This is a genomic window from Streptomyces sp. CBMA123, assembly GCF_014596465.1.
In the GTDB taxonomy this organism is placed as follows: domain Bacteria; phylum Actinomycetota; class Actinomycetes; order Streptomycetales; family Streptomycetaceae; genus Kitasatospora.
Genome location: NZ_MECK01000621.1, coordinates 1 through 57,671, shown reverse-complemented (window position 1 = coordinate 57,671; position 57,671 = coordinate 1). Strand labels below are relative to the sequence as shown.

Genomic DNA, 57,671 nt, shown 5'->3' with positions numbered 1-57,671 from the left:
ATCGGTATCCCTCCATGCCCGTGCGGCTGGAAGGAATCCTGACCGGCCCCGCCGGGCTTGTCACCACCGCGCCGGTGGGCGTCACGGCGGTCAGCCGGCGAGCGTCTGCGTCCCCAGGACGGTGATCAGCGCGAGGCGCTCGGCGGCGTCGGTGCCGGGCTCGGCCGTGTAGACCATGATGCGCAGGTCGCTGCCCGCCACGGTCAGCACGTCGCAGTCGAGCGTCACGGGCCCCGCGTCCGGGTGGTCGATGGTCTTGTGCGCGGCCTCGTGCCGGCCGACGGTGCCGGAGTCCCACAGCGCGGCGAACCGGTCGCTGCCCGCGCGCAGTTCCCCGACCAGGCGCCGCAACCGCCGGTCGGCCGGGTACCGGTCCGCGGCCACCCGCAGGTCGGCGACCACCGCGGCTTCGAACGCGCGCAGGGACTCGGGCGTGTGCCGGGCCCGGCTGCCGGGGCCGATGAAGTGCCGCCACACGCCGTTGCGTTCGTTGCCGCGCCAGCCGGACGGGTCACCCATCAGCGCCGCGTACGGCGGGTTGGCGGTCAGCAGCGTCCAGCACGCGTCGTAGACCGCCACCGGCGTCCCGGCCAGCCGGTCCAACAACCGCTGGACGCTCGGGGTCAGGTGGGTCGGCACCGTCTCCGGGCCCGGCGGCACCAGTCCGGCCAGCCGGAAGAGGTGGCCGCGCTCGGCGCCCGACAGCCGCAGTGCCCGGGCCAGGGCCTCGACGACCTGCGCCGAAGGATGGGCGGCGCGCCCTTGTTCGAGGCGGGTGACGTAGTCGGCGGAGATGCCGGCCAGCAGGGCCAGCTCCTCCCGGCGCAGGCCCGCGGCCCGTCGGTGCCCGCCCCCGGGCAGACCGGACTCCTGCGGGGAGGACCGGTCCCGCCAGCGGCGCACCGCCCGCCCGAATTCCGCGTTTGCCATGCCTGCCAGTCTGCACCCGGCACGGGCGGGCCTGCCTGGTACCGCTGGTCCCAGGAAGGCGGGACGGCTGGCTGGGTGCGCCACCGCGGCGGGACGCTGGAGGCATGACGACAACACTGATCACCGGAGCGAACAAGGGCCTGGGCTTCGAGACCGCCCGCCGACTCGTCGCCGCCGGCCACACCGTCTACCTCGGGTGCCGGGACGCCGAACGCGGGCGCCGGGCCGCCGAGCGGCTCGGCGCGCGGACCGTCCTGCTCGACGTCACCGATGACGCGTCCGTCGCCGCGGCGGCCCGGGCGGTCGGCGCCGACGGTGGACTGGACGTCCTGGTCAACAACGCCGGCGTCGAGGCACGGGCCGAGGACAACAGCGTGGTCGGCGCCGCGGAGGTCACCGGGGACATGATGCGGCGGGTGTTCGACACCAACGTGTTCGGCCCGGTGCGCGTCCTGCACGCCTTCCTCCCGCTGCTGCTGCGCTCCACGGCGCCGGTCGTGGTCAACGTCAGCAGCGGTCTGGCCTCGCTGACCCGGGTCAGCACCCCCGGCACGCCGACCCACGCCTACCCGGGGGTCGCCTACCCGGCGTCCAAGGCCGCGCTCAACATGATCACCGTGCAGTACGCCAAGGCGTTCCCGGCCCTGCGGATCAACGCGGTGGAGCCCGGCTACACGGCGACCGACCTGAACGGGCACACCGGCACCCAGTCCGTGGCGGAGGGCGCGGAGATCATCGTCCGGATGGCCCAGGTAGGCCCGGACGGCCCCACCGGCGGCTACTTCGCCCTCGACGGCCGCCTCCCCTGGTAGGCCCCGGACGCGCCTGATCGGCAGGCGGGCCGACGGGCCGGCCGGCGGGGCGGGCTTCGGCGCCGCCTGCCAGGGGAAGCGTTTCCGGGCGGGGGAATCCGGAGCAGAGGAGGACGGTATGGACCGGAGCGACGGCAGGTTCCCCGACGGGTCGGCGGACGCGGCGGCCGGGAGCGGGGGCGGCGATCCCGACGAGCGCTACCGCCGCTCCAACGCCTTCCTGGTGGACGAGATTCTCGGCTTCCTCTACCCCGCCGCGCTGCGCGCCGCCGCCGAGGTGGGCGTGGCCGACCACCTCGCGAAGGGCCCCGGCACCCCCGCCGAGCTGGCCGCCGCCACCGGTACGGACGCCGGCGGTCTGTACCGGGTGCTGCGGCTGCTCGCCACCCGGGGTGTCGTGGCGGAGGACGGGTCGGGCCGGTTCGCGCTGACCGAGGCCGGGCAGGCGCTGCGCAGCGACGTCCCGTACTCCGCGCGGGCGGCCGTCCGGATGCTCAGCGACCGCACGATGTGGCGGCCCGCCGGGGAGTTGACGCGCTGTCTCACCGAGGACGGCTCGGCGTTCGAGGAGATCTTCGGCATGCCGTTCTTCGACCACTTCGCCCAGGACGCGCGCACCGCCGACGTCTTCCACGTGGGCATGGCGGCGATGTCCGACGCGGAGAACGCCGCGATCGCGGCCGCCTACGACTACCCGCCGAGCGGCACCGTCGTGGACGTCGGCGGCGGCCACGGCGGTCTGCTGCTGGAGGTGCTGCGCCGCAACCCCGGGCTGACCGGCGTCCTGTACGACCGCCCCCACGTCCTGGCCGGCCACCGCCTGGGCGCGGCCGAGGAGTTGGCGGGTCGGTGGAGCCTCGCGGAGGGCGACTTCTTCACGGCCGTGCCGCCCGGCGACGTCCACCTGCTCAAGCGGATCACCCACGACTGGGACGACGACCAGTGCGCGACCCTGCTGGGCCACTGCCGACGCGCCCTGCGCCCGGGCGGCCGGGTCCTGGTGCTGGACGCGGTGGTCCCGCGCGGCAACGCCCCGCACCAGTCCAAGGCGCTGGACCTGATGATGCTGGCCTCCCTCGGCGGCCGGGAGCGCACCGAGGAGGACTTCGCGGACCTCCTCGGGAAGTCCGGCCTGCGCCTGACCCGCGTCATCCCCACCCCGACGGTCCTCTCCGTGGTGGAGGCCGTCCCGGCCTGACCCGCCGCCGGGGCCGCTCCCCCTGGGGACCGGCCCCGGCGTGCCCCGAGGGGTGGCGCTGGACCGCTGCGGTCTTGCCGGGAGGGGGACTTACCGGTTCCATGGCCACCATGGCAGACGGCGAGCTCATCCTGATGACGGATCACGGTTCGACCGAGGGCAGCCGGAACGTGCTGGCCACCGCCGTACGCCGGCTCACCGGGCGGGCGCCCGTCCTGCTGGACGCGCGGCACTTCATGTCCGGCGGCGACGGCAGGATCGAGACCGACGGTACGGGCCTGCGGCTGACGGCCGACCGGCGGAGCGTGACGGCGGACACCGTGCTCGTCTACGAGATCCCGCCGCACCGGCGCCGGGACTTCGAGGCCTGCCAGCGCCGGCTGCACGCCCACGGCGCCCGGTCGCTGGGCACGGGAGCCGACGCCTGGCGGGCGGCCACCGAGAAGGACCTGACCGTGGACCGCCTCACACGCGACGGCGTCCCGCACATGCCCACGCTCACCCTGCGCCGGCCCACCCCGCAGGAGGCCGCCGACGCCTTCGACCGGCTCGGCGGCGACGTGTGGGCCCGGCCGACCGTCGGCATGGGCGGCAACGACGTCTTCCACCTCACCACCCACCGCCAACTCGCCGATGCCGCGGCCCACTACGCCGCCCAGGGCGCCGACTGGCTGATCGCCCGGGACGCGGCGAACTTCACCCCGGACGGCCGCCGCCACCAGTACCGGGCGGTGGTGCTCGGCGAGCGGGTGGTCCGCGCCGTGGAGCACATCCAGCCGGATCCCGACGCGCCGTGCAACGAGAGCCAGGGGGCGGCCTCCACCCTGCTGGCGGTCGAGGACCTGCCGGCGGGCCTGGCCGAGCTGGCCGTGTCCGCGACGAAGTGCCTCGGACTGCCCTTCGCCGGGGTCGACCTGGCCGCGGAGAACGGTGGCGTCGTCTTCGAGGTCAACGTCCACCCGATGTTCGGCACCGTCCGCGGCCTGGAGACCGTCGCCCTGCCGTACGTCGCCGCCCACCTCGAGCTGAACCGGCGGCCGACGCCGGCCTGACCCTGTTCCACTCCGCTGCCCCTCGGCCGCCGGCGCAGGTGACACCCGTCGCCCAGCGGCGTGCCGCCGGTGCCGGTTGACCCGTTCAGGCAGAGTTCCTTCGCTCACTATCCGTATCGGCGCCATTCCGTGCTGTCATGGCTCTGCAAAATCCCCCGGCGCTCATGCGCATTCGCACGGGAAGGCAGACCCATGGGCAGATCCACATGCGCGGTCAGGGCGACAGCCGTCGCCCTGACCGCTTCGGCGTTACTCGCCACCGCGGCCGGACAGGCGCAGGCCGAGGCCGGACAGGACACGATCACCATGCTGAAGCAGGAGAAGACCCAGTGGTGCTGGGTCGCCTCCGGGCTGACCATCGCGAAGTTCCACGGCTACGGCAGCACGCAGACGGACTTCTGCAACCGGGCCCAGCCCTACTACGGCTGCAACAACCAGCCGGCCACGCTCGACGACATGGCCAGGGGCTGGAGCAGCCTGGGCATGACCCGCCCCGGCACGGGCCTGAGCAGCGCGGCCACGTTCAACCAGGTCTACACGGACGTCAAGGCGGCCCGGCCGGTCGCGGCCCGCATCGGATGGACCTCCGGTGGCGGTCACATGAACGTGGTCTACGGCTTCGACACCTCGAACAACACCATCGGCGTCGCCGACCCGTGGCCGGACACCGCCACATACACGTGGTGGAACTACCAGGACTACGTCAGCAACAGCTCGTTCAAGTGGACCCACTCCCGGATCGGCATCTCCCAGTAAGGCAGGCGGCATGCGCGACACCAGAACACCCAGCGAGCGGACGGCCTTCCGGCTCTCCCGCCCCTCCCGGCTGGCCACCGTCCTGACCGTGGGCGCCACGGCGCTGCTGGCCCTCGCCGGCCCCGTCCACGCGGCCCCGGCCAAGGATCCGGTTCCGGCGGACATCCCGGACTACCAGGCCGCCCTCGACCTGGTGAGGTCGGCCGACGTCCACGACGCGGTCTGCCGCTTCCTCAGCGTCCCGCTGCCGCAGGGCAACGGGGCCGCAATGGCGCAGCGGATCCCCGACAGCGCCGCGCCGTGCGAGGGCATCCCGGCGTTCACCGTCAACGACCCGCTGGCCCTGAACGAGATCACCCCCGGCTTCGCCGCGGGGACGGCCCTGCCGATCCCCTCCGAGGCGATCCGACTGAGCCATCTGGTCTCCGCGTTGAACGCCCCGGTCAACGGGCGCAACGCCACCGTCATGCTCGCCCCCACCGACGGCGGCGGCTGGCACCTGGCCGCCGTGCGCGACGGCGACGGCGACGCCGTGTACGCGGGCAAGGCCAAGGTCGGGAGCCTGGTGTTCAGCGAGCCGCAGATCCGCGGCTGGTACCAGCTGACCCTCACCAAGGTCGAGCCGCTCAACGACCAGGCACGGCAGGGCCTGAACGGCCGGTCCTCGGCCTCGCTGAGCGACTACCAGAAGCTGGTCAAGGCCCGCTACGCCGACAAGCTGCCCGGCTCGGCGTACGACACCACCGGCATGTCCAGCGGCTACGGCGGCGCGGAGAAGACGGCGGCGGCCTCGTCCTCGACGCCCGTGCTCGTCGGCGGTTCGAGCGCGGCCCTGGCGCTCGCGGGCACCGTCCTCTTCCTCCGCCGCCGGCGACGCACCACCGGCTGACCCCGGCTCCCTTCGCCCCGGTCCCCGGCTCCAGGCCAGGGCCGGGGCGAAGCCGTGGCCGGCAGGGCCTGGCCAGAGCGCGCGCTCCCGCGGCAGCGGATGGCCGAGCCGGGCCTCACACAGGAGGCCGAGGACGGCCGAAAACCGCGTGCGCCGCGATCATGGCGCCTGCCAAGCTCGTCCCATGCCTGCCCGTAACCGCCACCTGCCCCGGAACATGTCGTGGCCGCTCACGCCGACCGACATCCGCACCGCCCTCGGCGACGCGCTGATGGATGCCGTCGACCTTTCGTTCCACGAACACATCTCGGGGAGCGAGGTACTGCTGTCCGCCATCTGGCACCCCATGACTCGCTCGAACTACGACTACGGCGAACTCCCCGACTGGTGGGGGAAGGTGCAGGTCAGCGTCGGCGCGCTCCCCAGCCACGAACGAGCCCGGGCCCGTGAGGTGCTGCGTGAGCACGCACTCCCCGCACTCCGGGACTGGACGGCCGAGGCCCTCCAGCGGACGGGTGAAGCCTGGGCGCTGCATACCCGCCATCGCCACTGGTGGGTCGAAGACGGCAGAGTGCACCACTGCGAGCACACCTGGGAAGGGTAGGTTCGCTGAGCCCTGGGGCCGGCCTGACGGTGTGGCAGTTGGCCTCGCTACCGCCGTGTCGTAGCCCTCGAAGGGGACCGGTACGGCTGGTGAAGGCCGCCGGCCGGTCGTCCGCAGCCGGCTCCAGCACATCGCTCCTCGGCAGGCTCCGGCGTCGTCGCGGGCCGCCGCTCCTGGCGCGAGCCGGCGAAGGGCCGCTGCGGTCGTCGGCCTGGGGCGCTGCGGGTGCTCCGCCAACTCGGCGAGATCATGCGGTCACAGCGTCCAGGGGCGGCGGGATGCGGTTCGCCGACGGGGGCTCGCCCCGATGGCGACAGAATCAGACGGGATCCATCACGCGTCAACGCTCCGACACTCCGTCATATTTTCGCTCTGCATGACGAAAACCGAGTGAAACTCCTGTTCAGATCCGACGGGGCTCGCTACATTCCACCGCTGGGACACCCGCGCGCCCTGCTCCTCGGTGCGGGCGTACGTCTCGAAGCGAGGAAGCCCCGGCCTGCGCTTCCTCGCCGTCCCTCCCGGCGGCCGGTACCGGCCGGCGGAGGACGCCGGACTGACATGGTTGCCGCCGAGTCGGGAGCCGGCGAAGAGCACGAGGTGGGGACGGCAATGGAGCACGAGAAGGTCGGGATCGTCGAGGTGGCCGAGCGCGCGGGGGTGAGCGTGGCGACCGTCAGCCGGGTCCTCAACCGCAGGACGGGCGTCTCGCCGAAGACCCGTCAGGCGGTCGAGCGGGTGCTGGAGGAGCTCGGGTACGAGCGCAGCGCCACCGGTGGCGGCGTCATCGGGGTGATCACCCCCGGTCTGTCGATCCCGATCTTCGGCGTGCTGGCCGAGAGGATCGGTCTGGCCCTTGCCCCCCACGGTCTGCGGGCCGTCGTCTGTCCCGCCCTGCCGGGCGGTGTCCAGGAGCGGGACTTCCTCAAGTCGCTGCTGGACCTCGGCGCCAGCGGCATCGTGTTCTGCTCCGCCAGCAACACCCTGGACGCCGTCGACCCCGAGCTGGTGCCGATGCTGGAGAGCCGGGCCGTCCCGTACGTGTGCATCAACGGGCGTTTCGAGGAGGGCAGTTCGGTCGCGTACTCGACCGACGACGGGTACGCCGCCGAGCTCTCCGTGCGCCATCTGCACCAACTCGGGCACCGCCGGATCGGGATGGCCGCCGGCCCGGTCGGGAACCGGCCGGCCGACCGGCGGGTCAAGGGCTACCGCGCCGCGATGGCGGCCGTCGGCCTCGACCCCGAGGGGCTGGTCGTGCGTCAGACCTATTCGGTGGAGGGCGGCCGGTTCGCGGCCGAGCAGCTGCTGGACCAGGGCGCCACCGCGGTGATCGCCTGCAGCGACCAGATGGCCCTCGGGGCGATCCGCGCCGCCCGTCGCCAGGGCCTCGCCGTCCCCGGGGACGTCTCGGTGATCGGCTACGACGACGGCCCGCTGATGGAGTTCACCGACCCGCCGCTGACCACCGTGCGCCAGCCCGTCGACCGACTGGCGGCCGAGGTCGCCCGTGGCCTGGTCGGGCTGCTCGCCGGGCGCCAAGTGCCGGTCGGCGAGCTGATGTTCCAACCCGAGGTCGTCGTGCGCGGCACGACCGGCCCCCACCACGACCGGCGGCCGCCGTCCTGAGGCCGCCGGGGAGCACATCCCCCAACGACGATGTCGGAGGACCCATGCCCCACCTCTCGAGCCGCCGCGTCCACGCCCACCTGGGGCTGATATCACTGGCCGCGAGCGCCCTCGGCCTCTTACCCGCCACCGCGGCCCACGCCGCGACCGGCACACCCGTCGTCTCCGGCAGCAGCTACACCCTCGCGTCCGGAGCCACCGGCCAGTGCCTCGGCGGCCGGTGGGCCGGCACCGCCGACCTCACGCCGGTCGTCCAGCAGCCCTGCCAGGGCCTGCTGGACCAGCGCTGGCAGCTCACCGCCGACGGCGGGGGCGGCTACACCATCACCAACCGCGCCGCGAACACCTGCCTGAACGTCCGGGGCGGAGCCACCACCTCCGGCACCCCGATCATCGAGTACGCCTGCGACGGCGGCGCCAACGAGCGGTTCACCCTCACCAGCACACCCGACGGCGCCACCGTCATCCACCCGCAGAACAGCGCGCTCTGCCTCGACCTGCCCGGCAGCTCCCCGGCCCCCGACCTCCGGATCCAGCAGTACACCTGCCACGGCGGAGCCAACCAGAAGTGGCTGCTCACCCGCGCCGACCCGCTGGCCTTCGCCGACCCCGGCTTCGAACAGGGCTCCGGCAGCTGGACGTTCACCGCCCACACCGGCACCGCCACCAACAACCCGCACAGCGGCTCCGGCCTGGCCTACCTCGACGCCGGCACCGGGTACCGGGTCAGCCAGAGCAGCACCGCGCCGCAGGGCGGCAGTTACGACGTCAGCGCCTGGATCGCCTCCGGCGCCGCCGGCGGCACGCTCACCGTCCAGGTCAACGGCAGCACCGCCGGCTCGCTGACCCTCCCGGCCCAGACCACCTACGCCCTGTACACCGTGCCGCGCGTCCGGGTGAACGCCGGTGACACCGTCACCCTGGCGATCGGCTCCGCCCCCGACGGCTGGGTCAACGCCGACGACGTCACCGTCACGCCGTCCGCGCCCAACGACCCGCAGGTCAGCTCCTCCAACCCGACGGTCACCGCGCTGTTCGACTGGGCCAAAGCCAAGGCCAACTCCTTCGCCACCCAGCCCGGCCTCAGCGGCCCGGTCAACGGCGACGCCACCCAGCGGGCCGTCTACTCCAACACCGTCTGGGCCGGCTACCCGTTCCGCCCCTACTACTACTCCCGGGACTTCGCCCACCAGCTGGTCGGCGCGCACCTGCTCGGCCTCGACGCCGCCAACAAGACCATGCTGCGCTCCTTCGCCGCCTCGGCCACCCCCGACCAGGGCTACGACCCGTACTGGTCCGTCAACTTCGACGCCAAGACGCCCGGCGCGATCGACTACAACGGCCCGGCCTCCTTCGTCCGCGAGCTGCCCGCCGCCTTCGAACTCGCCCAGAAGGTCAACGACGCCTACACCTGGACCGGCGACCCCGACTACCTCCACGACCCGGCCCTGTCCACCTTCGTCGCCAACACCGTCGGCCCGTACATCAGCGGGCACACCGGCCCGATCGACAACGGCGCAACGCCCGTCGCCCAGGCCACCAGCGGCGACATCTTCCAGGGCGTGGCCAGCTACAACGAGAACGGCGCCACCCTCGCCGAATCCGGCGACGCCATCGGCTCCCAGTACCAGGCGTACCTGGCCGCCGCCGCCCTGGCCGGCGCCAAGGGCGACACCGGCCACGCCCGCGCGTACGCCGACGCCGCGGCGAAGCTGAAGAGCTACTACAACACGACCTGGAGCGTCGACCCGGCCGACCCCGCCAAGGTGGTCCGCGCCTACGACGTCAACGGCACCGCCTACACGGACTGGGGCAAGGAGAACTCCTGGTTCATGCCGCTCAAGGGCATCATGGACCCGGGCCCCCGGCAGGACGCCTACCTCGACTTCATCGACGCCCAAGCCTCCGGCCCCGGCGCACCGGGCAACCTCGAAGCCGACACCTACCTGCCCGACGTCTTCTTCGGCCACGACCGGGGCGCCACCGGCTGGAAGTGGATGCAGTACGTCTACGCCAACGTCAACGCCTCGCACGGCGGCTTCCTCAACGCCGACTACCCCGAGATCTCCTACACGCTCCTCGGCCAGACCGTCCAGGGCCTGATGGGCGTCCAGCCCGACGCCGGCGCCGCATCGCTCACCACCACCTCCCGGCTCCCGGGCGACATCGGCTGGCTCCAGCTCACCTCCGTCCCGGTCGGCGGCAGCACGGTGACCCTGCGCCACGACGGCACCGCCAAGTCCACCCTCACCAACACCTCCGCCACCGGCAGCCTCAGCTGGACGGCCCGGTTCCCCGGCAGCCACACCGGCATCACCGTCAACGGCGCCGCCCGGCCGGTCCGGACCGTGACCGTCGACGGCACCACCTACACCTACGCGACGGTCACCGTCGCCGCCGGTCAGAGCGCGGCCGTCCAGGTCACCGGCTGATCCGCGCCCCGGCTCCGTCCCACGGCGGGCCCGCCACCCTCGGCGGCGGGCCCGCCGTCGAGCCGTGATACCGCCCGCCGCCACCAGGTCACCAGCGCGCAGGCTCTAGGCTCGCCCGCATGGGTCTTGACGAACAGGGCAGTGACGGTGTGGTCCAGGTGCCGGTGCCGCCGGTGGGCAGCTACGAGTCCGGCCGACTCTTCCACCGGCTGCTGCAGCTCTTCCTGCGGGACATGAAGGAGGCCGGGCAGCCGGTCGGCCGGCACCAGTACCTGCTCGGTGCCGTGGTGCAGCTGCACGAGCCCGCCCGGGCCGAGGGCCGTGGCGACGACCCGCGGCAGCCGAGCTGCGCGTGCTGCCGCACGCCCTACCCGTGCCGCACGGTACTCGGCGTGGCGGTGAGCGCCGGGCTGCCGATCCCCTGGGACTCCCCGGCCGCCGTGGTCCCCGCGCTGCGTGACGCGGGGCTGGACCCCAGGCCCGGCGGCGAGGTCACGGCGGAGCAGGTGCGCTGGGCGCGGGGCTGGGGCGCGCAGCGGGCGGCGGACGGGAGTTGGGAGATCGGCATCACGGTCGACCGGGGCGAGGTCGAGACCCAGTCCGTATCGGACGACGCGGCGATGGCCCGCTACCTGGCCGCGACGGCGGTGGCCCTGGGCAGCCCGTACCCGTACGGCTGGGTCGAGGACGCGGCCGAGGCGGCGGCGGTGCGGCCGGCGGCGCACGAGCAGGTGGCGGACTGGCGGGAGCGGGTGCGACTGCCCTACCTGGACGTGCACCGCGAGTACGGGGCGCCTGGGGACGGCGCGACCTGACGGAGCGCGCGCTCCAGGGACCGGTTGCGGCTACCGGCCGGGAGGCCGGCCCGGCGGCGGTCCGCCTGTCCTTGGGTAGGCTGCCGGGATGGTCCCCGACGCTCCCCGGCTGCTGCGCGCCGACGCCGCCCGCAACGCGGAGAAGATCATCCGGGCTGGCCGGGAGGTCTTCGCCGAACAGGGCCCCGACGCCCACCTCGACGAGGTGGCGCGCCGGGCCGGGCCGGGGGCCGCCACGCTGTTCCGCCGTTTCCCCGACAAGGCCGCGCTCCTGCGGGCCGTGCTGGACCAGCGCTTCGGTGAGCACGTCCGGCCCGTCATCCGGGCCGCCGCCCACGACCCCGACCCAACTCCTTCGGGCAGAACATCGCCCAGGGCACCCTGCTGGTCGCCGCCGTCGTCACCCAGCAACGCCGCAACCGGGACCGTCCGATCGGCCTGCCCGCCTGAGCGCGGCCGGCAAGGGGGATCCGTCCGAACGGCGCCGGAACCGCCGGAGGGGTCAGCCTGCTTGGCGGGGTCTTGCGGGGCGGGCTGCGGTAGGCGCTGGACGATTTCACTGCCATCCTGCCCGTATGAGCCCTGACAGCGACTACTGGGAGCGTTGGATCGCGCCGTTGCTGGCCTTCCTCGCCGCCGACACCCCGGACCAGATCACCTGGTCCGGCAAACACCGGGTGCGGGCTGCCGCGGTCGCCGAAGAAATCGAGTTCAGCCTTCATCTCGCCGAAGGAATGTCGGACCGGGGAACCCTCGAACCCGCAGCGCTCCAGGACCTCAGGACGATCGGCCGGCTGTGCGGCGAGGTGGCCCACCGCGGTCACGTCGGCCGCTGGGAAGACGCCGTGCACGTCGACCCCGCCTGGGACGAGATCCGGGCTCTGGCCCGTCGGATCCTCATCGACCGCCTCGGTACCTGGAGCCGGCCACTTCCGAGCCGTGTACTGCCTCAGCGGGACGATGACTGAGTTCCACTCGGGCCTCCCCGGTCGCGCCACGAACGCGACACCGCACACCGGGATCCGGCAGGCCCGGCAGGTCGTCCCGAGCTTCAAGCCCTCGAGACCGGTCAGATCGGCTGGGCGGGGTCGTCCAGCCAAGCCTGCCAGCCCTGGGACGTGACGGTGAGTCCGAGCCGGTCGACGCCGGGCTCGCCCGCCCGCCGCCACCAGGTGAGGGTCTCCTCGAAGTCGTCCCACAGCCGGCGGCCGCCGTACTGGCGGACCGGTCACCGCACGTCAAGGGCGTGTGGGAGCGGCCGGGCGGCACGCGTCGCGCGACACCTTCGTCGTGCGGGAGCGGCTGACGCTTCGTGAGCAGCTGGGCCTGCCCGCCGACGAGCACGACCGCGCGGCGGCGCCGGCGGGGCTCTCCCGTCGCGGGCGCCGGCGCCGCTGACACCCACCGCCAGCTGAAGGAGCACCGTGGGACGACTGTTCGGCCCGCTGACCTACACCTCCGAGGAGTCCGCCGAGGAGTGTGAGGCAGCCGCCGCCACCGAGAGCGGTGCCGAGCGACTCGAGTCACTCGGCCATGCGGCGCTGTCCTGGACCGCCGCGGGGGCCTACCCCCGGGGGCTGGCGCTGCTCGACGAGGTGGCCGCGGCCCGCCGCGAGGGCGTTCCGGCCGGGGGCGGGCCCGAGCTGGACTGGCTGCTGCCGCTGTACGCGTTCAACCTGTTCACCGCGGGCCGCACCGAGGAGGCCTGGGCGACCGTCGAAGCCGCCGAGGCGTACGCCCGTGGCTCCGGCGGCTCCTCCGCGTTCGACCAGCTCGCCGACTACCTGGCCGATGCCGGACACCTCGAGCCCGCGGTCGGCTACTGGACGGCCGCACTCGACCTGCTGCTGCACGGCGAGGATCCCCACCCGGCCGTGGCGTACGGCCCGGGCCCCGAGCACGCACCCGTCCACCGGATCCGTGCCCACCGCCGCCGGGTGCGTGAGCAGCTCGGCCTGCCCGCCGACGAGCACGACCTCGCTCTGTCGCCCCGGCCCCGGCGTTCGCTGGTCGGCCGGCTGTTCGGCCGCGGGTCGGCGCGCGCCGGGAGCTGAGGGGCCTCCCGCAGGGACGGGCTCAGGCCGAGGCCTTGACGACGGACCAGCCGCCGTCCACGACCAGGCTCGCCCCGGTGATGTAGGAGGCGTCCGAGGAGGCCAGGAAGGCCACGGCGGCGGCCACCTCCTCGGGGGTGCCCAGCCGCTTGGCGACGGTCTCGGCCACGCTGGCCGCGCGCCCGGCCTCGTCCACCCGGTCCCAGGCGGCCGTCAGGATCGGCCCGGGCAGGACGGTGTTGACGCGCATCCGCGGCCCGTACTCGACGGCCAGTTGCCGGCCCAGCGCGCCCAGGGCGCCCTTCGCCGCCGCGTACGCGGGGTGGCCGGGCAGTCCGACCAGGGCGTGCACCGAGGAGGTGAGCACCAACGAGCCCTCACTGTCGGTCAGTTGGCCGGCGAAGGCGCGCACGGCGAGCCAGCTGGCCTTGAGGGTCACGGCCAGCTGACCGTCCCACTCCCCCTCGGTCAGTTCGTGCGCGGGTTTCACCACCACCGCGTAGGCGTTGCTGTGCAGCACGTCCAGGCGGCCGTGGTGGCGGGCGACGTGGTCGGCCAACTCGTCCCACACGGCGGCGGAGGTGACGTCGCCGTGGCGGTACTCGGCTCGGCCGCCCGCGCGGGTGATCTCGTCCGCCACCCGCTGCCCGGCCTCGTCGGCGAGGTCGACGGCGATCACCGCCGCGCCTTCGGCGGCCAGCCGCCGGGCCGTCGCGGCGCCGATGCCGCCGGCGGCGCCGGTGATCAGCGCGACCCGGCCCTGGAATCGTCGGCAGCTGGTCTCGTTCATGTGCTCACCCCGGTCATCGTCGTGGTGGGAAGGCCAGTTGGCACGTCACTCCGGCCACCGGCTCAACCAGCATGGTGTCACCGGTGGTTGTGCGGACGGAGGCCGGCCTCCCGGCCGGGCCGGTGACGGTCGGCTCTCCGGTGCCGGGCGGCGGCGGCACGGTGAGGCGCCGGGCCCGGGTGGCGTGGATGCTCGCCCCGGTGAGGCGGCTGTCGGCCCAGGGGAGGTCGACGCTGCTGTCGCGAGCCCGCAGTCCGGTGGCCCGGCCGTCGGGCCAGGCGGTGGGCCAGGCGGTGGGCAGGGCGGGGAACGGGCGCGGCACGCCGTTGTGGCTCTGCAGCAGCAGTTCGGTGGCGGCTGCGGCGGTGAGTCCGAGGTTGCCGTCGGTCCGGAGGAGGTCCGGCGGGTGCGGGCCGAGCAGGTCGGGGCGGTGTACTCGGCGAGCAGGGAGTGGAGGGCCCGGCGGGCGAGTCCGCCGTCGCCGAGGCGGGCGGCCAGGGCGGCGGCCCAGGCGGAGCTCCAGCCGGTGCTGCCGCTGCGTGGGCCGGCCGGCGGTAGCAGAGTTCGGTCGGGGCGTGGGTCAACCGAGCGCTCCTGTCCGTACGTTCGGGAGTCCGGGAGTCCCGTAGGCGTTCCGGAGCCCCTTCGTCCCGGAGCCCGCTTCGGTCGGACCCCGCTTCGTCCGGACCCCGCCGGTCACGGTCCGGCGGGCGGTGCGGTGCTGCCCCGGACGATCAGCTCCGGACGCATCAGCTGCACCGAGTTGGCGGGGGTGCCGGTCTTGGTGAGGGCGCGCAGCAGCAGTTCGGTGGCCTGCCGGGCCATCTCCCGCGTGGGGATGGCCACGGTGGTGAGCGCCGGGTGGGTCAGCAGGACTTCGGAGATGTCCTGGCCGATCAGCGAGAGGTCGTGCGGCACCGAGCGGCCGGTGGCCCGGGCGGCTTCCAGGGCGCCGAGGGCGAGCACGTCGTGGGTGGCGAAGACGGCCGTCAGGCCGGGGTCGGCGGCGAGGGCCGCTTCGGCCGCGGCGAAGCCGCCCGCCGGGGTCGGCGCCGTGGCGTAGCGGACGGCGTCGTCGGGGACGGTGAGGCCGTCCGCGGCGAACGCCCGGCGGAAGCCCGCCACTCGGGCGGTGTGGGCCGGGCTGGCCAGTACGGCCACCCGGCGGTGGCCGAGTTCGCGCAGGTGGCGGCCGGCCAGGTAGCCGGCCCGCTCGTAGTCGATGGTGACCACCGGGAAGCGGTCCGGCGCCTCGGTCTCCCAGGCGCAGAGCACCACCGGGAAGCGGGCGTCGGAGAGCAGCGGGAGGTGGCCGAGCAGGTCCTGGTCACCGGCGATCAGCAGGGCGTCCACCGAGCGGCTGGTCAGCCCGGCCAGGTGTCGGCGGGCCCGTTCGCCGTCCAGCCGGGTGGTGCAGAGCAGCAGGTGGTAGCCGGCGTCTTCCAGGACGTCCTCGACCTCCTCGACCATCTCGCCGTAGAACGCGCCCGCCACGGTGGGGACGAAGAAGCCGACCGTCCTGGTGCTGCCGGTGGCCAGGGAGCGGGCCACCAGGTTCGGGGTGTAGCCGAGTTCCTCGATCGCCGCCCGCACCCGGGCGGCCGTGGTCGGGCGGACCGCGACCCGGCCGGTGATGACGTTGGAGACGGTCTGCTTGGTGACCCCCGCCCGCTCGGCCACGTCCTGCATCGTCACCATCGGCGTTCCCTCGTATTTGACCGGTTAAGCAGAGCAGCTCGCAAAGTAGTCACGGCTCGCCACCCCGTCAAGCCGCCGACACGCAAAGGCTCCGAAACATCGGAGATCAACCGTCAACGAGCCGTCCCCTTCCCGGTTTTCTTCCACCGCCCTCTTGTTTTAGCGGTCAAATCCGCACTACGGTTCCGACCCAGTCGACGGCCCCGGTGCGACGGGCCCGCCGACGGCAACCCCGCGCGGCTCCCGCGCCTCGGAGAGGACACACTCATGGGCAGAACGACGATGCCGACCAAGCGGGTGGCCGGTGCGGCCGTGGCGGGCGTGCTGGTGGCGGGCCTGACGGCCTGCGGCGGCGGCTCCGGCGGCGGGAACGGCGGGAGCGGCTTCACCTACTGGTCGATGTGGCGCGCCGACGAGCCGCAGGCGCAGGTGCTCAAGGGCGCGATCGCCGACTTCACCGCCGCCACCGGCGTCAAGGTCACCGTCAACTGGACCGGTCGCGACATCGCCAAGAAGATCGGCCCGGCCATCGCCGCCAACCAGGCACCCGACCTGTGGGACGAGTCCAACGACGTGGTCTACGGTTCGGTGGCCGCCGCCGGCCAGGCGCTGGACCTCTCCCCCGTGCTGTCCCTTCAGGTCCCCGGCGAGAACGTCCCGGTCTCCGCCGTCGTCCCGGCCAAGTACCTCGACGTCCTGCCCAAGGACCCGTCCGGCCAGAACCACTACCTGATCCCCTACTACCTGGCCACCACCGGCATGTTCTACAACGCCGCCGACCCCGACCTCGCCGCCGCCATGCCCAGCGCCCCCGCCGACTGGGCCGGCCTGCTCAGGGTCTGCGACGCGCTCAAGGCCAAGGGCAAGGCCTGTCTCGCCTCCGAGGGCGAGGACCCGTGGGCCAACGGCCTGTACTTCGACTACCTGCTGAACGCCGCCGGCGTCGACTTCGCCAAGCTCTCGGCCGACAAGTCCGGTGCCCTCTGGGACGACCCGGCGGTGCTCACCGCCGCGCGGGACCTGGAGCAGCTGGTCAAGGGCGGCCACCTCATCCCCGGCTACGACGCCACCAAGTACCCCGCCCAGGAGACCAACTGGGCGGGCGGCAAGGCGGCCTTCTACATGGACGGCAGCTACGTCACCGGCGAGGTCGCCCAGCAGATCCCGGCGGGCTGGAAGTTCGGCTCGATCCTGCCGCCCGGCGCCAAGAGCCCGGACGTCTCGCTGTTCGGCTTCTCCGTCCCGAAGCGGGCCGAGAACGCCGGCGCCGCCGAGAAGTTCATCGCGTTCTTCCTGCAGAAGAAGCAGGTGGCGGGGATGGCGACCACCGCGCTCAACCTGACCCCGCGCACCGACGTCCCGGCCCCGGCGGGCCTGGAGGACGCGCAGAAGTCGCTCGACGCCCCGACCGTCCGCCTGCCGTACGACGGCGTGGCCGGCGACTGGTCGGCCAAGGTGTTCGAGCAGAACTTCCTGGACTTCTGGCACGGCAGGGCCACCGCCGCCCAGTTCACCGCCAAGTGCAAGGCCGACCAGGTCGCGTACTGGAAGACCCAGGGCTGAGCCGGTGGCGACCACGATCCAGCACCGGCCCCGGACACCCGGCATCCGGGCCGGCGCCACCCGCCGCGCGCGCGGCGCCGGGCCGCACGAACGCCAGCAGCGCCGGATGTTCTGGCCGTTCACCGCTCCCGCGCTGCTCGCCTATGCGGCGCTGTTCCTCGCCCCGGTCGGCTACGCGGTGTGGACCAGCCTCTACAAGTGGGACGGCATGGGCGCCATGCAGTGGCGCGGCCTGCGGAACTACCAGCAGCTGTTCCAGGACCCGGTGTTCCGCACCTCGCTGGTCAACACGCTGGAGCTGATGGCCGTCGGCGGCGCGATCACCTTCCTGATCAGCTTCCTGCTGACCCTCGTCCTGCGGGAGATGAGGGGCCGGCTCTTCGCCCGGTCCGTGCTCTTCTTCCCCTCGCTGGTCAACGGCATGGTCTTCGGCATCGCGGCCGGCTTCCTGTTCTCCCCCTCCGGCCCGGTCAACCAGGCGCTGGAGTTCCTCGGGGTGACCACCCCGCCGAAGTGGCTGTCGACCACCAACCTGTTCCCGATGGTCCTCGGCACGGTGATCTGGACGGCCACCGGCTACTACACCTCGATCATCATGGCTGCCGTCGACCAGATCCCCGACTACCTGTACGAGGCCGCCGAACTCGACGGCGCGAACGCCTTCCAGCGCTTCCGCCATGTGACCCTGCCCTGCGCGTGGGACGTCATCTCGGTCTGCGCGGTGCTCTGGACGGTCAGCTCGGTGAAGATCTTCGAACTCATCCTGCTGTTCGGCGGCAGCAGCAACCGCTTCCCCCCGGTGGACAGTTGGAACACCGCCATGTACGTGTACGCCGAGGCGTTCCCGCGGGCGACCATCCCCCGGCTGGGCGTGGCCACGGCCGCCGCCGTGGTCACCCTGCTGATGGTCACCGTGGTGACGGTCGTGCTCCGCCGGCTGCTGCGCCGCGAACCGATCGAGTACTGAGCCGATGACCCTCCTACGAAAGGCCACCACCGTGCCCGGCACACGCCGATCGGCGGGGCCGGCGGTCCGGATCGGCACCGTGGTCGTCCGGGCCGTCGTCGCCGCCAACCTGCTGCTGCTCCTGTGGATCCTCCTCACCTCGCTGCGCAGCGGTCCCGACATCCTCAAGCACAACTTCGCCCTGCCGGACGCCCTGCGGTTCGGCAACTACACCACCGCGCTGGACGAGGGCGGCTTCGCCCGGGCCGCCGTCAACAGCGTGCTCGTCGCCGTCTGCTCCTCACTCCTGGCGATCGTCCTCGCCGCGCCCTGCGCCTACGCGCTGGCCCGGCGCCGCTCGCGCACCTCCTCCTCGCTGTCGCTGCTGTTCGCCCTCGGCCTGGGCGTGCCCGGCCAGGTCCTGGTGGTGCCGCTGTTCGTCGGCCTCGCCAAGGTCGACCTCACCGACAGCGACCTCGGTCTCGGCCTTGTCTACGTCGGCCTGGCCATGCCGTTCACGGTCTTCCTGCTGACCGGCTTCTTCTCCGGCGTCCCCCGCGTGCTGGAGGAGGCCGCCGTCCTGGACGGCGCCGGGCCGCTGCGCACCTTCCTCCAGGTGGTCCTGCCGGTCGCCCGCGGCGGGCTGGTCACCGCGTTCCTGCTGCAGTTCATCACCGGCTGGAACGAGACGCTCTTCGCGATCGTGCTGACGAACAGCCAGAGCAAGGTCACCCTCCCGGTGGCCCTCGCCGAGTTCGTCGCCTCGCAGCAGTTCAACGGCCTGGACTACGGCACCACCTTCGCCGGAGTCTGCATCATCCTCGCTCCGATGATCGCGCTGTTCTCCTGGATGGGGACGCGGATCATCCAGGGCATGACGGTTGGGATCGGGAAGTGACCTCCACGCTGCGCACGGACCTGCTGCGGATCGAAGGAACGGCGGACCCGGCCGCCGGGGTGCTGCCGATCCTGCACGGCCTGTCCTCGTACACCGCCGACGGCGTCGGGGTGGACGAGGAGATGCGCCGGAACCTGGCGTACGGTGCCCCGCCCTCGCTGCTGCCGTACACCCGGCAGGGGGACTACGACCGCAACCGCGCCGGGCGTGAACTGCCGTGTGTGGTCCTGGAGAACGAGCAGCTCACGGCGACGTTCCTGCCCTCGCTCGGCGGGCGGCTGTGGTCGCTGGTCCACCGGCCCGGCGGCCGGGAGCTGCTGCACCGCAACCACGTCCTCCAACCCGCCAACCTCGCGCTGCGGGACGCCTGGCTGGCCGGCGGAGTGGAGTGGAACCTCGGCACCACCGGGCACTGGCCGCTGACCTGCGAACCGCTGCACGCCGTACGCCTCGCCGCGCCGGACGGCACCCCGGTGCTGCGGATGTACGCCTTCGAGCGGCTGCGGCGCGTGGTGCTGCGCCTGGATACCTGGCTGCCCGCCGGATCGCCGGTGCTCTTCGTCCACGTCGAGCTCCACAACCCCGCCCCGCACACCACCCCGGTCTACTGGTGGTCCAACATCGCCGTCCCGCAGGACGCCGGCACCCGGGTGGTCGGCCCGGCGGACCACGCCTTCCACTGCGACTACGTCAGCGACCTCACCCGGGTCGGCTTCCCCCACCTGGACGGCGCCGACCGCAGCTACCCCGGCCGGGTCACCCGCGCCGCCGACTACTTCCTCGACCTGCCCGACAGCGAACGCCGCTGGATCGCCGCGCTGGACGCCCACGGCACCGGCCTCGTCCAGGCCTCCACCGACCGGCTGCGCGGCCGCAAGCTGTTCTGCTGGGGCACCTCGACGGGCGGCCGCCACTGGCAGGAGTGGCTCTCCGGCCCGGACGCGGCCTATCTGGAGATCCAGGCCGGCCTGGCCCGCACCCAGCTGGAACACCTGCCGATGCCCGGCGGCGCGACCTGGTCGTGGACCGAGGCGTACGGGCTGCTCGAAGCCGATCCGGCCGCCGTGCACGGCGGTTGGCAGCAGGCCCGGCAGGCCGCCGGGGCGGCGGTGGCCCGGCTCCTCCCGCCGGCCGAACTGGACGCGGCCCACCGGCTCGCCACCGGGTTCGGGGCACCCGGCGAGCAGTTGGCCGAGGGATCCGGCTGGGCGGCCCTGGAGATCGAGGCGGGGGACCTGCCCGCGTCGACGCTGCTGCCCTTCGGCCCCCCCGGCGCCGAACAGGAGCCCTGGCGACAGCTGATCACCACCGGCGTCCTCCCGGTCAGCGACCCGCCCGCCGCCCCGGTCACCGGCGCCCACTGGCGCGCCCGGCTGGAGCGGTGCGCCGAGGACTGGCACGCCCTGTACCAGCTCGGCCTGCTCCGCCTGGCCGACGGCGAGCCCGGCCCGGCGCGCGAGGCGTTCAAGCGTTCCCTCGGCGAGCGACCCACCCCCTGGGCCCTGCGCGCGCTGGCCTTCCTCACCACCGAGCGGCAGGAAGCCGCCGACCTGATGGCTCAGGCACACCGACTCCAGCCGGAGCTGCGGGAGTTGACCATCGAGGTGCTCGACGCCCTGCTGGCCGCCGACCGCGCCCACCAGGCTCTCGCCCTCATCGAGACCCTGCCCCCGACGACCCGCGCCCACGGCCGGATCCGGCTCGCCGAAGCCACCGCCGCCCACGCCCTCGGCGAGGACGACCGGGTGCGCCGGCTGCTGGCCGAGGGCATCCGGGTCGACAACATGCGCGAGGGCGAGGTCTCCCTGGACGCCCTCTGGCTCGCCGTCCACCCCGACCGACCGGTGCCGCCGCACTACGACTTCCGGATGGCGGACGGCTAGGGGCCTGTCTCCTGGGTCCTTGCCGGGGCCGCGAAAACCCAGGAGACAGGCCTTGACCCCACCAGCTGGTCGGGACCCCCACCCCGACCCGCCGACGCCGGCCCACGGCGCCGGTACACCCGGGGCCCACCCCCACGGCGGGGCCCCGAGACCAGAAGGAGTCACTGTGTCAGCTCCTCGACGAAAACTGCTCGGCGCGGTAACCGCCCTGACCATGGCCCTGGTCGGCGGCACCACCCTCGGAGCGTCGGCGGCGCCCGCGAAGACGCCCGCCCCGGCCCCGGCCGGGTACACCATCACCATCGGCTCGACCGGACCGTACAACTACGCCGACGACACGCCCGCCGCCCCGTACCTCGACAAGGACGGCACCTTCCACTTCCAGGAGTCCCACTCGCTCTACGGCGCCACCGACTCCCGCCAGTGGAACTTCTACACCGGCAGCGACTTCGAGACCGCCACCCCGGACTCCGGACTCGACAACGCCGTCAACCCCGCCAACGCCGACGACCGGAACAACGACACCACCTGGCGCTGCAACCACAGCCCCACCGGCGTGAACGCCACCTCCGCGCCCGCCGGTTCGGGCTACTCCCAGCCGAACTACTGCGACCTGGTCGGAGTCTGGGTCGACCCGGACACCGGCGACTGGCGCGGCCTGGTGCACAACGAGTTCACCCCGCAGCCGTTCGGCGACGGCCTCCACTACGACGCCATCGACACCGCCGTCTCCCACGACCAGGGCCACACCTGGACCGTCTCCGGCCACGCCATCACCTCCCCCTACAGCACCGCCCGCGGCGACAACGCGGCCTTCCCCCAGCAGACCTACGACTACGGCGACGGCGACCAGCGGCTGTTCGTCGACACCGCCTCCGGCTACTTCTACGTCTTCTACGGCTCGCGGATCGTCCCCAAGGCGGGCGTCGGCGGCGGCAACGGCGGGCTGGCGCACGTCGCCCGCGCCCCGATCGCGGGCAAGATGGCGGCCGGCACCTGGCAGAAGTGGTACGACGGCGCCTGGACCCAGCCCGGCACGGGCGGCCTGGAGAGCAACATGGTCCCGGCGACCACGGCCGCCCCGAGCGGGTACACCCCGGCGGCCCAGGACTACCACCCCGCCAACAGCGGCAGCGTCGACCAGCAGGTCGCGGCCGGGGTGCTGCCCGCCAAGTCGCCGCTGTTCATCATGAACGTCTCCTACGACGCCTACCTCGGCCTGTACATCGGCGAGCCCGAGGTGGTCTCCGGCACCGCGCCCCAGCAGTTCTACGTCACCGACGACCTCGCCACCCAGCAGTGGCACCTGGCCGGCGACTCCGGCAGCTACACCTCCGGCTCCTGGTACCGCTGGATGCTGGACAGCGCCAACCTCACCAGCACCACCGTCATCGGCAAGACCTTCCGCTCCTACTGCTCCATCGCCTGCGCGACGTCGGACGGCGAGTACGCCGACGTCACCGTCGACTCCTCCTCCCCCGCCGCCTCCCCCTTCGATCCGGCCAGGACCTACCGCATCGCCAGCGGCGACGGCCGGGTCCTCACCCAGGCCGCGAGCGGCTCCGCGACCGCCTCCACCGCCGCCCCCACCGGATCCGCGCTGGAGGCCTGGAGCTTCACCGGCAACGGCGACGGCTCCTACCGGATCACCAACGCCGCCAGCGGCGCCCTGCTCGGCGTCGACGCCGCCACCACGGCGGGCCGCGCCTGGGGCGCCAAGCCCACCGTCACCGCCCCCGTCACCGGCAAGGCCGCCGTGGGCCAGCAGTGGTTCGTCCTCCCCGACGCCTCCGCCGGCGGCGGCTACCGCCTGGTCAACCGCTACAGCGGGCTGGTCATCGGCCTGATGGCCGGCAACGGCGGCAGCGCCGAGACCGCCGCCCCGCGCAACTGGACCGACACCACCGGCAACAGCGTCGGCGGCGGCCGCACCGCCGCCCAGCAGCGCCTCACCATGACCGCCGTCGGCACCGCCCCCGGCAGCCTCAACGGCACCCACACCCTGACCGCGAGCGGCAAGGCCCTCGACGACCCCGGCCACAGCACCACCGCCGGCACCCGGCTGATCACCTGGGCCCCCAACGGCGGCGCCAACCAGGACTGGCAGTTCACCCGGCAGCCCGACGGCTCCTACCAGCTCGTCAACGCCGAGTCCCGGCTGTGCGCGGACGACGACGGCGGCGCCACCGCCGCCGGTACCGCCGTCATCCAATGGACCTGCACCGGCAACGACAACCAGCACTGGACGGCCGACCGCCTCGCCGACGGCACGTACACCCTGACCAACGTCCACAGCGGCCTGCTGCTCACCACCACCGCCACCGCCAACGGCGCGCCGGTGGCCCAGCAGCCGGACTCCGGCTCGGCGCTCCAGCACTGGACGCTCAGGTAAGGCCCTCGGCGGGCATGCCGCGCTGCGGGCCGGTCACCCTCGGGTGACCGGCCCGCCTCCGGTCGAGCGCCGGGGTCCCGACGGACGGAGCGGGTGGCGGTGCCGCTCCATCGGTCGGGCGGCCGGGCGGCCGGGCCGCGGCGCCGTGGCCCGGATCCGGGGGTCGGCCCTGTGGTACGTTCCGGGGCCAGCGGGCCGACATGGACGAGACTTCGACAGCGCGCGCCGAACTGGACCGGCTGGGCCGGTCCCGACCGGAAGGGCCGGTGCGCGGACTGCCGCACGACGAAGGCCTGCGCCATCTGCCGCGGTGCGGGTGAGTTGAGCACCTCCGGCCTGTCGACGTACCAACGCGGCTACTACCCGGAGCTGGACCGCCCCTGACGGACCGGTCCCCCAGGCCCACGCGCGGGCGGGCCGTCGTCGAGCGGGTGCGACGCGGCGGCGGTTCGAGGCCGGCGGGCGGGTGGCCTTCGCGGCGAGGTCCGGCAGCCGGGCGCGCGGGAGGACGACGTCCTGGAGCGGGAGCTGCGGGAGGGCCGCCGAGCCGGGCACCGATTCCGGCCAACTTCCGCAAGGTGTAACGCTGTTGTGATCGGGCTGGGTGGTTTCGGGCGCTCCGGAAGGCGGCGACCGTGTCGGACTCTTCTGCGGCCAGGTGGAGCTTCGTGGCAGCCCTCCGCGGGAGCGCCCGATCGCATGGTGACCCGGCTCGGCCGGGGCCCCTTTTGCGGGCCCCGGCCGCATGCTGGTGCGCGCGCACGATCGTGGAGGTTTTCGGTGCGTGGCGCGGAAGGTCCGTTGGTTCGGGCACGGTTTCCGGCCATTCCCGTCAAAGCATGTCGGCGCTGTGATCACTCTGTGTAGGTTCCCGATCCGGAAGGCGTCGTTCGCCTTGGTACCAGGGGCAGTTGGTGCCCGGTGCCGTGCCGTTCCACCCTCATCTTCTCCGCAGACGGGATTCGTGATGACCACCGCGAGCTCAGGAACACCCAGCAGCGCCCCGGCGAGCACGACGGCCCCGGCGTCCACGACGACGGCCACGACCACGCCGGCCACCACGACCACGACCACCCCGGCCCCGGCGGGTACGGGCGCGTCGCCGGGGTACGAGGTGGACAGGGCGTCGCTGGACGGCGCGACGCCGAAGGACCTGCTGCCGACCACCGGCAACTACCCGACGGAGATCGTCCGTTACCAGTCGGTGGTGCTCACCGACATCCCCAACGCGAAGCCGGCCCGCAAGCTGACCGGCGCGATCGACCTCGGCGAGGAGAACCTCCCGTTCTACGACAGGCCCGCCGAGGGCATGGTCGTCACCACCGAGCAGAGCTGGTCGGCCCAGGGCGTCACGCTCGGCCGCCTGCTGCACAGCCTCGCCCTCGCGCCCGGGGAGAGCACGAAGGTCGCGGTCGTCGACTGGCAGAACACCACGAAGGCCACCGGCACGGAGAAGACCACCGAGGCCGACACCCTCTCCTCCACCACCGACCAGAACCGCTCGATCAGCGAGGTCGCCAACGCCATCGCCCGCGAGGAGCAGTACGGCGACTCCTCGGCGGCGCAGCGCAGCAAGTCCTCCAGCGGCGGCGGCAGCATCGGCCTCGCAGGGTTCTTCGGCGGGATCGGCGCGAACTGGAGCGCGTCGGAGAACAGCGCCTTCTCGACGGCCGTCTCCCGCTCGACCGGGGTGAAGACGGTGGCGGACGAGGCGTCCCAGCGCATCAGCGCGCGCACCCAGCAGCTGGCGACGGCAGCCCGCAGCCGCAACATGACGGTGGTGCGCGAGACCTCGCAGTCGGAGAAGGACCAGGTGATGACCCGGGTCGTCACCAACTACAACCACATGCACGCGATGTCGGTGCAGTACTACGAGGTCGTCCAGGTCTACAGCGTCACGACCAAGCCGACGAAGCTGGAACGCTGCCTGTTCATCCCGCTCCAGGAACTGACCTTCACCTACTCCAGCCTCCAGCGGTACAAGGAGGTCCTCGCCTCGGTGGCGCCGGCCGACTGGGGAGCGAAGATCCGGGCGGCGAACCCGTTCGACACCACGGTGCGCAAGCTCGACGCGCTCACCGCCCCGGAGGCGCTCCAGGAGCAGACCTACGACGGCGTGGACCTGCTCGACATCGCCGGCGGCCCCATGGGGCTGTACGGGGTGCGCAAAGCCGACGGCAGCCCGGTGCGCTTCGACCCCGTCAGCCGGCAGTGGAACCCGCTGCCCACCACCGGCCTGCCCAGCGGCGGACTGCAGCGCATCATGCCGGGCAAGGAGATCCTCTGGGGGCTGCGGGCCGACAAGAAGCTCGTGCACTTCCCCGGGACGACTTGGATGGCCGCCGACGCACAGGAACGGCAGGGGCTGAGCCTGGCCTGCGGCGCGGACGACACGCTCTACCTCGTAGCCCTGGACAACACGCTCTGGCAGCGTGCCTCGAACGGTACCTGGACGAACCTGAACGTCCAGGCCGACGAGGTCGCCGCCACCGGCAGCAAGGTCTGGTACCTCCGCCAGGGGAAGACCTACGAGCGAGTGGGCACCGGCTGGTCGGACCGGGCCACTTCGGCCCTGAATCGCTTGTACGCCGCCGCCGACGGCTTGCTCTGGGGCAGCATAAAGGCACCCGGCGCCAACCTCGCAGTAGTGCTGGAACCCGGTGCGACGACCTGGGCTGCGTCCACCAACCCCTACCTCAAGAACACCGTGACCGCGGCGACGGTGGCGGTTGTCTCGGCCGCCGCCGGGGACTACTGGGTCCTCAAGACCGACGGGACATTGCTGCGCTACCTCACCACCGCGCGGGAGAACCCGCTCCCGTTCGACTACCAGCCCAAGGCCGACTCCCCCTACGCCTCCCGGATCGACGTCTGGTACGACGAGGTCGGCATCCGCAGCATCCAGGTCATCTTCCCCGGGCAGACCGCCCGCTGCGGCGACACCGGCGGCTCCGGCGTCCTGCGCCAGGCCTCCTACACCTTCGGCGGCGCCGACAAGCTGATCTCCGTCGACGCCTGGTCCGGCCCCGGCGCCCGCGGCAGCCTCGCCGGGCTCCGTTTGACGATGACCTCCGGCGTGGCGAACTTCGGGATCGCCGAGACCACCACCGCCGCGCCCGACCTGAGCGAGGACGCCGGCGGGGCCTCGGCGATCTGCGGGGTGTTCGGCGCGACGGTGAAGTCCGGCAGCCGCACCTACGTCTCCTCGCTGGGCTTCCACGTGCGCGGCGGCAACGTCGCCCAGAACGTCCTGGACCACCTGAACGACAACCGCCGCCACTACAGCCAGGCCGTGTGGGCCAACGCCGACGAGCTCACCCTCAGCCGTATCCTCGCCAACTACTCCTACGCGCCCGCCGGTTCGACCGCGCAGCCGGTCCTGCTGGGCACGGTGCTGGACCCGAAGCCGATCGCCGCGACCGGCAACTACCTCGGGTTCCGGTGGAACTTCACCAGCGAGCAGGAGCGCGAGGCGTGGACCAACGCCCGCAAGGCCACCGCCACCGCCTACGGCAACCCGGTGACCAACACCGTCGCGATCGCCACCAAGGGCGTCTTCGCCGAGGCCGTCCTCGGCCGGGCCAACTCCGCCGAGAAGATCGACCTCACCCGCTTCTGGAACTGGAAGGACTCGCCGATCCAGATCACCCCGGCCGACATCGCCCCCGTCTCCACCGCCTCGCGCGCCCAGAACCTGGACACCAAGGTCGCCCCGCTGGGCGCCTCCGAGGCGAGGTTCACGCCGCTGGTGGCGATGCCCGACCCGACCGCCCTCCAGACCGCGCAGGCCATCGCCACCGCCAACCTGTTCCGCGACATGAGCGGCATCAACACCGTCACCCAGGTCCTCACCAAGGGCATCGAGGCCGCCGCGAACAACGACAAGGCCGCCGGCGAACGCGGCCAGGAAGCCCTGAAGACCGCCACCGAACACCTGCAGAAGATGCAGCAGCTCGCCAACGAGGCCGCCGCCAAGGGGGCCGCGTCCGTGGCCACCGGCGGCGCCAGCAACCTCAGCGCCCTCGGCGGCATGATGAACCAGGGCAAGGACGGCGCGGACAAGAAGTAGCCCCGCCGCACCACCCGAGCAACCGCACCCGCGGCCCGCCCGACCCGTTCGGCGCGGACCGCGGGTGCGGGCCGGGTTGCGGTGACTGCCGCCCCGCCGCCGGATGATCGGATTCCGATTGTGGATGAACAGAAACGGTCATCATCGTTCATCTGACCGTTCGTCATGTTCCGTGGAGCTAGCGTGATTCGACAGAGCCCGTCCGTTCGGACGGGCTTCTGCAACCCGCGAGAGGCGGAACCCATGGCACCGACCACCCACCCCACCGCGATACGCCCGGGGCGCTGGCGAAGGCTGCGGCGCGTCGCGGCAGGATCAGTGGCCACCGCGCTCCTCTGCACCGCCGCCGCGGTGCTGCCGGCCGCGACCGCGCACGCGGCCGGCCCCGCGTCCCTGCTCTACATCCCCAACGGCTACGCCAACGTGCTCGGCGTCGACCCGGCCACCGGGGCGACGGTCACCACCCTCGCCAGCGGCGGGGCGTCGCCCTACGCGGCGGTCACCCCCGACGGCTCCCAGGTGTGGACCGGCAGCAACACCTATGCCCTCACGGTCGTCGACACCGCCACCAACACCGTCGCCGGGACCATCGACCTCGGCACCTACCACTCGCCGACAGCCATCGCCTTCTCACCCGACGGCGCACGCGCCTACGTCGACTACTACGAGGGCGGGATGGCGGTCATCGACACCGCCACCCGCACCGTCACCACCGTCGTCCCGACCGGCAGCCAGGCCGCACAGATCGCCGTCTCCCCGGACGGCCGCCGGGTCTACGTCCCCAGCCCCCTCAACAGCTCGGTGACGGTCATCGACACCGCCACCGACACCGTCGCCGCCACCGTCCACTTCCGGGGCGCGTTCGGCGCGGCCTTCAGCCCCGACGGCACCCGCGCGTACGTCAGCAACAGCCAGGACCGGACCCTCGCGGTGATCGACACCGCCACCGCCACGATCACCTCCACCATCACGGTCGACTGGCTCCCGCAGGGCGTGGCCGTCTCCCCGGACGGCAGCCGCATCTACGTCGGCAGCGCCCTGGGCACGACGTCCGTCGTCGACGCCACGACCAACACCATGGTCGGCAGCATCCCCACGGGCGGCTGGTCGACCGCCGTCCTCGCCGACCCCGACGGCAGCCGCCTCTACGTCAGCAGCCTCACCAACGGCACCGTCTCCATCGTCGACACCGCGACGCTCACCATCACCGCGAGCATCCCCATCGACCAGAACGTCTACCAGCTGGCGATGGCACCCCTGCCGCCGGTCGCCACCGGCCTCGCCCCCGACCACGGCCTCACCACCGGCGGCACCACCGTCACCCTGACGGGCAGCCACCTGTACGGCACCACCGCCGTCACCTTCGGCACCACCCCGGCCGCCTCGTTCACCGTCGTCAACGACACCACCGTCACCGCCGTCGCCCCGCCCCACGCGGCCGGCACCGTCGACGTGAAGCTGACCGCGAAGGGCCGCACCGTGACCGCCGGCACCTACACCTACCAGGTCCCCGCGCCCACCATCACCGGCATCGCGCCCGCCCAGGGCCCGGCCGGCGGCGGCACCACCGTCACGCTCACCGGCAGCCACCTCACCGGCGCCACCGCCGTCGCCTTCGGCACCACCCCGGCTGCCTCGTTCACCGTCGTCAACGACACCACCGTCACCGCGACCGCGCCCGCCGCGAGCGCGGCCGGACCGGTCGACGTCACCGTCACCACCCCCGGCGGCACCAGCACCATCACGGCCGGGGACCGGTACACCTACACCAAGGACACCACCAAGCTCACCGCGAACCCGCTGCTGCTCTCCATCGCCCCCGGGCAACTGAGCATCAACCTCAACCTGTCCGCCACCCTCACCGACACCATCACCGGCAAGCCCGTGCCCGGCGCCGCCATCACCTTCAAGGTCGGCTCCACCACGGTCTGCACCGCCACCACCAACGCGGCGGGCACCGCAACCTGCACCGGCCCCTGCCCGGTCGTCACCGTCCTGCTGAACCTCGGCTACACCGCCACCTACAGCGGCAGCCCTGCCCTGGAGGCGGCCAGCGCCACCGCCGGACTCATCCGCATCAGCTGACGCACCACACACCGCTGGAGGCCGTCCCCGGGACTTCCCGATGGCGGCCTCCTGCCGTACAGGGGCCCACCGGAAGGTGGCTACGACGCCGCACCGGCGGGGTGACGGTCATGCGAACTGTGCTCCGGCGGACGTTCAAGGTGCAGCTCGGCAGACAACGCGATCACGGCGTGGCTCCCCGGATCCCCAGTGACCGGACGGCGGCCCGGAGCGGGGTGCTCCGGGCCGCCGTCGCGAAGAGCGGGATCAGTACTGGGTGGTGATGGTGACGCCGCTGAAGTCGGTCTGGGCGTAGAGGCTGATGTAGCGGTAGCCGGCCGTGGTGTTGGTGACGGTCAGGCTCTGGGTGGTGGTGCCGTTGGTGGTCGAGCCGGTGGTGTAGGCGTTCGGGGTGGCCCAGGTGTCCGGGTTGTAGAGCAGGTAGGCGGTGCCGGTGCCGCCGGAGCTGGAGACCTTGAGGGTGGTGGTGCCGGCCGGCAGGTAGATGTAGTAGTAGTCCAGGTTGCCGGCGGTCGCGGACTGGCCGGTGCGGGAGCAGTTCTTGTCCAGCACCCGGGCGTCGGCGGCGGTGCAGCCGGTGAGGCTGCCGACCGTGACGGACTGGCTGATGGTGTTGGTCTTGCCGTTGCCGTCGGTCACCGTGAGGCCGACGGTGTAGCTGCCGGCCGCGGTGTAGGTGTGCGCGGGGCTCTGGCTGGTGGAGGTGGCGCCGTCACCGAAGTTCCAGGCCCAGGAGGCGATGCTGCCGCCGGACTCGGTCGACTGGTCGGTGAACTGGACGTTCAGGCCGGACGGGACGGCGGTGAAGGCGGCGGTCGGGGTGCTGCCCACCACGCAGGCGCCGGCGGCGCAGGCGTCCAGCCAGGTGTTGAACTCGGCGTCGTACGCGGTGCCGATCGAGTTGTAGGTCGCGTAGCCGCCGGTGTAGTCGCCGGTGCGGAAGTGGCCCAGCATGTTCTGGATGACGTCCGGGTGCTTCTCGGTCATGAAGCGGACGGCCAGGTAGCCCCACGGGTAGGTGCGGGTGGTGTCGCTGTTGTCGTAGGTGTTCTGGAACAGCGTGCTGAGCGCGTAGGTGTGCTTGGGCGCCTCGGCCACCGCGCCGGTGTCGGTGATGTTCCGGTAGCTGTAGGAGGTGTACTCGGCGACGCCCTCGATCCACCAGACGTCCGGGACGGAGATCTGCTGGGTGAAGTTGCCCTTCATGTCGAGGCGGCCGTCGAGGGCGTGGGTGTACTCGTGGTTGAGGTTCCAGACGCCCGCGGTGAAGCCGTCGTTGCCGTTCTGGTAGGTCAGCGAGATCGGCTGGTTGGCGGGGGCGGTCGGGTCGCCGATCAGGGTGATGCCGCCGTTGTTGGTGCTGACGCCGTAGATGCCGCCCGCGTAGGTCTGGTAGTCCTGCGGGGAGGCGAACACCACCATCTGCAGCGAGTTCTCGTACTGGCCGGCGATCGGGCCGCTGTCCTTGACCAGGTTGTGGAAGTACGCGTCCTGGTTCTGCAGGCTGGCGCAGACGGCGGCGAGGTCGGCGGCGGTCAGGCTCTGGGCCAGGATGCTGTGGGTGGAGTCGCAGGTGTGGCTGACCGGCAGGGCAGCGGCCTTGAGCTGGTCCGCCAGGTTGCAGACGCCGTAGTCCGAGCAGTTCGCCTTGTCGTAGAAGGCGGCCATGCCGGCGACGCCGACCCAGAGCGGCGCGGTGGGGCCGGTGATCGACGAGACGCCCATCAGGCCCTTGATCAGCGGCCGGACGGTGTTGACCAGCGCCGGGTGCTCGATGAACCGGGCCGTCTCCAGACCGGCGTTGGAAGCCAGGTAGGAGTTGGTGCCGCCGAGCATGCTCTTGTGGTTGAGCGCGAAGCTGTCGAGGGTGTTGATGAGGCTCGGGTCGGCGGTGACGGCCGCGACGTAGTCGGCGTTCTGGTGGCCGCGGAAGATCGGGGTGTACACGCTGTTCGCGAAGTTCACCATGTACCAGGACGAGTCCCAGGCGCTGGTGTACGCGTTCAGCACCCGCTGGTAGGTGCCGAGGTAGTGGGCCTGGAGGTTGGCGCTGTCGGAGAGGATCATCGCCTGGCCGGCGACCTGGCCGTTGCCGTCGTTGACGTCCAGGAAGTGCGGGCTGCCCACCAGGGTGTCGAGGGCGGCCTTCACGGCGGCGGTGAGCGTCGCGTCGTACGTGCCGACGTCGGCCGGGTGGTAGTACTGCGCGAAGTAGCCGGCCTGGAGGAAGTAGCCCAGCTGGTAGATGCCGGTGGAGTTGTCGCCCGTGTACGAGGCGGCGGCGCTCTTCAGGCCGTTGGCGACCACGAGCATCTGGCTCTGCTGGAACACCCCGTGGGCGTCGCCGCCGGTGAGGTGGAACAGCGAGCTGATGCAGTCGACCGTCGAGCCCTGGATGAAGTTGACCAGGTCCGCGCCGCTCCGGCCGCTGAAGTCGGCCGGGGTGCAGGAGGTTTGGGCCGTGCCGGCCGTCTGCCCGCTGCCGGCGGTGGCCCCCTTGGCCGCGAGCTGGGCCGGAGCCTTGGCGAGCTTGGGCGTCGGGGCCTGGGGAGCGGCGGACTGCGGGGAGCGCGGCGGGAGTTGCGCGGGTGCGAGCCGGCCCGTCTGGGTCTGCGCGTGGGTGTCGAGACCGAAGGCGGTGCCGGTGGGGGCTATGCCATCGGGACGGGCGGTCTGACTCGCCTGCTGACCGGCCTGCACCGTGGGGGCGGCGAAGCTCGGGGCGGCGGCGAAGCCGGTGAGGGCGGTACTCGCGGCGGCGAGCACGGCCAGTGCCCGGGGTAGCCGAAGTCGGTGACTCATCGTCACTCCTAAGTGGGGGGTGGGGGGGAGCCTCCAGCTCGCTACTGCGGAGGCATCGCTGGCACGGTGTCATGGACAACCCACCACAATCAATAGGGTGTGACATATCACTTTCGAGCGGTCGACCCTTCGAATGCGGAGCGAGTGCCGCACCGGAGCACGGGTCCGCCGGCCGGGGCGCCGGACTCCCCCGGGCACCCTGCCTCCGGACCCGCCGCGCGGGCGGCGACGGTCCGCGCGGAGGGGTACGGCGCCCGGGCCGGACCGACCCCGGAGGAGCGGCGGCGGCACGGGCGGAGCCGCATCCGGCCGGCGCTCGGCGAGCACGCGGCCCGGATCGTCGGCGAACTCCTGCCGGCCGGTCGAGCGGGCGTCGAATCCCGGAGTACTCATATTTTTCGCTACGAGGAGAATTCGAGGCACCCGCGCCGCCGGTCGGATTCAATGAGCCCCCGGAACAACGTGCCGAAAAGGCTGATCCGTCCGCACGGGAAAGGGAGTTCACGTGAATCGCCAACCGGATGCCTCCGCACCGGCCATCGACGTCATGTCGTTCAACATCCACCACGGCGAGGGGGTCGACGGCGTCCTCGACCTGGAACGGATCGCCCGGGTGATCCGGAGCAGCGGCGCCGAGGTCGTCGGACTCCAGGAGGTGGACCGGCACTTCGACAGGCGTAGCCAATGGGCCGACCAGGCAACGGAGTTGGCGCGGCTCCTCGGCTACCACCTGGCGTACGGGGCGAACCTCGACCTGGCCCCGCCGGCCCCGGGCGCGCCACGGATGCAGTACGGCACCGCGGTGCTGTCCCGTCATCCGATCACCCGCTCGCGCAACACCCACCTCTTCCGCTCCCCCGGCGAGGAGCAGCGGGGTCTGCTGCAGGCCGAGATCGACTTTCGCGGAATTCCGCTCCAGGTCTTCGTCGCGCACCTCGAACTGTTCTCGGAGACCGATCGCACCCAGCAGGTGAAAGAAGTAATCGAGCTGATCGGGGACGCCGCTCCGGCGATTCTCCTCGGTGACTTCAACGCCGTTCCGGAAACACCGGAGATCGCCGCCGTCCGGGCTGCTTTCACCGATTGCTGGACGGTTGTCGAGGGTGCGCCGGCCGCGACCTTCCCGACCGACGCGCCCGCGGAGTGCATCGACTACGTCTTCGCGGGGCCGGGGGTGCGGCCGGTGCGGATCGGTCCGGTCACCGGGGAGCCGGCGGCCTCGGACCATCTGCCGGTACTGGCCCGGCTGGTGGTCACGGCCTGACGCGGGCCGGGGGGGGCGGTGCGGAGGCGCAGCGCCCCCCGGACGGAGTCAGCAGCCCTGCTCGGCGAAGAGCGCGGCGAGCCGGTCCAGGCCGTCGTCGATGGCCGGTCCGGTGAGTGAACTGACGGATAGTCGCAAGGAGTTGGTGCCACCCGCGGCGCTGTAGAAGTGGCTCATCGGGGTCCACAGGACGCCGTGCCGACGGGCCGAGTGCTCCAGCAGGGCGTCGTCGACCGTGAACGGGACGGTCACGCAGACGAAGAATCCGCCGGTCGGCACGGACCAGGTGATGCCGGGGTGTCCGCCGAAGCGACTGCGGAGTCCGGCCAGGACCCGGTCGAGGTTGTCCCGGTAGATCTCCCGCTCCCGGGCGTTGGCCCGTTCGAGGCTGAAGTCGTGTTCGAGCAGGGCACCGCCGACCACCGCCTGGGCGATCGGCGAGGTGTTCACGGTCACCATGCTCTTGATCTTGGAGAGCTGGTCGGCGAACAGTCCTGACCCGCCGTCGGCGGTCGCGACGCGCTGGTCCGCCACGGCGTAGCCGACGCGGGCGCCCGGCAGCACCGTCTTGGCGAAGGAGCCGAGGTGGACCACCCGGCGTGTGGTGTCCAGGGCCTTGAGGGTGGGAGGCGTCCCGTCGCCGCCGTGGAACACGCCGTAGGGGTTGTCCTCCAGCAGCAGGATGGACTCGCGCTCGGCCAGCGCGAGCAGTGCCCGCCGTTGGGTGAGGTCGATGCTGAGGCCCGACGGGTTGGCGAAGTCGGGCATCACGTAGCACGCCCGGGGGCGCAGGCCCTGTGCGCGGGCCGCGCGGATCGTGGCCGTCAGGTCGTCCAGGTCGATCCCGGCCGACCCGGCGGCGACCGGCAGGACCGGCAGGTCGACCAGCCGCGCGGCGCCGGTGAGGCCGACGTACATGGGCGAGACCGAGAGCAGCACGTCCCGCTCGCTCGCCCGCAGCGCGCGCAGGACCAGGAACATCGCCTCCTGGCAGCCGACGGTGATCACGACGGCCTCGGGATCGACCGTGAGGCCGTGGTCGCGGGCGAGGTGCCGGGCCACCAGCTCGTGGACGATGCCCTTGGTCCGGCCGTACTGGCACAAGGTCCGGCGGACCTCCTCGTCCGACAGGCCGCGCTCCTCGGCGAGGTGGCGGCTGAAGGTGCGCAGCCGGTGGTGCACCGATTCGAGGTCGAAGAAGTGCTCGACCGGGCGGCCGGGGGCGAAGGAGAGCGCTTCCGGGAAGCGCGAGGTCACCTCGTTGAGGAAGTTCATCGAGGTGAGGGCCGGATCCTCCAGTGAGCCGTGCAGGTCGGCGGTGGTCAGGTCGGCGGTGGTCAGATCGGCGGTGGTCGGGTCGGCGGTGGTCGGGTCCATGGCGGTCGGGTCCATGGCGGTCAAGTCCGCGGTGGTCGGGTCCGCGAACGGTGCGTCAGGCACGGGGTGCCAGCCTCTCGGTGCGTAGGAGCCGCGCCGCCGCGAGGTCGGCGCAGCCGGCCAGCGTCATCGCCTCGGCCAGTTCGGTGTGCAGCAGGTCGAGGACGCGGGCGGCTCCGGCCTCGCCGCCCGCCGCCAGGCCCCACAGCACGGGACGGCCGAGCAGCACGCCGCGGGCCCCGAGGGCGAGCGCCTTGAGGACGTCGGTGCCGGTACGGATCCCGCTGTCCAGCAGGACCTCGCAGTCGCCGGAGACCGCGGCGACCACCTCGGGGAGGGCGGCCAGGCTGGGGCGTGCGCCGTCCAGTTGGCGGCCGCCGTGGCTGGAGACGACGACGGCGTCGGCTCCGAGGTCGGCGGCGGTGCGGGCGTCGCGCGGGTCGAGCAGGCCCTTGACCACCAGGGGCAGCGTGGTCCGGCGGCGCAGCCGTTCGAGGTCCGGCCAGGACAGGGCGGGCGCGAAGGCGGCGCTGGTGTGCACGGCGAGCGCCGAGGTGCCGCCGATCCTGCGGTGCGCCTCGCTGTCGGGGCCGGGACCGGTGTCGGGGCCTGAGCCGGGGCCTGGGCCTGGGCCGGCGTCGAGGTTGGCGGCGCGGACGTGCGGTGGCAGCGCGAAGCCGTTCCGCACGTCCCGCAGCCGGCGGCCCATCAGCGGCACGTCCACGGTGACCATCAGCGCCCGGCACCCCGCGGCCTCGGCCCGGCCGACCAGTTCGTCGTTCTTGGCCTGGTCGCGCAGGCAGTAGAGCTGGAACCAGGTGTCGGCCCCGGTGGCGGTGACGGCTTCCAGCGGGTGGCTGCTGAGCGTGCTGATGACGTAGGGGACACCGTGGGTCCGGGCGGCGCGGGCGGCGGCGGCTTCGCCCTCCTCGTGCAGCAGGCGCTGGTAGGCCATGGGTGCGACGGCGACCGGCATGGCCGCCGCCGTCCCGACCAGCCGCTCGGCGGTGTCCGCGGCGGTGGCGCCGGTCAGTACCCGTGGGACGAGGGCGAGTTCGGCGAAGGCGGTGCGGTTGGCGGCGAGCGTGGACTCGGTGCCGCTGCCGCCGTCGACGAAGTCCCAGACCGCGGGGTCGAGTACGGCACGGGCGGCGGCGCGGATGCCGTCCAGGTCCACCGCGGCGGTGGCGGCCCGGCGGTCGTCGTCGGCCGTCACCCGAGCCGCTCCGCTTCCACGGCTTCGTACAGGGCCTTGATGTTGCCGCTGCCGAAGGTCGTGGCCCCGATCCGCTCGATGACCTCGTAGAACAGCGTCCGCCGCGGGTGCGTCGTCCGGGTGAAGATCTGGAACAGCTGGCCCTCGTGGTCCTCGTCGACGAGGATGCCCAGGTCGGCGAGTTGCCGCGCGGTGTGCCGGGCCGGCCGCAGGCGGTCGGCGAGCAACCGGTAGTAGGCGGGCGGTGTCGAGAGGAACTCCACGCCCTGCTCCGCCATCGTGCGGACGGACCGCACGGCGTCCTCGGTGCGGAAGGCGATGTGCTGGACGCCGGAGCCGCCGTGGTTCTTGATGAAGTGGTCGATCTGGCCGGGCTCGCGGCTGGTGTCGGGCTCGATGAGGGTGAGCGTGAGGCCGCCGGACGGGGACTGCACCACTTCGGAGTCCATCGCCTGGGCGCCGACGACGATCCTCTCCGTGAAGGTGTTGCGCAGGCCCAGGACCTGCTCGTAGTACTCGACGGTGGAGCGGAGCCGGCCGGCCTCGACGCACACCGCGAAGTGGTCGATGTCCAGCAGGCCGGTGTCCGTTGCCGGTTCGGCCCGGCGTACGGGGGTGAACCCGGGCAGCAGCCGCGGGTCGGTTCCGCCGGGGCGCTGGACGAAGGTGTGCCGGACGTCGCCGAAGCCGGCGACGGCGGCCGTGACCACGCCGTCGGCCTCGGTGGGAGCCGCCAGTGGCCGGGCACCGCGCCGGACGGCCGCGGCGAAGGCCTCCGCCGTGTCGACGGTGGTCAGGGCGATGTCGGCGACGCCGTCCCCGTGCTGCCGGGTGTAGTCGGCGGCGGGGTGGTCCTCCGCCCGGGCCTGGGTGAGGACCAGGCGTATTCGGTCCCGGCCGATGGCGACCGAGCGCGCGTCGCCCGGCTGGTCGGAGCGGGCGTACGCGGTGAACCCGTAGGCCTGGGCGAAGCGTCGCGCGGTGGCGTCGAGGTCCTCGACGTACAGCTCGACGTGGTCGACGGACAGGTCGGCGTGGTCGGTGGACAGGTCGTGCGGGGCGCTGTTCGGGTGTGCCGTCACGATGCTGGTCTCCTTCGGGTGGGGTGGTCGGCCGGGAGGTGCCGGTGCCCGGGTCCGGCCGGTCCGCCGCGGGATCGGTCACGGGCACCGGCAGGGCCCGCTACCAGGGGTCGACGCCGAGCAGCCGGCGGCCGAGCGGCGTCATCGCCGCGGTCTGCAGGCCGTTGTAGGAGTGGCCGGCCGGGCGGTCACCGGGCCGGTCCCCGGCTTCCCAGGGCTGGTCGTCCCGCGCGTAGCGGACGAACTGGGCGACCCGTGCCTCGGGCCGGCGGTTGTGCGAGGCGGCGTGCGGCATCAGGTGGTGGGTCAGCACGAAGTCGCCTGCCTCGCCGGTGATTTCGATGCTCTTGAGGTGCGGGATGTTCCGCCACTTGTCGTGCAGCTGCCGCCCCCGGGGAACGGCTCGGGCCTCCGCCTCGACGATGTGGTGGCCGCCGGGCACGACGTGGATGCCGCCACCGCCGGGAGCCACGTCCGTGAAGTAGTAGCAGCCGCCGATCTCGACCTCCTCGGGGGTGAGCAGGAACTCGTCCACGTCCTCGGGTACCGCCGGGTCGATGTGCAGGTCCTGGCTCAGCTCGCTGGTGTGCGCGGTGTCGTTGCGCATGGTGATGGCGACCGAGCCGTCCCGGACGAGCAGCCGCGGGTGCTCCAGGAGCTGGGCCGTCACCCGGTAGAGCAGCTCGTTCTGGAGGAGCGGGATGAACTCCGGGCCGTCGAAGGTCTGGTTCCCGGGGGTGTTGTAGGGCTTGAACCGGCCGTCGTACGCCTGCCAGTGCTCCGGGACGCGCAGGTCGCGCGGGAGCAGGTCGAGGATCAGGCCGGCGTGGTGCCTGGCCTCCTGCCTGGTCAGGACGCCGCGGATGAGCAGGTATCCGTCCTGTCGGAAGCGGTCGACCTCCTCCTGGGACAGGATCGGCTCCGGCATGGCGATCGTCATGGGTGCTCCGATGGTTCGGTGGGTCGGGGTTCGGGCTGTTCCGGCGCTGCCGTCGGGCTCCGGGCGGTTACGGCGCGCTGCCGTCGGGCTCCGGGTCAGCCCGTGGTGCCGCGGGCCGGCTCCCGGCGGGAGGGGACGGGCGGAGTTCCCGGGCCAGGCCGCGCAGAGTGGTCATGCCGCTGACCCGGGTGAAGCCGGGCGGACGGTAGCCGCTGCGGCTGATCAGCTCCGCGAACCGCGGGTAGCGCTCCAGCCGTCCGCCCGCGCGGACGTAGCAGAGGTCGAGGTCCGGGTCCGGGACGAGACCGGACTCGGCCAGGATGCCGAGCAGGGTGCCCTCCGCCGCGGTGACGGGGGGCCGGCGGGTGGTCGCCCGGCCGTCGGAGGCCTCGCCGCCGTCGATCTCGAACCGCTCCGGGACGGCCAGGAGTTCGCCCGTGTGGACGGCTCCGAGCAGTTCCTCCCGCAGGTCGAGCGGGGAGAGCACGGTGCCGTCGACGGGCGTGACCCGGGCGGTCAGCCAGGCGGCGCCGGGCGCGCCGCCTGGCGCGAGGGCCACCGCGGCCTCCGCCACCCCGGGCAGGGAGCGCAGTCGCTCCTCGATCGCCCCGAGGTCGATCCACCGCCCGCCGGCCCGCTGTTCGCGGGGGCCGCGGTCCACCCGGACCAGGCCCACCTCGGCGGCGACGTCCTCGGGCGCGCAGTCCTGCCCCGCGGCGATCCGGGTCAGGACGAGTTCGATGCCGCGCAGCAGCGCCGCGCACTGCTCGGGCGACAGGACCCGGGAGTCGCCGTGGACGGAGAGCCGGACGGTCCGCGGGTCGGCCCACCGGACCGACAGGCTCACCCCGTACTCGTAGGAGGTCTCGTCGGTGGCCGCCCAGCTGATCCCGGAGCCGGTCCGGTCGCTGCCGCCCTGTTCGGCTTCGAGCAGCTCCGCCCATCCCTGGGGCGGTGGAATGAAGTTGAAGGCGAGGTCGGTGGAGAGGCAGAGGCCTCGGCGGTGCTGGGCCTCGATCCGCTCGCCGATCAGGTCGAACGGGTCGTACCGGCCGTAGGCGGGGTGTCCCTCGGCCAGGGTCCGCTGGACCTCGTCGGCGGCCTCCAGCAGGCTCCGGCTCCGGCCGGGAAGGGCCACCGGAGAGCGCTGCGCGGTGGCGCACAGCACCCTGCGGAGGTCGGCGTTGTGGCGGTTGTCCAGCGACACGTTGACCGTGCACCCGTCGGTGTCGCTGCGCCCGCAGAGCAGTTGGGCGAAGGCCGCGAGCACGACCGCCGAGGGCAGCAGTCCGGCCCGGGCCATGACCCCGGCGAAGAGGCCGTCCGCGCCCGGGAGGGTGAGCGTGCTCCGGTAGTAGCGGCCTTCCTCGCCGGCGGCGGGCGGACGGTGCGGATGCAGCCGCGCCGGGGCGGAGGAGAAGTGCTCCCGCAGGTAGTCGAGCGCCCTGGCGCGTTCGGCGTCCTCGCCCGGGTCCGTCTCGCGGCGGGCCTGCTCGGCCGGCTGGATGCCCGGGCGCCCCTGGAGGACGTCGGTGGCCGGACCGTCGGACGGCTCGCCCAGCAGCTCGGTGATCGCCTGCTCCACCACGCCGTGGAAGCCGGCGTCCACGGCCACGTTGTCGGCGACCACGGCCAGCCAGTACCGGCCGTCCTCCCGGAGCAGCCGGAACTGCACGAGGAACCGGCCGAGCCGGCCGTGGACGTGCGCGGTGAACTCCCGTACCAGGTCGGCCATGCCCTGGTGGACGGTGCCGCCCGGCACGAGGTCCACCACCTCCACCGGGGAGCCCGACAGGTGGACGACCTGCCGCAGTTCACCGTCGATGACGGCGAGCGAGGTGCGGAGGATCTCGAACCGCGCCTCCAGGGCGTGTACCAGCCGCCGGGCGGCGGCCTCGTCGGTCGATGCCGGGAGCCGGCGGAGCCCCTCGGCCAGCCCCTTCTCCAGGAACCACTGGAACTTCTGCGCCCTGGTCAGGGGCGCGCTCACCACCGCGCCGCCGCTCATGCCGGGCTCCCGGTCGGGCTCGGCTCCGGAGCGCCGCCCGGTGGCCGGGTCGCACGGGAGGCCAGCTGGGAGAGCCGGCGGATGGTCGGCGAGCCGAGGACGTCGCGCACGGTGATCCGGACTCCGGACGCCCGGGTCGCCGCCGTGGCCACGCGCACCGCCGAGATGGAGTCTCCGCCGAGCGTGAAGAAGTCGTCGTCGATCCCGACCTCCGCGACTCCGAGCATCTCGCGCCACAGCTCGGCCAGTTGCGCCTCCAGCGCGTCGCGGGGGGCGGTCGCGGGGTTCGAGGCGTCGCCGCGCTCCTCGGCGGGGGCCGGCAGCCTCGCCGGATCGAGTTTGAGGTTCGTGGTGAGCGGGATCGCCGGGATCACGGTGATCGAGGCCGGGTGCTGGTACGGCGGAAGCGCCGTCGCGATCCGCCGGCGCAGCTCGGTGGTGAGCCCGGCGACGGACTCCGGCCCGCCCTCCGTACCCGGTCCGGTCGACGCGGACGAGCGGACGACATAGGCGTCCAGGCGCTTGTCCCCCGCGCCGTCGTCCCGCGCCACCACGACCGCGTCGTTGACCAGGGGGTGCCGGGTGAGCACGGCCTCGATCTCGCCCGGCTCGATCCGGTGGCCGCGCACCTTGATCTGCCGGTCGGCGCGGCCCAGGAACCGCAGGGCGCCGTCCGGGCCCCGCCGGACGAGGTCCCCGGTCCGGTACAGCGGCCCGTCGGTGTCGCCGTGCGGGTCCGGGACGAATCGCTGGGCGGTCAGTTCGGCCCGGTCGAGGTAGCCGCGGGTCATCCCGGCGCCACCGATGTACAGTTCGCCGGTCCCACCGTCCGGGACGTCCTCGCCGTCCGGCCCGAGCACCCGGATCCTGACCCGGTCGATCGGCCGGCCGATCGGGATCATCGTCGCGTCCGGCGCCATCGCCCGGACGTCCTGGTGGGTGGCGAAGCCCGTCGTCTCGGTCGGCCCGTAGAGGTGGACCAGCCGCCCCCCGAAGGACTTCTTCGCGAGGTCCGCCACGTCCGCGCGCACGGAGTCCCCGCCGAACAGCAGCGTGTGCACGCCGGAGAGGTCGGCGAAGTGCGCCGGCTCCAGGAGCCGGAAGACGGGGCTGGTCAGGTGGAGGACGGAGACGGCGTCCTCGCGGACCCGCCGGCAGAGCGCGGACGGGTCGACGCCGCCGAAGCTGTAGACGACACAGGTCGCGCCGTTGAGCAGCGGCCCCCAGATCTCGAAGGTCGAGGCGTCGAAGGACAGCGTGGCCAGCGCGGCGACCCGGTCCTGCGGCCCGATGGAGACGTAGCCCTGGTCCGTGACCAGGTTCAGGACGCTGCGGTGCGGCACCAGCACGCCCTTGGGCGTTCCGGTGGATCCGGAGGTGTAGATGACGTTGGCGAGATCGGGCCGGCCGACGGCGGGTGGGTTGCCAGCAGGACGGGCCGGGTCCTCGTCGTCATCGAGCAGGGCGAGCGCCGCCTGGTGCGGGGGGAGGCGGTCGACCAGTCGGCGTTGGGTCACCAGCACCGGGACGGCGCTGTCCCGCAGCATGAAGTCGAGCCGCTCCGCGGGGTATCCGGGGTCGATCGGGACGTACGCGCCGCCCGCCTTCAGGATGCCCAGCAGCCCGACGATCATCTCCGCGGACCGTTCGACGCAGATGCCGACGAGCGTGTCGGGGCCGACGCCCACGTCACGCAGCCGCCAGGCCAGTCGGTTCGCCCGGGCGTTCAGCTCGCCGTAGCTCAGGGTCCCGTCGTCGGCGACCACCGCCGTCCGGTCGGGAGCGCGCTCCGCGTGCTCTTCGAACAGGGCGTGCAGGGTGGTCGGCCCGGCCCCGGTCGGCCCGTCGTTCCGCTGAATCACTGGCTGACTCCGTCCTCTCGTGCGATGACCGGGCCGGTGGACACGGCACCGCGGAATTCGTGCTGATGAGTCCGAGGCCGGCGCCGCACGGGCGTTCGTGAATCCTGGAAGCCGGCGGGCGGTATCGCTCTCGGCGAGGTTCCGGCCACTCGGAGCGGGATCGTCGGAATCAATGTCCTGATCGGCTCCGGGCTCGAACGGCGCCTCCGACGGCACCGCCCCTGGGACACCCGGGAATTCCCTCGGCGTTCGTTACCGCCGGAACGGGTTTCCGGCGTCGGAACCCCCAGGAGCCTAAGCAATCCGGCGATGTCCCGCCACCCTCTCCCAGGGAATTCCGGCAATCATGCGCTATGCCCGATCCATACCAATCACCCCGATCGCCGGAGTTTCCCGCCGACCGAGGGCAGGTGATCCGACGATCCGTCAACCGTCCGCCGACGAGGGCCCGTCGAGCCTCCCAAGCCCCGGTTCACCTCGTGGATTCGCCTGCCAAAACGGTTCAAACTCTCCCATAACCCTGCACCATCAGTGCGATGTGTAATGTGCCATTGCACATCGCCGACTTGTCATGGACTATGGATCAAGAGCTGCGACGCCACAGTTCCGAAGCCGACCGGGGGGTTCGCTTGTCCGCCGCAACCTGCCGGGCCCGCGACGAGAGACGGCTCCCGCGCACTCCTGAAATCACTCGCCCGGGTATTCGCGAGGGATTCCACGGGGGCGAATTCCCCGTCCCGGTAGTGCCCGTAGCACTGCACTTCCGAATCGACGCATGACCCCCTGCGGCTGGAAGGCCCGATTCCAAAGGAAGCCTCATGTCTGAGAACCAGTCCTCGGCCCTGATCATCGGCGCGGATCCATATTTGATCCGCGCCTGCCTCAGGACCGGAATCAAGCCCGTCGTGGTGTACGGTCCCGGCCTGCACGACTGGGGGTTCATCAGGATCCCGGACGGGGTCGAGGCCGTCTTCGCCGAGGACACCTCCAGCGTGGAGAGCGTCCTGTTCGGCCTGCACCGGGCCGGCCTCGCCGACCGGGAGTTCGACTGCGTCCACACCGGGGACGAATACGCCCTGGTCACGGTGGCGGCCCTGGGCCGGATCCTGGACGCCCCGGTCGCCGTGGACCCGGACACCGCCGTACGGTTCCGGGACAAGTGGCTGCAGAAGCGGGCGCTCGCCGAGGCCGGCATCGAGGTCACCCGATCCCGGCTGATCGAGGACATCCACCACCTGGACCCGGCGACCGTCGAGGAGTTCGGCAAGGCCGTGCTCAAGCCGATCGCCGGAGCCGGCACCAGGAACACCTCGGTCGTCGAGGGCCGCGCCGGGCTGATCGCCAAGTGCGCCGAGTACCGGCGCACCGGCATGCCCCAACGCACCTTCGTGCTGGAGGAGTTCGTCTCGGGCGACGAATGGATCGCCGACGGCGTGGTGTTCGACGGGGAACTCCGCTTCCTGAGCGTGAGCACGTACGGTGAGCCCTGCCTCAGCACGGTGGACTTCAACCGGGCGCTCCAGGTCGAGGTGCTCGACCCGACCGCCGACGCCGCCGCCTACCAGCTGGCGCGCTCGGTCGTCGAGCCGGCTCTGCGGGCGCTCGGCCTCCAGCGCGGCACCTTCCACATGGAGCTCTTCCACCAGCCGGACACCGGACGGCTGGTGTTCGGCGAGTGCGCGGCCCGCACCGGCGGCCTGCTCCAACCCGAGCTGGTGGAAGCCAAGTTCGGTGTCGACCTCGCGGTGGCCGCGCTCCGCTGCGCCGCGGGGGCCGATCCGCGGATCGAGCCCTCGGTGCGCCCCGACACCGTCGGCTCCACCTACCTCAACAACCGCCCCGGCGTCCTGGTCGGCTACCCGACCCCCGCCGAGGTGCGAGCCCTGCCGGGCGTCGAGTACCTGCGGCTGGAACTCCCGTACGGCTTCCGGATGTCGGACGCGCTGGCGAGCACCACCGAGGCCGTCGGCCAGGTCGTGCTGAGCGGCCGCACCCGGGAGGAGTTCCGCAGCCGCCGCGACTTCCTGACCCAGTGGTTCGACGAGCGCCTGCTGGTCGTCCCCGCCCACGCGGGCTACCCCGGACTGCGCCGCTGGCAGCAGGAGAACTGGCCGGATTCCGTCTCCTCCTTCAGCACCTACTCGGACGACTGAGGGCACCCGACGACTGAGGGTCATCCGACGGCTGAGGGCCACCCGACGGCTGTCGCCCGCACCGAACCACGTCCCCGCACCACGTCTTGAAGGACCAGCATGCAACGCCGCCACCGTCTGATCCGCTCCTTCCGCCACCTCACGACCGACGCCCTGCCCGCGGACGCCCCCGTCGTCACGCTCTTCAGCGGCGGGCTCGACAGCAGCTTCCTGCTGCTACGACTGAAGAACGCCGGGTTCCGGGAGGTCCACGCGCTCAGCGTCGACCTCGGCGAGGACGAGACCAGCGAGCAGAAGCGGCAGATCGCCGACGAACTCGGCGTCCGGCTGCACATCGTGGACGGCCGTCAGGCCTTCGCCGACGAGTTCGTGCGGGCCGCCGTCATCAGCCAGGCGGTCTACCTGGGCACCCACCCGGTGAGTTCCACCCTGAGCCGGCCGCTGATCGCGCGGTTCGCCGTCGAGCTGGCGCGGCGCCTGGGGGCGTCGGCCGTCCTGCACACCGCCAACCGCTCCCAGAACACCATGCGCAGGCTCAACGGAGCACTGGAGCTGCTGGGGTTCGACGGCGCCTACGGCAGCCCGTACGACCTCGACCCGGTGAGCCGGGAGGTCAAGAGCCAGGAGCTGAAGGAGGCCGGGCTCGCCCAGATGAGCGAGCGCGTCGTCAGCGGCGACTCGAACCTGTGGTGCCGCGAGTTCGAGTCCGGGATCCTGGACGACCCCGAGCAGCACGCGGTGCCGGAGCAGATGTTCCGCTGGAGCGCGCGCCGGCCCGGCGCCGTGGAGGACGGCATCGAGGTGCGCTTCGAGGGTGGCACCCCGGTGGCGGTGGACGGCGTCGAGCTGCCCCTGGTCCGGCTGATCGGCGAACTGAACCGGCGGGTCGGCGCCTTCGGCCTCGGGCGTTACAGCGGCCTGGAGCACCTCGGCGGAGGTGAGAAGGTCCTGGAGATCCGGGAGATGCCGGCCGCGTGGCTCCTGCTGCGCAGCTACCGGCACCTCGAAACGGCGGTGCTCTCGGCCGAGACCATCCGCGAGAAGATGCACCTGGAGCAGGTGTGGCTGCGGGAGGGGCTGGAGGGCCGCTGGTTCGGTGAACTGCGCGCGGCCGCCCAGTCGTTCATGGACTTCTGCGCCCGTCCGGTGACCGGTTCCGTCCGCTGGCGGCTCACCCCGGGCGGCGCCGAGACCCGGTCCATCACCGCGGACCGACCGCTCTACCTCCGCGACCGGGAGGCCTGGGAGCAGGAGTCCGTGCGGTCCGAACTCTCCGCGCTGGCGGGGGCCTGATGGGCGGTCGGCACCGCGCGCCGGAACCGCCGTCGGCCTGCCGCTCCCGCGTCAGGCCGACGGCGAGGGAACGGAGGCCGTCAACCGGTGCGGGTGTCGAGAAGGTCCCAGGCCAGCAGGCCGGCGCCCAGGCACCCGGCCGCGTCGCCGAGCGCGGCCGGCACGATCTCCGGCATCCGCTGGAAGGTGAGCCGTTCCTCGACCGCGGCGCGCAGCGGACCGAACAGGGCGTCCCCGGCTTCGGCCAGTCCGCCTCCGATGATCACCCTGGCCGGGTCCAGCAGGGTGACGGTGACGACCAGTCCGTCGGCGAGCGCGGCCACCGCGCCGTCCCAGACCTCCCGGGCACGGGAGTCGCCGTCCTGCAACGCCCGGACGCAGTCGGCCGCGTCCGCGCCCGGTCGGCCCGAGGCGGCGGCCCAGGCCCGTCCGACGGCCGCCGCCGACGCGTACTGCTCCAGGCAACCGAGGCCGCCGCAGGCGCAGGGAAGGCCACCGGGGCGAACCGCGATGTGGCCGATCTCGCCCGCGCCTCCGTGCGCGCCGGGCTCGATGCGCCCGCCGAGGCCGATCGCGCCGGCGATGCCGGTGCCGAGGGCCAGGAAGACGAACCGGTCGACACCCCGGCCGGCGCCGATCCGCTGCTCGGCGAGCCCTCCGGTGCGGACGTCGTGGCCGAAGGCGACCGGCACGCCGTCCAGGCGCTGCGCCAGCAGCGTGCCGAGCGGGACGTCGCGCCAGCCGAGGTTGGCCGCGTACACCACCGTGCCCGTGCCGGAGTCGAGGATGCCGGGCACGGCGACGCCGGCCGCGAGCGCGGACTCGCCGAAGCGGCGCTCGCCCTCGGCGCGCAGTTCGGCGGCGAAGTCGAGGACGGACGCCACGACGGCGGCGGGACCGCGTTCACGACGCGTCTCCCGGCTGGTGCGGTGCAGTGGCTCCCCGTCGATTCCGACCAGGGCGGCCTTGATTCCGGTTCCGCCCACATCAAGGGCTATGACGTGTTTCATGGGGAATGAGTATGAAGCCTGCCCGGACATACTGGCAAGCATCCTGGAAAACGGGCCGGAAGAATCCCGTTGACACCCGTCCGCCGCTTTCCCGAACATGCTGGAAGAGTGGGAGCAACTAGTGATCCTGACCGGACCAGAAATCATCGAATCCGCCCACGACGGCAGGATCTCCATATCCCCTTTCAACCGGGACCAGGTGAACCCGAACAGCTACAACGTCTGCCTAGGCGAAACGCTGATCACCTACTCGGGCGACGTCATCGACGCGTACCGGCCCAACCCGACGGACGCCGTCAAGATCGACTCCGACGGCTTCGTGCTGCGGCCGGACGAGCTGTACCTGGGGCACACCGTGGAGGAGGTCGGCTCCGACGTCTTCGTGCCCCTGCTCTTCGGCCGCTCCTCGGTCGGCCGGCTCGGACTGTTCGTGGAGATCACCGCCCCGATCGGGGACATCGGCTTCCACGGCCAGTGGACGCTGATGCTGTCGTCGGTCCGGCCGCTGCGCGTCTACCCGGGCATGAAGATCGGGCAGATCATGTTCTTCGACACGCTCGGCGAGATCGAACCCTATTCCGGAAAGTACCAGGGGGCGGTCGGCCCCCAGGAATCGCGCTACTGGCGGGACAAGTTGGGGCAGACGTGATCCTCACCCGGGCGGAAATCGCCAGATCGGTCGCCACCGGCGATATCGTCATCGAGCCGTTCGACCCGCGCCGAATATCCCCGAACGCCTACGACTGGCGGCTCGGCGACACCATCCGGGTGTGCGACTCCGAACTCGACGCGGCGCATTCCTCGGAATTCGTCGAACACGCCATCCCACCGGACGGAATGGTCCTGGTCCCGGGCAAGCTCTATCTCGGGGTCACCCACGAGCGCACCCACTCCGAGCTGTTCGCGCAGATGATCAACGGCGACCGCACCGTGGGCGCCCTGGGCGTCTGGGTGCACGTCTCGGCGCCGCTCGGCCATGTCGGCCACGCCATCCGGTGGACGCTGGAGATCCGCGTCGTCCGCCCGGTGCGGATCTACCCGGGCATGACCTTCGGGAAGATCATCTTCCTGAAGACCCTCGGCTCCACGGCCAGTTACCAGCACATGGGCCGGAAGTACACCCGGACCAGCGGCATCGACACCTCTCGCCTGTACGAGGAGCTCGCGTGACCATCCTCACCGGGATCGACCTCCCGCCGGACAGCCCGGGCGGCAGCGTGGAGCTGCTGCGCGACCTCTACGGCGGACCGGACCCGCTCATCCCCGCGGACGTCTTCATGCTCGCCCGGGAGAACGCGCCGACGACCGACGGGCACGGCTCACCCGCGCTGCTCCCGGTGACCGGCAAAGCCGTCTCGGGGCCCGACTTCTGGTCCTACGTCGACCGGCTCGGCGCCGCCGTCCGCGACCGGTTCGCCGCCGCCGACCCCACCGTGCTCCACCTCCAGCACCTGGCCTTCGGCGCGACGGCCGCCCTGCAGCAGGTCTTCCCGGACCGGCCGAGCATCGCGCTGGTGCACGGCACCGACCTGCTGTTCGCGGCGGACCACCCCACCCAGGCCGCCGTCCTCCGGGAGACCGCGGCGTCGGCCGACGCCGTCGTCGTCCCCACCACGGCGATGGCGGACCGGCTGCGCCGGCTCACCTCCGTCCCGGCGGACCGGATCGTGCACATCCCCTGGGGCGTCCCCGACCGGCTGCTCGCCGAACGCCCCGCCCGGCCCGGCGACCGCACCGACCGCGCGGCGGGCGCCCTGCGGGTGCTCTACGCGGGGCGGCTGACAGCCGAGAAGGCCACCTCCGGACTGATCGAGGCGGTGACCGGCTTCGACGGGGTCGAGCTCTCGGTGGCGGCTCCCCGGGCGGAGTTCACGGCCCTGGCCGCGCGCTCCGACCTGACCCGGGCGCGCTACCTCGGCTGGCTGTCCCGGGAGGAGCTGTGGCGCGAGTTCGGCCGGCAGGACCTCCTGATCGTCCCCTCGCTCCGGCTGGAGGCGTTCGGACTGGTGACCATCGAGGCGCAGGCCTGCGGCCTGCCGGTCGCCTACCAGCCCGTGCCCGGCCTGACCGAGGTGCTCGGCCGCACCGCGCTGCCGATCGACTTCGGGGACCTCACGGCGCTCCGGGACCACCTCAAGCAGCTCGCCCACGCACCGGAGCGGCTGGCCGGCCTGGCCGCCGCCGGCCTGGTCAACAGCGCGCGCTTCCCGCTGTCCCGCACCGCCACGACGCTCGCCGAACTGTCCGACCGGGTCCGGCGATGACGCCCGCACCGACCGCCGGCCCCCCGATCCGCTGGGAGCCCGCCATGGCGGACCGCACGCAGCCCACCCCGGATGACCACCCACGGCCCGCGGACTGCGTCTTCTGCGCCATCGTCCAGCGGCGCCAGCCCGCCGCCGTCGTCCACGAGGACGAGCTGACCATCGCCTTCCTCGACATCACCGCGGTCATGGACGGGCACACCCTGGTGATCCCCAAACGCCATGCCGCCGACCTCTGGGAGATCACCGCGGAGGACGCCGCCGCGGTGATGGCCACCGTGCACCGGATGGCCGCACGCATCCGCGACGTCCTCGCACCGGACGGCCTGACGCTGTTCCAGGCGAACCGGGAGGCGGGCTGGCAGGACGTGTTCCACCTGCACGTCCACCTGGTGCCGCGGACGGCCGGCGACCACCTGCACCGCCCCTGGAAGGCCGCCCCGGTGCCGCTGGAGCGGCTCTCGGCGACCCGCGACCGCCTGTCCCTGCCGCCCGGCGGCCAGCCGGGCCGGCACCGGGCGTGACGGCACCAGGCGCGACCGAACCGGGCGTGACAGAACCGGGCGCGAGCGAACCAGGCCTGACGGAACCGGGCGCGAGCGAACCAGGCCTGACGGAACCGGGCATGGCGGTTCCCCGATACCGCCGAGGGAAAAGCGAAAGGCACCCTTTGCACACCGATCTCTCCATCCTCCGGGAGCGCTCGTTCCTCCTGCTGTTCTCCGCCCGCTCCGTCTCCCTGCTGGGGGACGCGATCGCGCCGGTCGGGCTGGCCTTCGCCGTCCTCGGCATGCCGGACGGCTCGGGCACGACCCTCGGGATCGTCACCGCCGCGCGGCTCGCCGCCCAGGTCGCGTTCCTGCTCTACGGCGGAGTGCTGGCCGACCGGCTGCCGCGGCACCGGGTGATGGTCTGGGCGGACCTGGTCGCGGGCGCGGCCCAGGGCGCGATCGCGGTCCTGGTGCTGACCGGGACCGACTCGGTGGCCGGCCTGGTCGCCCTGTCGATGGTCGGCGGCGCCGCCACCGCGCTGTTCACCCCGGCCTCCCGGAGCGTCACGGTGCAACTGGTGCCCGCCGAGCGGATCCAGTCGGCCAACGCGCTGGTCCAGCTGTCGATGAACGCCGGCAGCATCGGCGGCGCGGCGCTCGCCGGTGTGCTGGTCGCCCTGTTCGGCGCCGGCTGGGCCCTGGTGGTGGACGCGGCGACCTTCCTGCTGTCCGCGGCCCTGCTGGCCGGTGTCCGGCCGACCGGCGCGGCGGACCGGACCTCGCCCGCCGAGGAAGGCATCTTCTCCCAACTCAAACACGGGTGGCGCGAGTTCAGCAGCCGGACCTGGCTCTGGACGGCGGTGGCGCAGCTCGCCCTGGTGAACGTGTGCATCGGCGGCGGCTTCGTCGTCCTGGGGCCGGTCGAGGCCGACGAGCACCTCGGCGGCGCGTCCGCCTGGGCCGCCGTCCTCACCGCCCAGGCGGTGGGATTCGTCGCGGGCAGCCTGCTGGCCATCCGCCTGCGGCCCCGGCGGCCGTTGCAGACGGCGGTGCTCTGCACCCTGGGAATCGTGCCCTCCCTGATCAGCCTCGCCTGCACCGCGCCGGTCGCCGTCACCGCCGGGGCGATGGCGGTCACCGGCCTGTGCATGAGCCTCAACGACGTCACCTTCCTCACCGCGCTCCAGAAGCACGTGCCGGCGGAGTCGATGTCCCGGGTGATGTCCTACGACGCCTTCGGGTCCTTCGTCTTCCTCCCGCTCGGCCTGGCGGTCGCCGCCCCGATCGCGGACCGCGTAGGCACCGGCACCGTCCTCCTGGGCGCGGCCTGCCTGGTCGCCGCGACCGCGGCCGTCGTCCTCACCGTCCCGGGCGTCCGCACCCTGCCGTACGAGCCGACGGCCACGGCGGGACCGGACCGTCCTGAACCAGCCCCGGCAGCAGTACCGGGATCCATCCGAACAACCGAGGAGGAACGATGACCGACACCATCGAGGAGCAGAGCGGCCCCGGTTCCACGGCGACCCCGGCATCCGCCGGGCCGCCGCGCGACTCGCTCCAGGAGACCTTCGCCCGGATCTACTCCAGCGGGGCCTGGACCCTCACCGAGGACAGCGTCTCCGGGGACGAGGGCGAGGAGGACGGTGAGTCCCGCTCCGGCCTGGGGTCGAACCTGGCCCAGACCGCCGCGCTGCGGGCCGAACTGCCGTCCCTGCTCGCCGACCTCGGAGTCCGGAGCCTGCTCGACGCGCCGTGCGGCGACTTCTTCTGGATGTCCAGGGTCGACCTGGGCGTCGACCGCTACATCGGCGCGGACATCGTCCCCGCCGTGATCGAGCGCAACCGGGCGCTCTTCGCCCGCGCCGACCGCGAGTTCCGGGTCGTCGACCTCACCCGCGACCGGCTGCCCCGGGTCGACCTGGTGTTCTCCCGCGACTGCCTGGTGCACCTCGGCGACGACGACGTCCACCGCGTACTGGAGAACGTCCGCCGCAGCGGCTCGACCTACCTCGCGACGACCACCTTCACCGGGCGGGCCGAGAACGAGGCCGCCACCGAGGCGGGCGGCTGGCGCCCGCTCAACCTCCGGCGGGCGCCCTTCCTGCTGCCCGAGCCGTTCCGGGTGATCGACGAGAGGTGCACCGAGGTCTACCTGACCGAGGAGAACGGCACCCGGGTCGAGCACCGGTTCGCCGACAAGTCGATCGGGGTGTGGCGGGTCGCGGACCTCTAGAGCCCGTCCTCAGGCCCGTTCGCAGGCCCGTCTTCGAACTCCCGCCTCCCGGTTCCCCCCTCACGAAGGAGAAGTCTTGCCCCAGGACCAGCCCCAGGACCGGCCCTCGGCCCTGCTCATCGGCACCGACGCGTACGCGATGCGCGCCTGCCTCCGGAACGGAATCACCCCGTACGTGGTACACGGCCCGCACCTGAACGACTGGGGCTACCTGACGCTCCCCGACGGGGCCGTGGGGGTGTTCGCCGAGGATCCGACGAGCATCGAGAGCATCCTCCTCGCCCTGCGCCGCACCGGAGCCGCCGACCACCCGTTCCGGTTCCTCCAGACCTCGGACGAGGAGGCGCTGGTCACGGCCGCGGCGCTCGCCCGGATCCTCGGCCTTCCGACGGCCGTGGACGCGGACACCGCCCCGAACTTCCGGGACAAGTGGCTGCAGAAGCAGCTCGTCGCGGCGGCCGGCCTGGACGTCGGCGGCTCCTGGGTCATCGAGGACATCCACCACCTGGACCCTTCCGCCGTCCCCGAGTTCGACCAGGCCGTGCTCAAGCCCATCGCCGGGGCGGGCACCCGGAACACCTCGGTCGTCCGGGGGCGCGGCGACCTGATCGCGACCTGCGCGGAGTACCGGCGCCGCGGCGTACCGCAACGCACCTTCGTCCTGGAGGAGTTCACGCCGGGCGAGGAGTGGATGGCCGACGGCGTGGTCTTCGACGGGGAGCTCCGCTTCCTCAGCGTGGGCACCTATCTGGAGCCGTGCCTGACCGCCGTCGACGCCAACCGGGTGCTCCAGCTGGAACGCTTCGACCCGACCGAGGACGCACCCGCCTTCGCCCTCGCGAGGCCGGTCGTGGCAGCGGCGCTGCGGGCCCTCGGCCTCCGGCAGGGCGTGTTCCACATGGAGCTCTTCCACCAGCCGGACACCGGCCGGCTGCTGTTCGGCGAGTGCGGCGCCCGGACCGGCGGCGGGCTGATCTCGGAGTCGGTGGAGTTCAAGTTCGGCGTGGACCTGGGCGAAGCCGCCATCCGCTGCGCGGAGGGGATCGACCCCGACCTCAAGCCGTCCGTCCGCCCGGAGAGCGTCAGCACCCTCTTCCTCGCCAACCGGCCCGGGATCCTGGTCGGTTACCCCTCCCCCGATGAGATCCGCGCCCTGCCCGGGGTCGAGCACGTCCGGCTCGACCTCCCGTACGGCTTCCGGACGGGGGACGCGGTGGAGGACACCACCCAGGGCGTCGGGCAGGTCATGCTGAGCGGGCGCACCCGCGAAGAGGTGGGCAGCCGACGCGAGTTCCTCACCCGGTGGTTCGACGAGCGCCTCGTGGTCGTGCCCGCCCACGCGACCTACCCGGAACTGCGCGGCTGGCAGCAGGCCAACTGGCCGGGCACCGCCTCCACCTTCCGCACCTACGCGGCCCCCGAGGCGTAGCACCGATCCCCCATGCGTCGGAAGGAACCGACCCGTCGGCGGCCTCCGACGCATGGGGGCAGCGCAGCCGCACCACCGGCCGAGGCCGCCGAGGAACCACGGCGGCTGCGCGTCCATGGTGACGGTCCCTCCTCGCGTTCCGTCGGTCCGGTCGGGCCGGCAGGAGGACCTTCGCAGGCGCCGATCCACAGCTGATGCACGGAGCCGATCCGCGGGACGGGGCCGCCAGGGTCACCGTTCATCGGTGACGCGGCCCTTGCCTGGTCCCGGGCCTTGGCGAGCGGGCGGAACCGGCGCCGCGCACACTCTTGCCGTGACATATAACCTGTGACATTGTTCTGACCCTGATTCCGGTGACAGACACACGTCAGCTCCCCCTCCGCCTCGTGGCTGACGCCGCGTCACCTCCCCCACCTCAGGACAAGGACACCGCAGTGCGCCTGCGCCAATCCCTTCCGCTCCTGGTGGCCGCCGCCCTCGCCGGCCCCGCCACCCTGCTCCCCACCCCCGCCCTCGCCGCCTCCACCGCGACCGTCGCCGCCCCCACGGCGCAGGCCCCCACGGCCCACGCCCCGGCCGCGCCGAAGCCGTTCGGCGCCGAGGTCGCCGCCCCCGCCTCCGAGGAGCTGGGCCGCACCGCCGCACCGCTCCCGTCCGAGCAGCTCGGCCAGGCGCTCCAGCCCGCCGGCACGGCCGTCCAGACCACCCAGCACCCGACCACCCCGGCGGCGGCCAAGCACGCCCTGACCGCCCAGGCCGCGCCGGTCGCGGCCGGCTGCACGCCCGCCGACTTCGGCTCCCGCAGCGGCGCCGACCTGGTCTCCTTCGTCCAGGGCTCGACCACGGACTGCGTCAGCACGCTGTTCAACGTCACCGGCACCGACGCGCGCAACGTCTTCCAGCAGTCGCAGATGCTCACCGTCGCCAACGCCTTCAAGGCCCAGGCCGCGAACTACACCGGCGACAACTCCGCGAACCTGCTGCAGCTCGTGCTCTTCCTGCGGGCCGGCTACTACGTCCAGTCCAACAACGCGAGCACCGTCGGCCCCTACGACGCCTCGCTCACCGGCGCCGTCAAGGCCGGCCTGGACGCCTTCTTCGCGGGCTCGCACTGGAAGGACGTCAGCGACGCCAACGGCACCGTGCTCAACGAGGTGCTGGTGCTCACCGACAGCGCCAACATCCAGAGCCAGTACCTGACCGTCTACCAGCAGGTCCTGAACGGCTACGACAACGGCTACAACGCCTTCCCCAAGATGGTGAAGGCCGTCAACGCCGTGCTGTACGCGCCGCTGTGGCGGGCCAACTGGAACCCGGACTACGTCAGCGCGATCGGCGCCGACCCGGGCGTGATCACCGCCCTGGCGAACTTCGCCCAGAAGCACAAGGACCTGCTCGGCACCGCCAACCAGTTCCTCGACGTCAACGCCGGCAACGACCTCGCCCGCACCGCCGGCGACGGCGGCTCCGTCGCGGCCCTCGCCCGGCCGCTGGTCAAGCAGCTCCTCGACGGCACCCCGGTCACCGGCAGCACCGGCCCGCTGTACGTGTACACCGCGTACAACGCCAACCGCTACGACGGCGCGCAGTGCACCACCTACGGCACCTGCGACCTGCCCGGCAAGCTCACCGCCGCCGTACTGCCCAACACCCTGGAGTGCGACAACCGCACCATCCGCGGCGAGGCCCTGTCCGCCGCCGACCTGGCCACCGTCTGCGCCAGCCTGCGCGGCGAGGACGGCTTCTTCCACACCATGGTCAAGGACAACGGAGCGATCCCCGGCCAGTACGGCAAGACCATCACCCTCGCCGTCTTCAAGAACCAGGCCGACTACCTGACCTACTCCTGGGCCATCTACAACAACTCCACCAACAACGGCGGCCAGACCGTCATGGACGTCACCGACCCCAACAACAAGCCCGTGTCGGTGATGTACCAGAAGTCATGGAACGACGGCTTCCCCGCCAACGTGTGGAACCTCAACCACGAGTACACCCACTACCTCGACAACATCTACGACATGAAGGGCAACTTCGGCACCGAGATCTCCGTCCCCGACATCTGGTGGATCGAGGGCGTCGCCGAGTACGAGTCCTACAGCTACCGCGGCACCACCGACACCCAGGCGATGGCCGAGGCCGCCGCCCACCGGTACAAGCTGAGCACCGTCTTCCAGAACACCTACGACAACTCGGACACGGTGCGCACCTACCCGTGGGGCTACCTGGCCGTCCGCTACATGCTGGAGAAGCACCCCGCCGACGTCCAGAACATGCTCGGCCACTTCCGCACCGGTGACTACCAGGGCGGCTACGCGGTCTACAACGGCCTCGGCACCACCTACGACGCCGACTTCGACACCTGGCTGAACGCCTGTGCCGCCGGTGCCTGTTACGCCGACGGCCCCACCGCGCTCTTCGGCCAGTCCGTCGACGGCGCCACCGTCACCCTCACCGACAAGTCCGTGGAGACCAACTCGCAGGCCTCGCTGACCTCCTGGCACTGGACCTTCGGTGACGGCAGCAGCTCCGACCAGCGCAACCCGGTCCACACCTACGCCGCCCCCGGCACCTACACCGTGGCCCTGACCGTCACCGACAGCGCCGGCAAGACCGCCGCCACCCCAGCCTCGGTCACCGTCACCACCGGTGGCAGCACCGCCCTGCCGACCTGCACCGACCCGCGCACCGACGCGCTCGGCCAGAACTGCTCCCGGCCCGACCAGGCCCGCACCGCCGGCGGCCTCGACTACTTCTACGTCTACCTGCCGGCCGGCACCACCACCCTCAAGGTCGCCAGCTCCGGCGGCACCGGCAACGCCTCGCTCTACTACAACGCCGACACCTGGGCCTCCCCCACCGCCTTCACCGCCTCCTCCACCAGCCCCGGCACCGCGCAGACCCTCACCGTCACCAACCCCACGGCCGGCTACCGGTACATCAGCCTGTACGCCAACACCGACTTCAGCGGTGTGACCGTCAGCACCCAGTACTGACAGGCCGGTTGCGGCGCGCTCTCGCCCTCGCGGCGGGGGCGCGCCGCCCGCGTCGCGGGCCCGGGACTTCGCCGTCCCGGGCCCGCGGCACACCGCTCTCAGACCGCGTAGCGCTTCGGGTCGAACAGGTGGAGGTGCTCGGCCACCCAGGCCGAGGTCTTGGCCAGACCCTCCTCCAGCGGCACCTCCGGCTGCCAGCCCGACCACGTCCGGGCCCGGGCGTTGTCGGACAGCAGCCGGTGCACCTCGCTGCCGGCCGGGCGCAGCCGGGCCGGGTCGACCGTGATCTCGACGTCCGTACGGCCGGAGGCGGCGATCAGCGCGCCCGCCAGGTCGCCGATGGAGATCTCCTGACCGGTCCCCAGGTTGACCGCCTCGCCCACCGCGCGGTCGCAGTCGGCCAGCGCCAGGAAGCCGGCCGCGGTGTCGGTGACGTAGGTGAAGTCCCGGGTCGGGGTGAGCGAGCCCATCCGCAGTTCCCTGACCCCGGAGTGGAGTTGGGCGAGGATCGCGGGGATCACCGCGCGGGCGGACTGGCGCGGCCCGTAGGTGTTGAACGGCCGCACCACGGTGACCGGCAGCTCGAAGGCATGGTGGAAGCTCAGCGCCATCATGTCCGCCCCGATCTTCGAGGCGGAGTACGGGGACTGGGGCTGGAGCGGGTGGTCCTCCCCGATCGGCGCGCTGAGCGCGGTGCCGTAGACCTCGCTGGTCGAGGTGTGCAGGACCCGGCGCACGCCGTGGCGCCGCGCCGCCTCCAGCACGTTCTGGGTGCCGACCACGTTGGTGTGCACGTACGCGCCCGGGGAGTCGTAGCTGTAGGGGATCCCGATCAGCGCCGCGAGGTGGAAGACCGTGTCGCAGCCCGCCACGGCGTCCGAGACCCGGCCGGCGTCGCGGACGTCGCCGGCGAGCATCTCGACCCGGTCGCTCCCGAGGTGGCCGGCGAGGTGACCGCGTTCGGCGTACGGCTTGTAGTGGACCAGGGCGCGGACCCGGGCGCCGCGCGCGACCAGCAGGTCGACCAGGGTCGAGCCGATGAAGCCCTCCGCCCCGGTGACCAGGACGGTACGGTCGGCCCAGGCGTCCGTGTTGGTGGCGGCGGTGCCGCTGGCGGCAGTGGCGGTGGTGGCAGTGGCAGTGGCGGCAGTGGTGTCGGTCATTCTGCGAGCTCCGTTTCGAGGGTGGGGTTCAGGTCGTGGGACCGGCCGGCCAGTCGCCGGACCCGGTCGGCCAGCAGGTCGGCGGCCTGCGCGTGGGTCCCCGCGGTGGCGGCGACACTCATGGCGGCCAGCAGGGACGGCTCCGCCAGCAGCGGATCGAGCACGGCGGCGAGGGAGTCCGCGTCGGTGTCCTCGTCGCGCAGGATCCGCGCCGCCCCCGCGTCGGCGAGCACCTTGGCGTTATGGAACTGGTGGTCGCCGGGCGCGTGCGGATAGGGCACCAGCACGGCGGGCACCTGGACCGTGGCGAGTTCGGCCACGGTCGCGGCCCCGGCCCGGCAGACCACGATGTCGCCGGCGGCGTAGGCGAGGTCCATCCGGTCCAGGTACGGCACCGCCTCGGCGACGGCGTCCCCGCCGCTCCCGGCCAGCCGCTGCCGGGTGGCGTCCAGGGCCTGCGGGCCGGTCTTGATCAGCAGCCGGACGTCCGCCCGGCCGCGCCAGCGTTCGGCGAGGCCGAGCGCCGCCTCCGTCAGCCGCTGCGCGCCGAGGCTGCCGCCGTTGAACAGCACCAGCCGCGCCGCGGGCGGAAC

45 protein-coding genes (1 of these 45 running past the window's edge) are annotated in these 57,671 nt (G+C 72.6%); 30 read left to right on the top strand and 15 right to left on the bottom strand.

The annotated features are described in order from the left end of the window. Together BG452_RS41340 and BG452_RS41335 are read right to left on the bottom strand one after the other, a co-directional pair. Window positions 1-2: a 2-nt sliver of a gamma-glutamyltransferase family protein gene (locus BG452_RS41340; protein ID WP_188309514.1), read on the bottom strand. Its footprint begins 1,780 nt before the window's first position; a 2-nt sliver of its 1,782-nt coding sequence is all that appears in the window; its start codon straddles the left edge of the window (only 2 of its three bases are visible, at window positions 1-2); the stop codon falls past the left edge of the window. A gap of 88 nt (window positions 3-90) precedes the next feature. Continuing rightward, window positions 91-930 carry a helix-turn-helix transcriptional regulator gene (locus BG452_RS41335; protein ID WP_188309513.1) on the bottom strand — a complete coding sequence of 280 codons (840 nt, stop codon included), beginning with the start codon at window positions 928-930 and terminating at the stop codon, window positions 91-93. Between the two features lie 104 nt (window positions 931-1,034). Between BG452_RS41335 and BG452_RS41330 the strand changes: the two genes are divergently transcribed. The 12 genes from BG452_RS41330 (at window position 1,035) to BG452_RS41275 (ending at window position 13,171) form a co-directional block, all read left to right on the top strand. Next, a complete protein-coding gene (locus BG452_RS41330; protein WP_188309512.1) occupies window positions 1,035-1,742 on the top strand; it encodes an SDR family NAD(P)-dependent oxidoreductase in 708 nt (235 codons plus the stop codon). A 118-nt stretch (window positions 1,743-1,860) separates the two neighbouring features. Then, window positions 1,861-2,940 carry a methyltransferase gene (locus BG452_RS41325; RefSeq protein ID WP_188309511.1) on the top strand — a complete coding sequence of 360 codons (1,080 nt, stop codon included), beginning with the start codon at window positions 1,861-1,863 and terminating at the stop codon, window positions 2,938-2,940. Window positions 2,941-3,050: 110 nt separating this feature from the next. Continuing rightward, window positions 3,051-3,992 (top strand): RimK family alpha-L-glutamate ligase, encoded by a 942-nt coding sequence (locus BG452_RS41320; RefSeq protein ID WP_188309510.1) that lies wholly within the window; start codon window positions 3,051-3,053, stop codon window positions 3,990-3,992. Window positions 3,993-4,184: 192 nt separating this feature from the next. Next, window positions 4,185-4,748, top strand: a complete 564-nt coding sequence (locus tag BG452_RS41315; protein WP_188309509.1) for a papain-like cysteine protease family protein — start codon at window positions 4,185-4,187, stop codon at window positions 4,746-4,748. Between the two features lie 10 nt (window positions 4,749-4,758). Continuing rightward, a complete protein-coding gene (locus BG452_RS41310) occupies window positions 4,759-5,637 on the top strand; it encodes a hypothetical protein (protein WP_188309508.1) in 879 nt (292 codons plus the stop codon). Between the two features lie 184 nt (window positions 5,638-5,821). Continuing rightward, window positions 5,822-6,241 carry a hypothetical protein gene (locus tag BG452_RS41305; protein ID WP_188309507.1) on the top strand — a complete coding sequence of 140 codons (420 nt, stop codon included), beginning with the start codon at window positions 5,822-5,824 and terminating at the stop codon, window positions 6,239-6,241. A 612-nt stretch (window positions 6,242-6,853) separates the two neighbouring features. Next, on the top strand, window positions 6,854-7,870 hold the full coding sequence (locus BG452_RS41300; protein WP_188309506.1) for a LacI family DNA-binding transcriptional regulator: 1,017 nt from the start codon (window positions 6,854-6,856) through the stop codon (window positions 7,868-7,870). 44 nt (window positions 7,871-7,914) lie between these two features. Continuing rightward, a complete protein-coding gene (locus BG452_RS41295; protein WP_188309505.1) occupies window positions 7,915-10,302 on the top strand; it encodes an RICIN domain-containing protein in 2,388 nt (795 codons plus the stop codon). Window positions 10,303-10,421: 119 nt separating this feature from the next. Continuing rightward, window positions 10,422-11,117, top strand: coding sequence for a hypothetical protein (locus BG452_RS41290; RefSeq protein ID WP_188309504.1), 696 nt, complete (start codon window positions 10,422-10,424; stop codon window positions 11,115-11,117). Between the two features lie 88 nt (window positions 11,118-11,205). After that, window positions 11,206-11,703 carry a helix-turn-helix domain-containing protein gene (locus tag BG452_RS48325; RefSeq protein WP_188309503.1) on the top strand — a complete coding sequence of 166 codons (498 nt, stop codon included), beginning with the start codon at window positions 11,206-11,208 and terminating at the stop codon, window positions 11,701-11,703. Continuing rightward, window positions 11,693-12,085 carry a hypothetical protein gene (locus BG452_RS41280; protein ID WP_188309502.1) on the top strand — a complete coding sequence of 131 codons (393 nt, stop codon included), beginning with the start codon at window positions 11,693-11,695 and terminating at the stop codon, window positions 12,083-12,085. Before BG452_RS48325 ends, BG452_RS41280 begins: the two co-directional genes overlap by 11 nt. A 456-nt stretch (window positions 12,086-12,541) precedes the next feature. Beyond that, window positions 12,542-13,171, top strand: a complete 630-nt coding sequence (locus tag BG452_RS41275) for a hypothetical protein (RefSeq protein ID WP_188309501.1) — start codon at window positions 12,542-12,544, stop codon at window positions 13,169-13,171. 22 nt (window positions 13,172-13,193) lie between these two features. On the opposite strand, the gene BG452_RS41270 is transcribed toward BG452_RS41275, so the two are convergent. From BG452_RS41270 to BG452_RS41260, 3 genes are all read right to left on the bottom strand, one after another. Continuing rightward, window positions 13,194-13,961, bottom strand: a complete 768-nt coding sequence (locus BG452_RS41270; protein WP_188309500.1) for an SDR family NAD(P)-dependent oxidoreductase — start codon at window positions 13,959-13,961, stop codon at window positions 13,194-13,196. A gap of 13 nt (window positions 13,962-13,974) precedes the next feature. Beyond that, window positions 13,975-14,301: a glycoside hydrolase family 95-like protein gene (locus BG452_RS41265; protein ID WP_411293096.1), complete on the bottom strand. Its 327-nt coding sequence runs from the start codon at window positions 14,299-14,301 to the stop codon at window positions 13,975-13,977. 356 nt (window positions 14,302-14,657) lie between these two features. Then, window positions 14,658-15,659, bottom strand: coding sequence for a LacI family DNA-binding transcriptional regulator (locus BG452_RS41260; RefSeq protein ID WP_188309498.1), 1,002 nt, complete (start codon window positions 15,657-15,659; stop codon window positions 14,658-14,660). A 267-nt stretch (window positions 15,660-15,926) separates the two neighbouring features. On the opposite strand from BG452_RS41260, the gene BG452_RS41255 reads away from it, so the two are divergent. From BG452_RS41255 to BG452_RS41225, 7 genes are all read left to right on the top strand, one after another. Beyond that, a complete protein-coding gene (locus BG452_RS41255) occupies window positions 15,927-17,222 on the top strand; it encodes an ABC transporter substrate-binding protein (protein ID WP_188309497.1) in 1,296 nt (431 codons plus the stop codon). Between the two features lie 4 nt (window positions 17,223-17,226). Further along, complete coding sequence (locus BG452_RS47950) at window positions 17,227-18,189, top strand: sugar ABC transporter permease (RefSeq protein WP_317621480.1); 963 nt, start codon at window positions 17,227-17,229, stop codon at window positions 18,187-18,189. Window positions 18,190-18,193: 4 nt separating this feature from the next. Further along, entirely contained in the window at window positions 18,194-19,066 is an 873-nt protein-coding gene (locus tag BG452_RS41245) for a carbohydrate ABC transporter permease (protein WP_188309496.1), read from the top strand. Then, window positions 19,063-20,949 (top strand): DUF5107 domain-containing protein, encoded by a 1,887-nt coding sequence (locus BG452_RS41240; RefSeq protein WP_188309495.1) that lies wholly within the window; start codon window positions 19,063-19,065, stop codon window positions 20,947-20,949. Before BG452_RS41245 ends, BG452_RS41240 begins: the two co-directional genes overlap by 4 nt. A 166-nt stretch (window positions 20,950-21,115) precedes the next feature. Further along, window positions 21,116-23,341 carry an RICIN domain-containing protein gene (locus BG452_RS41235; RefSeq protein WP_317621479.1) on the top strand — a complete coding sequence of 742 codons (2,226 nt, stop codon included), beginning with the start codon at window positions 21,116-21,118 and terminating at the stop codon, window positions 23,339-23,341. A gap of 967 nt (window positions 23,342-24,308) precedes the next feature. Further along, on the top strand, window positions 24,309-27,410 hold the full coding sequence (locus BG452_RS46660) for a hypothetical protein (protein WP_223243492.1): 3,102 nt from the start codon (window positions 24,309-24,311) through the stop codon (window positions 27,408-27,410). Window positions 27,411-27,728: 318 nt separating this feature from the next. Then, window positions 27,729-29,495: a YncE family protein gene (locus BG452_RS41225; protein WP_188309494.1), complete on the top strand. Its 1,767-nt coding sequence runs from the start codon at window positions 27,729-27,731 to the stop codon at window positions 29,493-29,495. Between the two features lie 246 nt (window positions 29,496-29,741). Here BG452_RS41225 and BG452_RS41220 read toward each other — a convergent pair whose 3' ends face one another. Continuing rightward, entirely contained in the window at window positions 29,742-32,297 is a 2,556-nt protein-coding gene (locus BG452_RS41220) for a collagenase (protein WP_188309493.1), read from the bottom strand. A gap of 505 nt (window positions 32,298-32,802) precedes the next feature. On the opposite strand from BG452_RS41220, the gene BG452_RS41215 reads away from it, so the two are divergent. Continuing rightward, the gene (locus BG452_RS41215) at window positions 32,803-33,561 is read left to right on the top strand and encodes an endonuclease/exonuclease/phosphatase family protein (protein WP_188309492.1); all 759 of its coding nucleotides are present in this window, start codon (window positions 32,803-32,805) and stop codon (window positions 33,559-33,561) included. A gap of 48 nt (window positions 33,562-33,609) precedes the next feature. Here the strand turns inward: BG452_RS41215 and BG452_RS41210 are convergent, their stop codons facing one another. The 6 genes from BG452_RS41210 to BG452_RS41185 form a co-directional block, all read right to left on the bottom strand. Then, window positions 33,610-34,938, bottom strand: coding sequence for a PLP-dependent aminotransferase family protein (locus BG452_RS41210; RefSeq protein ID WP_188309557.1), 1,329 nt, complete (start codon window positions 34,936-34,938; stop codon window positions 33,610-33,612). 55 nt (window positions 34,939-34,993) lie between these two features. Continuing rightward, window positions 34,994-36,154, bottom strand: a complete 1,161-nt coding sequence (locus tag BG452_RS41205; RefSeq protein WP_188309491.1) for an alpha-hydroxy acid oxidase — start codon at window positions 36,152-36,154, stop codon at window positions 34,994-34,996. Continuing rightward, entirely contained in the window at window positions 36,151-37,236 is a 1,086-nt protein-coding gene (hppD, locus tag BG452_RS41200; RefSeq protein WP_317621478.1) for a 4-hydroxyphenylpyruvate dioxygenase, read from the bottom strand. The genes BG452_RS41205 and hppD overlap by 4 nt, the downstream gene beginning before the upstream one ends. A 100-nt stretch (window positions 37,237-37,336) precedes the next feature. Continuing rightward, window positions 37,337-38,176: a phytanoyl-CoA dioxygenase family protein gene (locus BG452_RS41195; RefSeq protein ID WP_188309490.1), complete on the bottom strand. Its 840-nt coding sequence runs from the start codon at window positions 38,174-38,176 to the stop codon at window positions 37,337-37,339. Between the two features lie 67 nt (window positions 38,177-38,243). Continuing rightward, window positions 38,244-40,184 (bottom strand): hypothetical protein, encoded by a 1,941-nt coding sequence (locus tag BG452_RS41190; protein WP_188309489.1) that lies wholly within the window; start codon window positions 40,182-40,184, stop codon window positions 38,244-38,246. Continuing rightward, the gene (locus tag BG452_RS41185; RefSeq protein ID WP_188309488.1) at window positions 40,181-42,046 is read right to left on the bottom strand and encodes a non-ribosomal peptide synthetase; all 1,866 of its coding nucleotides are present in this window, start codon (window positions 42,044-42,046) and stop codon (window positions 40,181-40,183) included. Before BG452_RS41185 ends, BG452_RS41190 begins: the two co-directional genes overlap by 4 nt. A gap of 818 nt (window positions 42,047-42,864) precedes the next feature. Here BG452_RS41185 and BG452_RS41180 point away from each other — a divergent pair. Together BG452_RS41180 and BG452_RS41175 are read left to right on the top strand one after the other, a co-directional pair. Beyond that, on the top strand, window positions 42,865-44,199 hold the full coding sequence (locus tag BG452_RS41180) for an acetyl-CoA carboxylase biotin carboxylase subunit family protein (RefSeq protein ID WP_188309487.1): 1,335 nt from the start codon (window positions 42,865-42,867) through the stop codon (window positions 44,197-44,199). Window positions 44,200-44,298: 99 nt separating this feature from the next. Then, complete coding sequence (locus BG452_RS41175; RefSeq protein WP_188309486.1) at window positions 44,299-45,492, top strand: argininosuccinate synthase-related protein; 1,194 nt, start codon at window positions 44,299-44,301, stop codon at window positions 45,490-45,492. An 80-nt stretch (window positions 45,493-45,572) separates the two neighbouring features. Here BG452_RS41175 and BG452_RS41170 read toward each other — a convergent pair whose 3' ends face one another. Beyond that, window positions 45,573-46,502, bottom strand: a complete 930-nt coding sequence (locus BG452_RS41170; protein ID WP_188309485.1) for an ROK family protein — start codon at window positions 46,500-46,502, stop codon at window positions 45,573-45,575. Between the two features lie 121 nt (window positions 46,503-46,623). On the opposite strand from BG452_RS41170, the gene dcd reads away from it, so the two are divergent. The 8 genes from dcd (at window position 46,624) to BG452_RS41130 (ending at window position 55,915) form a co-directional block, all read left to right on the top strand. Further along, window positions 46,624-47,151, top strand: coding sequence for a dCTP deaminase (dcd, locus tag BG452_RS41165; protein ID WP_188309484.1), 528 nt, complete (start codon window positions 46,624-46,626; stop codon window positions 47,149-47,151). Next, complete coding sequence (locus BG452_RS41160) at window positions 47,148-47,672, top strand: dCTP deaminase domain-containing protein (protein WP_188309483.1); 525 nt, start codon at window positions 47,148-47,150, stop codon at window positions 47,670-47,672. Before dcd ends, BG452_RS41160 begins: the two co-directional genes overlap by 4 nt. Beyond that, the gene (locus BG452_RS41155) at window positions 47,669-48,766 is read left to right on the top strand and encodes a glycosyltransferase family 4 protein (protein ID WP_188309482.1); all 1,098 of its coding nucleotides are present in this window, start codon (window positions 47,669-47,671) and stop codon (window positions 48,764-48,766) included. The genes BG452_RS41160 and BG452_RS41155 overlap by 4 nt, the downstream gene beginning before the upstream one ends. A gap of 44 nt (window positions 48,767-48,810) precedes the next feature. Continuing rightward, entirely contained in the window at window positions 48,811-49,290 is a 480-nt protein-coding gene (locus BG452_RS41150; protein ID WP_188309481.1) for an HIT family protein, read from the top strand. A 146-nt stretch (window positions 49,291-49,436) separates the two neighbouring features. Further along, window positions 49,437-50,738, top strand: a complete 1,302-nt coding sequence (locus BG452_RS41145; RefSeq protein WP_188309480.1) for an MFS transporter — start codon at window positions 49,437-49,439, stop codon at window positions 50,736-50,738. Next, a complete protein-coding gene (locus BG452_RS41140) occupies window positions 50,735-51,490 on the top strand; it encodes a class I SAM-dependent methyltransferase (protein ID WP_188309479.1) in 756 nt (251 codons plus the stop codon). The genes BG452_RS41145 and BG452_RS41140 overlap by 4 nt, the downstream gene beginning before the upstream one ends. Before the next feature lie 76 nt (window positions 51,491-51,566). Further along, the gene (locus BG452_RS41135; RefSeq protein ID WP_188309478.1) at window positions 51,567-52,919 is read left to right on the top strand and encodes a hypothetical protein; all 1,353 of its coding nucleotides are present in this window, start codon (window positions 51,567-51,569) and stop codon (window positions 52,917-52,919) included. Window positions 52,920-53,353: 434 nt separating this feature from the next. Continuing rightward, complete coding sequence (locus BG452_RS41130; protein ID WP_188309477.1) at window positions 53,354-55,915, top strand: collagenase; 2,562 nt, start codon at window positions 53,354-53,356, stop codon at window positions 55,913-55,915. Window positions 55,916-56,013: 98 nt separating this feature from the next. On the opposite strand, the gene BG452_RS41125 is transcribed toward BG452_RS41130, so the two are convergent. Both BG452_RS41125 and BG452_RS41120 read right to left on the bottom strand, forming a co-directional pair. After that, entirely contained in the window at window positions 56,014-57,078 is a 1,065-nt protein-coding gene (locus BG452_RS41125; protein WP_188309476.1) for an SDR family NAD(P)-dependent oxidoreductase, read from the bottom strand. Further along, window positions 57,075-57,671 (bottom strand): UDP-N-acetylglucosamine--N-acetylmuramyl-(pentapeptide) pyrophosphoryl-undecaprenol N-acetylglucosamine transferase (locus BG452_RS41120; RefSeq protein ID WP_317621477.1); only part of this gene is annotated, 597 nt, incomplete at its 5' end. The genes BG452_RS41125 and BG452_RS41120, both read right to left, overlap by 4 nt.

What these genes read in the sequence shown, in the direction of transcription:
- BG452_RS41300 (WP_188309506.1), top strand. Translation starts at nt 6,854, where the DNA reads ATGGAGCACGAGAAGGTCGGGATCGTCGAGGTGGCCGAGCGCGCGGGG.
- BG452_RS41260 (WP_188309498.1), bottom strand. Translation starts at nt 15,659, where the DNA reads ATGGTGACGATGCAGGACGTGGCCGAGCGGGCGGGGGTCACCAAGCAG.
- BG452_RS41325 (WP_188309511.1), top strand. Translation starts at nt 1,861, where the DNA reads ATGGACCGGAGCGACGGCAGGTTCCCCGACGGGTCGGCGGACGCGGCG.
- BG452_RS41320 (WP_188309510.1), top strand. Translation starts at nt 3,051, where the DNA reads ATGGCAGACGGCGAGCTCATCCTGATGACGGATCACGGTTCGACCGAG.
- BG452_RS41315 (WP_188309509.1), top strand. Translation starts at nt 4,185, where the DNA reads ATGGGCAGATCCACATGCGCGGTCAGGGCGACAGCCGTCGCCCTGACC.
- BG452_RS41255 (WP_188309497.1), top strand. Translation starts at nt 15,927, where the DNA reads ATGGGCAGAACGACGATGCCGACCAAGCGGGTGGCCGGTGCGGCCGTG.
- BG452_RS41175 (WP_188309486.1), top strand. Translation starts at nt 44,299, where the DNA reads ATGCAACGCCGCCACCGTCTGATCCGCTCCTTCCGCCACCTCACGACC.
- BG452_RS48325 (WP_188309503.1), top strand. Translation starts at nt 11,206, where the DNA reads ATGGTCCCCGACGCTCCCCGGCTGCTGCGCGCCGACGCCGCCCGCAAC.
- BG452_RS41335 (WP_188309513.1), bottom strand. Translation starts at nt 930, where the DNA reads ATGGCAAACGCGGAATTCGGGCGGGCGGTGCGCCGCTGGCGGGACCGG.
- BG452_RS41210 (WP_188309557.1), bottom strand. Translation starts at nt 34,938, where the DNA reads ATGGACCCGACCACCGCCGACCCGACCACCGCCGATCTGACCACCGCC.
- BG452_RS41125 (WP_188309476.1), bottom strand. Translation starts at nt 57,078, where the DNA reads ATGACCGACACCACTGCCGCCACTGCCACTGCCACCACCGCCACTGCC.
- BG452_RS41140 (WP_188309479.1), top strand. Translation starts at nt 50,735, where the DNA reads ATGACCGACACCATCGAGGAGCAGAGCGGCCCCGGTTCCACGGCGACC.
- BG452_RS41150 (WP_188309481.1), top strand. Translation starts at nt 48,811, where the DNA reads ATGGCGGACCGCACGCAGCCCACCCCGGATGACCACCCACGGCCCGCG.
- BG452_RS41270 (WP_188309500.1), bottom strand. Translation starts at nt 13,961, where the DNA reads ATGAACGAGACCAGCTGCCGACGATTCCAGGGCCGGGTCGCGCTGATC.
- BG452_RS41190 (WP_188309489.1), bottom strand. Translation starts at nt 40,184, where the DNA reads ATGAGCGGCGGCGCGGTGGTGAGCGCGCCCCTGACCAGGGCGCAGAAG.
- BG452_RS41180 (WP_188309487.1), top strand. Translation starts at nt 42,865, where the DNA reads ATGTCTGAGAACCAGTCCTCGGCCCTGATCATCGGCGCGGATCCATAT.
- BG452_RS41305 (WP_188309507.1), top strand. Translation starts at nt 5,822, where the DNA reads ATGCCTGCCCGTAACCGCCACCTGCCCCGGAACATGTCGTGGCCGCTC.
- BG452_RS41330 (WP_188309512.1), top strand. Translation starts at nt 1,035, where the DNA reads ATGACGACAACACTGATCACCGGAGCGAACAAGGGCCTGGGCTTCGAG.
- BG452_RS41280 (WP_188309502.1), top strand. Translation starts at nt 11,693, where the DNA reads ATGAGCCCTGACAGCGACTACTGGGAGCGTTGGATCGCGCCGTTGCTG.
- BG452_RS41310 (WP_188309508.1), top strand. Translation starts at nt 4,759, where the DNA reads ATGCGCGACACCAGAACACCCAGCGAGCGGACGGCCTTCCGGCTCTCC.
- BG452_RS41195 (WP_188309490.1), bottom strand. Translation starts at nt 38,176, where the DNA reads ATGACGATCGCCATGCCGGAGCCGATCCTGTCCCAGGAGGAGGTCGAC.
- BG452_RS41220 (WP_188309493.1), bottom strand. Translation starts at nt 32,297, where the DNA reads ATGAGTCACCGACTTCGGCTACCCCGGGCACTGGCCGTGCTCGCCGCC.
- BG452_RS41245 (WP_188309496.1), top strand. Translation starts at nt 18,194, where the DNA reads ATGACCCTCCTACGAAAGGCCACCACCGTGCCCGGCACACGCCGATCG.
- BG452_RS46660 (WP_223243492.1), top strand. Translation starts at nt 24,309, where the DNA reads ATGACCACCGCGAGCTCAGGAACACCCAGCAGCGCCCCGGCGAGCACG.
- BG452_RS41170 (WP_188309485.1), bottom strand. Translation starts at nt 46,502, where the DNA reads ATGAAACACGTCATAGCCCTTGATGTGGGCGGAACCGGAATCAAGGCC.
- BG452_RS41295 (WP_188309505.1), top strand. Translation starts at nt 7,915, where the DNA reads ATGCCCCACCTCTCGAGCCGCCGCGTCCACGCCCACCTGGGGCTGATA.
- BG452_RS41290 (WP_188309504.1), top strand. Translation starts at nt 10,422, where the DNA reads ATGGGTCTTGACGAACAGGGCAGTGACGGTGTGGTCCAGGTGCCGGTG.